52 protein-coding genes (1 of these 52 only partly in view) are annotated in these 57671 nt (G+C 58.7%); 13 read left to right on the plus strand and 39 right to left on the minus strand.

Annotated features, from left to right (window positions below; all coding sequences use genetic code 11):
- The coding region (locus B3Q33_RS04130; RefSeq protein WP_286826991.1) for an ATP-NAD kinase family protein at positions 1–512 on the minus strand (512 nt) is incomplete at its 3' end.
- Positions 513–585: 73 nt separating this feature from the next.
- On the opposite strand from B3Q33_RS04130, the gene B3Q33_RS04135 reads away from it, so the two are divergent.
- Positions 586–786, plus strand: coding sequence for a PA1571 family protein (locus B3Q33_RS04135; protein ID WP_156964803.1), 201 nt, complete (start codon positions 586–588; stop codon positions 784–786).
- On the opposite strand, the gene B3Q33_RS04140 is transcribed toward B3Q33_RS04135, so the two are convergent.
- Both B3Q33_RS04140 and B3Q33_RS04145 read right to left on the minus strand, forming a co-directional pair.
- Complete coding sequence (locus tag B3Q33_RS04140) at positions 758–1873, minus strand: 4-phosphoerythronate dehydrogenase (protein ID WP_035244602.1); 1116 nt, start codon at positions 1871–1873, stop codon at positions 758–760. The two genes, B3Q33_RS04135 and B3Q33_RS04140, sit on opposite strands and share 29 nt — an antisense overlap.
- 11 nt (positions 1874–1884) lie before the next feature.
- On the minus strand, positions 1885–2745 hold the full coding sequence (locus B3Q33_RS04145; protein WP_272963242.1) for a fructosamine kinase family protein: 861 nt from the start codon (positions 2743–2745) through the stop codon (positions 1885–1887).
- Between the two features lie 166 nt (positions 2746–2911).
- Here B3Q33_RS04145 and B3Q33_RS04150 point away from each other — a divergent pair, with 166 nt between their 5' ends.
- The 9 genes from B3Q33_RS04150 to B3Q33_RS04190 all read left to right on the plus strand — a co-directional run bounded on the left by B3Q33_RS04150 (position 2912) and on the right by B3Q33_RS04190 (position 12180).
- Positions 2912–3430 carry a hypothetical protein gene (locus B3Q33_RS04150; protein ID WP_035244603.1) on the plus strand — a complete coding sequence of 173 codons (519 nt, stop codon included), beginning with the start codon at positions 2912–2914 and terminating at the stop codon, positions 3428–3430.
- Positions 3427–5343, plus strand: a complete 1917-nt coding sequence (locus tag B3Q33_RS04155) for a tetratricopeptide repeat protein (RefSeq protein WP_035244604.1) — start codon at positions 3427–3429, stop codon at positions 5341–5343. Before B3Q33_RS04150 ends, B3Q33_RS04155 begins: the two co-directional genes overlap by 4 nt.
- A complete protein-coding gene (locus B3Q33_RS04160) occupies positions 5340–8285 on the plus strand; it encodes a tetratricopeptide repeat protein (RefSeq protein ID WP_272963236.1) in 2946 nt (981 codons plus the stop codon). Before B3Q33_RS04155 ends, B3Q33_RS04160 begins: the two co-directional genes overlap by 4 nt.
- Positions 8266–9018: a tetratricopeptide repeat protein gene (locus B3Q33_RS04165; protein ID WP_272963237.1), complete on the plus strand. Its 753-nt coding sequence runs from the start codon at positions 8266–8268 to the stop codon at positions 9016–9018. Before B3Q33_RS04160 ends, B3Q33_RS04165 begins: the two co-directional genes overlap by 20 nt.
- Positions 9018–9305, plus strand: a complete 288-nt coding sequence (locus tag B3Q33_RS04170; protein ID WP_035244606.1) for a hypothetical protein — start codon at positions 9018–9020, stop codon at positions 9303–9305. Before B3Q33_RS04165 ends, B3Q33_RS04170 begins: the two co-directional genes overlap by 1 nt.
- 140 nt (positions 9306–9445) lie before the next feature.
- Positions 9446–10135 carry a MotA/TolQ/ExbB proton channel family protein gene (locus B3Q33_RS04175; protein WP_052042430.1) on the plus strand — a complete coding sequence of 230 codons (690 nt, stop codon included), beginning with the start codon at positions 9446–9448 and terminating at the stop codon, positions 10133–10135.
- Positions 10136–10178: 43 nt separating this feature from the next.
- Complete coding sequence (locus B3Q33_RS04180) at positions 10179–10709, plus strand: ExbD/TolR family protein (RefSeq protein ID WP_035244607.1); 531 nt, start codon at positions 10179–10181, stop codon at positions 10707–10709.
- On the plus strand, positions 10706–11206 hold the full coding sequence (locus B3Q33_RS04185; RefSeq protein WP_035244609.1) for an ExbD/TolR family protein: 501 nt from the start codon (positions 10706–10708) through the stop codon (positions 11204–11206). Before B3Q33_RS04180 ends, B3Q33_RS04185 begins: the two co-directional genes overlap by 4 nt.
- Positions 11203–12180 carry an AgmX/PglI C-terminal domain-containing protein gene (locus B3Q33_RS04190; protein ID WP_272963238.1) on the plus strand — a complete coding sequence of 326 codons (978 nt, stop codon included), beginning with the start codon at positions 11203–11205 and terminating at the stop codon, positions 12178–12180. Before B3Q33_RS04185 ends, B3Q33_RS04190 begins: the two co-directional genes overlap by 4 nt.
- A gap of 216 nt (positions 12181–12396) precedes the next feature.
- Here the strand turns inward: B3Q33_RS04190 and B3Q33_RS04195 are convergent, their stop codons facing one another.
- The 36 genes from B3Q33_RS04195 to rpsB all read right to left on the minus strand — a co-directional run bounded on the left by B3Q33_RS04195 (position 12397) and on the right by rpsB (position 52762).
- Positions 12397–12828 carry an acyl-CoA thioesterase gene (locus B3Q33_RS04195; protein ID WP_035244613.1) on the minus strand — a complete coding sequence of 144 codons (432 nt, stop codon included), beginning with the start codon at positions 12826–12828 and terminating at the stop codon, positions 12397–12399.
- Positions 12828–13985 (minus strand): iron-containing alcohol dehydrogenase, encoded by a 1158-nt coding sequence (locus B3Q33_RS04200; RefSeq protein ID WP_272963239.1) that lies wholly within the window; start codon positions 13983–13985, stop codon positions 12828–12830. Before B3Q33_RS04200 ends, B3Q33_RS04195 begins: the two co-directional genes overlap by 1 nt.
- 229 nt (positions 13986–14214) lie before the next feature.
- Positions 14215–15813, minus strand: coding sequence for a GMC family oxidoreductase N-terminal domain-containing protein (locus tag B3Q33_RS04205; protein WP_272963240.1), 1599 nt, complete (start codon positions 15811–15813; stop codon positions 14215–14217).
- 11 nt (positions 15814–15824) lie between these two features.
- On the minus strand, positions 15825–16421 hold the full coding sequence (locus B3Q33_RS04210) for a transcriptional initiation protein Tat (protein ID WP_272963241.1): 597 nt from the start codon (positions 16419–16421) through the stop codon (positions 15825–15827).
- A gap of 600 nt (positions 16422–17021) precedes the next feature.
- The gene (locus tag B3Q33_RS04215; protein WP_272962885.1) at positions 17022–18560 is read right to left on the minus strand and encodes a GMC family oxidoreductase; all 1539 of its coding nucleotides are present in this window, start codon (positions 18558–18560) and stop codon (positions 17022–17024) included.
- On the minus strand, positions 18557–19186 hold the full coding sequence (locus B3Q33_RS04220; RefSeq protein WP_272962884.1) for a hypothetical protein: 630 nt from the start codon (positions 19184–19186) through the stop codon (positions 18557–18559). The genes B3Q33_RS04215 and B3Q33_RS04220 overlap by 4 nt, the downstream gene beginning before the upstream one ends.
- Positions 19187–19304: 118 nt before the next feature.
- A complete protein-coding gene (locus B3Q33_RS04225) occupies positions 19305–20225 on the minus strand; it encodes a cation diffusion facilitator family transporter (protein ID WP_272962883.1) in 921 nt (306 codons plus the stop codon).
- 27 nt (positions 20226–20252) lie between these two features.
- Positions 20253–21041, minus strand: coding sequence for a peptidoglycan DD-metalloendopeptidase family protein (locus B3Q33_RS04230; protein ID WP_272962882.1), 789 nt, complete (start codon positions 21039–21041; stop codon positions 20253–20255).
- Positions 21042–21129: 88 nt separating this feature from the next.
- Positions 21130–22038 carry a DUF368 domain-containing protein gene (locus B3Q33_RS04235; RefSeq protein WP_272962881.1) on the minus strand — a complete coding sequence of 303 codons (909 nt, stop codon included), beginning with the start codon at positions 22036–22038 and terminating at the stop codon, positions 21130–21132.
- Between the two features lie 138 nt (positions 22039–22176).
- The gene (locus tag B3Q33_RS04240; protein ID WP_035244629.1) at positions 22177–22839 is read right to left on the minus strand and encodes a protein-L-isoaspartate(D-aspartate) O-methyltransferase; all 663 of its coding nucleotides are present in this window, start codon (positions 22837–22839) and stop codon (positions 22177–22179) included.
- A 48-nt stretch (positions 22840–22887) separates the two neighbouring features.
- Complete coding sequence (truD, locus tag B3Q33_RS04245; RefSeq protein ID WP_272962880.1) at positions 22888–23919, minus strand: tRNA pseudouridine(13) synthase TruD; 1032 nt, start codon at positions 23917–23919, stop codon at positions 22888–22890.
- Positions 23916–24389, minus strand: a complete 474-nt coding sequence (gene ispF / locus B3Q33_RS04250; RefSeq protein WP_272962887.1) for a 2-C-methyl-D-erythritol 2,4-cyclodiphosphate synthase — start codon at positions 24387–24389, stop codon at positions 23916–23918. The genes truD and ispF overlap by 4 nt, the downstream gene beginning before the upstream one ends.
- A 2-nt stretch (positions 24390–24391) precedes the next feature.
- Positions 24392–25105, minus strand: a complete 714-nt coding sequence (ispD, locus tag B3Q33_RS04255; RefSeq protein ID WP_272962879.1) for a 2-C-methyl-D-erythritol 4-phosphate cytidylyltransferase — start codon at positions 25103–25105, stop codon at positions 24392–24394.
- The gene (locus B3Q33_RS04260) at positions 25102–25461 is read right to left on the minus strand and encodes an FtsB family cell division protein (RefSeq protein ID WP_337894568.1); all 360 of its coding nucleotides are present in this window, start codon (positions 25459–25461) and stop codon (positions 25102–25104) included. Before B3Q33_RS04260 ends, ispD begins: the two co-directional genes overlap by 4 nt.
- A gap of 3 nt (positions 25462–25464) precedes the next feature.
- Positions 25465–26757, minus strand: coding sequence for a phosphopyruvate hydratase (gene eno / locus B3Q33_RS04265; protein WP_272962878.1), 1293 nt, complete (start codon positions 26755–26757; stop codon positions 25465–25467).
- 20 nt (positions 26758–26777) lie between these two features.
- A complete protein-coding gene (gene kdsA / locus B3Q33_RS04270; protein WP_272962877.1) occupies positions 26778–27620 on the minus strand; it encodes a 3-deoxy-8-phosphooctulonate synthase in 843 nt (280 codons plus the stop codon).
- A 9-nt stretch (positions 27621–27629) separates the two neighbouring features.
- On the minus strand, positions 27630–29258 hold the full coding sequence (locus B3Q33_RS04275) for a CTP synthase (protein ID WP_272962876.1): 1629 nt from the start codon (positions 29256–29258) through the stop codon (positions 27630–27632).
- A gap of 446 nt (positions 29259–29704) precedes the next feature.
- Positions 29705–31606, minus strand: a complete 1902-nt coding sequence (locus B3Q33_RS04280) for a RecQ family ATP-dependent DNA helicase (protein ID WP_272962875.1) — start codon at positions 31604–31606, stop codon at positions 29705–29707.
- A 260-nt stretch (positions 31607–31866) separates the two neighbouring features.
- Positions 31867–33156, minus strand: coding sequence for a tRNA lysidine(34) synthetase TilS (gene tilS / locus B3Q33_RS04285; RefSeq protein ID WP_272962874.1), 1290 nt, complete (start codon positions 33154–33156; stop codon positions 31867–31869).
- A 123-nt stretch (positions 33157–33279) separates the two neighbouring features.
- Positions 33280–34251 carry an acetyl-CoA carboxylase carboxyltransferase subunit alpha gene (locus B3Q33_RS04290; protein ID WP_035244639.1) on the minus strand — a complete coding sequence of 324 codons (972 nt, stop codon included), beginning with the start codon at positions 34249–34251 and terminating at the stop codon, positions 33280–33282.
- A 236-nt stretch (positions 34252–34487) separates the two neighbouring features.
- The gene (gene dnaE, locus B3Q33_RS04295; RefSeq protein WP_272962873.1) at positions 34488–38003 is read right to left on the minus strand and encodes a DNA polymerase III subunit alpha; all 3516 of its coding nucleotides are present in this window, start codon (positions 38001–38003) and stop codon (positions 34488–34490) included.
- A 66-nt stretch (positions 38004–38069) separates the two neighbouring features.
- Positions 38070–38708 carry a ribonuclease HII gene (gene rnhB / locus B3Q33_RS04300; protein WP_052042432.1) on the minus strand — a complete coding sequence of 213 codons (639 nt, stop codon included), beginning with the start codon at positions 38706–38708 and terminating at the stop codon, positions 38070–38072.
- On the minus strand, positions 38708–39862 hold the full coding sequence (lpxB, locus tag B3Q33_RS04305; RefSeq protein WP_273010289.1) for a lipid-A-disaccharide synthase: 1155 nt from the start codon (positions 39860–39862) through the stop codon (positions 38708–38710). The genes rnhB and lpxB overlap by 1 nt, the downstream gene beginning before the upstream one ends.
- Before the next feature lies 1 nt (position 39863).
- Positions 39864–40631, minus strand: coding sequence for an acyl-ACP--UDP-N-acetylglucosamine O-acyltransferase (gene lpxA, locus B3Q33_RS04310; RefSeq protein WP_035244645.1), 768 nt, complete (start codon positions 40629–40631; stop codon positions 39864–39866).
- Between the two features lie 72 nt (positions 40632–40703).
- Positions 40704–41144, minus strand: coding sequence for a 3-hydroxyacyl-ACP dehydratase FabZ (fabZ, locus tag B3Q33_RS04315; RefSeq protein ID WP_035244646.1), 441 nt, complete (start codon positions 41142–41144; stop codon positions 40704–40706).
- Between the two features lie 36 nt (positions 41145–41180).
- Positions 41181–42191 (minus strand): UDP-3-O-(3-hydroxymyristoyl)glucosamine N-acyltransferase, encoded by a 1011-nt coding sequence (gene lpxD, locus B3Q33_RS04320; RefSeq protein ID WP_035244648.1) that lies wholly within the window; start codon positions 42189–42191, stop codon positions 41181–41183.
- Positions 42191–42757 carry an OmpH family outer membrane protein gene (locus tag B3Q33_RS04325; RefSeq protein ID WP_286827007.1) on the minus strand — a complete coding sequence of 189 codons (567 nt, stop codon included), beginning with the start codon at positions 42755–42757 and terminating at the stop codon, positions 42191–42193. Before B3Q33_RS04325 ends, lpxD begins: the two co-directional genes overlap by 1 nt.
- Entirely contained in the window at positions 42699–45062 is a 2364-nt protein-coding gene (gene bamA / locus B3Q33_RS04330; RefSeq protein ID WP_198030600.1) for an outer membrane protein assembly factor BamA, read from the minus strand. The genes B3Q33_RS04325 and bamA overlap by 59 nt, the downstream gene beginning before the upstream one ends.
- On the minus strand, positions 45059–46366 hold the full coding sequence (gene rseP, locus B3Q33_RS04335; RefSeq protein ID WP_272997133.1) for an RIP metalloprotease RseP: 1308 nt from the start codon (positions 46364–46366) through the stop codon (positions 45059–45061). Before rseP ends, bamA begins: the two co-directional genes overlap by 4 nt.
- Positions 46360–47544, minus strand: coding sequence for a 1-deoxy-D-xylulose-5-phosphate reductoisomerase (gene ispC, locus B3Q33_RS04340; protein ID WP_272962867.1), 1185 nt, complete (start codon positions 47542–47544; stop codon positions 46360–46362). Before ispC ends, rseP begins: the two co-directional genes overlap by 7 nt.
- Entirely contained in the window at positions 47541–48365 is an 825-nt protein-coding gene (locus B3Q33_RS04345) for a phosphatidate cytidylyltransferase (RefSeq protein WP_035244656.1), read from the minus strand. Before B3Q33_RS04345 ends, ispC begins: the two co-directional genes overlap by 4 nt.
- Positions 48366–48367: 2 nt before the next feature.
- Complete coding sequence (gene uppS / locus B3Q33_RS04350; protein WP_272962866.1) at positions 48368–49147, minus strand: polyprenyl diphosphate synthase; 780 nt, start codon at positions 49145–49147, stop codon at positions 48368–48370.
- Positions 49148–49382: 235 nt separating this feature from the next.
- Positions 49383–49940: a ribosome recycling factor gene (gene frr, locus B3Q33_RS04355; RefSeq protein ID WP_272962865.1), complete on the minus strand. Its 558-nt coding sequence runs from the start codon at positions 49938–49940 to the stop codon at positions 49383–49385.
- Between the two features lie 120 nt (positions 49941–50060).
- Positions 50061–50795 carry a UMP kinase gene (pyrH, locus tag B3Q33_RS04360; protein WP_272962864.1) on the minus strand — a complete coding sequence of 245 codons (735 nt, stop codon included), beginning with the start codon at positions 50793–50795 and terminating at the stop codon, positions 50061–50063.
- A gap of 264 nt (positions 50796–51059) precedes the next feature.
- A complete protein-coding gene (gene tsf, locus B3Q33_RS04365; protein ID WP_273010287.1) occupies positions 51060–51938 on the minus strand; it encodes a translation elongation factor Ts in 879 nt (292 codons plus the stop codon).
- A gap of 65 nt (positions 51939–52003) precedes the next feature.
- Positions 52004–52762, minus strand: a complete 759-nt coding sequence (gene rpsB / locus B3Q33_RS04370; protein WP_062817763.1) for a 30S ribosomal protein S2 — start codon at positions 52760–52762, stop codon at positions 52004–52006.
- Positions 52763–53058: 296 nt separating this feature from the next.
- Here rpsB and map point away from each other — a divergent pair, with 296 nt between their 5' ends.
- From map to dapC, 3 genes are all read left to right on the plus strand, one after another.
- Positions 53059–53853: a type I methionyl aminopeptidase gene (gene map, locus B3Q33_RS04375; protein WP_272962863.1), complete on the plus strand. Its 795-nt coding sequence runs from the start codon at positions 53059–53061 to the stop codon at positions 53851–53853.
- Positions 53854–53929: 76 nt separating this feature from the next.
- Positions 53930–56602 (plus strand): [protein-PII] uridylyltransferase, encoded by a 2673-nt coding sequence (locus tag B3Q33_RS04380; protein ID WP_272962862.1) that lies wholly within the window; start codon positions 53930–53932, stop codon positions 56600–56602.
- Between the two features lie 4 nt (positions 56603–56606).
- A protein-coding gene (gene dapC / locus B3Q33_RS04385) for a succinyldiaminopimelate transaminase (RefSeq protein WP_272962861.1) crosses the window boundary here: on the plus strand, positions 56607–57671 show its 5' portion. 117 nt of this gene lie beyond the right edge of the window; the window shows 1065 of its 1182 coding nt (coding positions 1–1065); the start codon lies at positions 56607–56609; the stop codon falls past the right edge of the window.

Consider the following 57671-nt stretch of genomic DNA (forward strand, 5'->3'; position numbering starts at 1 on the left):
CCCACCAGCTCGCCGCCAGCCAGCTCTGCCAGCAGGCTGCCGGCGGCTTCCGGGTTGATGGCATAGACTGCGGAATGCATCTTGCACCCGGCGGGAACGCCCAAAACCGGCGTCCCCTGCCCCAGCGCATCGACCAGATCCCGGGCAGTGCCGTCACCGCCGGCGAACAGGATCATCTCCGCACCTGCGCCTTTCAGAGCCTCTGCCGCCCTGCGGGTGTCCTGTGGACCACTGGGCATGGCGGATTGGCCGATGACCTGACAGGACAGTCCGGCCTCCCGGCAGCTTGTTTCCCCCATCTCGCCGGCCCAGGTCAGTACGGTCAGGTTTTGCGCGTCGGCAAGCGCCTTCAGCGCGCGTGTCATGCGGGCCGGCGCCTGGGGCTCGGCACCGCGTCGCAGCGCTTCGTCACGGGTTTCCTCGCCATCGCTACCCTTCAGTGCCACGCTGCCACCGAGCCCCGCGTAGGGATTTACCAGAACACCGAGACAGAGACTTTCGTCGACTTTCATAAAGCGGTCATATCCAGATACAAAAATGGCATTGCTGTCCACGGTGGGCAGCGCCTAAATAAACGACTCAATCATGCAGACTCAAAGGGATGCAGCCATGAACCTCGACAGCCAGCAACCCGGCAAGAATTTCCACGGTGGCGCCATCATTGATGAGCAGGGACGGGAAGTTCCCATCACCGAAGCCATGATCCAGCAAGCATTTCAGCGCCTTGAAAAAAGCGGTCAGCCCCCTGCCCAGCCGTTCACGCCGGCGCAAAAAGCCGGCGCATGATCGGCTGCCAGGGCGCAGCAATATCCCCCTGGTAATGCCAGTCATGGAGCTCGTGGCGCAACGGGTATTCCTTGCGCAGCCGGTCAAATGCCTTGCCAGGATCCGCTGAGGCAAGGCTGTCACCGAGCCGCCTGTGATCCTCAGATAACTGATACGCTATCTGCAACACCTTGAGCAAATCCTCCTCGCTCGCCACCGGCTGCGTGATGATCTCATTGCTTGCCGACACCGGCGCCGGTTGTGCGGTGACTCCAAGCCAGTCACAGAACGCTTGATAGAGCATCTGGGTCCCCTTGAGCTTGCCCTCAGCGCTATAGCCGGCAATATGCGGTGAGCCGAGCAGGACCTGCCGGAATAACGCGGGCGGCACCAGTGGCTCGGTTTCCCACACATCCAGAATGGTGGCCGGGCCCCGGCCCGCATCAAGCTCCGCCAGCAAAGCCTGATTGTCGATCACCGGCCCCCGGCAGGTATTGATCAGCATCTGCGACGAAGACAGCCGTGACAGACGGCCCGCATCCAGCAGATGGCGGGTGGCATGATTCCCACTGTCTGTCAGTGGCACATGCAAGCTGATCAGGTCCGCATCAAGCATGGCATCCAGCGGTTCCAGTTCGTAGGGGCCCTCATAGCCCTGTTCCTCCAGTGGCGGATCACAGGCTCGCACGGACATGCCCAGATCGGACAACCAGTAGGCCACCCGGTGCCCTACATTGCCCAGTCCCACCACCGCCGCCGTTGCCCCCAGCGGGGAACGATTGCCAGCCTGACAGAGCCGCAGCACTGCCTGCAGCACATATTCCGCCACGGCACGGGCATTGCAGCCCGGCGCGTGGGCAAAGCGGATGCCCAGCTCCTGCAGGTAGCCGAGATCCACGTGATCCGTACCGATGGTAGCCGAGCCCACAAAACGTACCCGGGATCCTGCCAGTAACCTGGCATCCACCCGGGTCACCGACCGCACCAGCAACACCTCGGCGTCACCCAGCTGCTGTCGGGTCAGGCTTCGACCATCCACCCGGGTCACGGTGCCCATGGCGTCAAAGGCTTCCAGTCCCGGCATGTTGGCATCGGCAATGATCTGCATCGCGTTTCCTGTCAGCGGGTGTTCAGCAAGCGGCGGGCGGTGTCATCCACTGCCCGGGCATACTGACCACCGAAAAGATTGTAGTGATTCAGCCAGTGATACAGGTCGTACACGGGCCAGGCCTGATATCGCAATGTAGTGGGACACTCCGACTGATAACCCTGATAGAACGCCGCCGGCACAGCGCCAAACAGATTCAACATGGCCAGATCCACCTGTGGGTCGCCATGATAACAGGCCGGATCGTAGAACACCGGCTCCCCGTTCACCTGCCCCAGATTGCCTTGCCACAGATCACCGTGGACCAGGGCACAAGGTGGCCGGGCAGGCAGCCAGCGGTCCAGCTGTTCAATCACCTGGCCGATGCGCTCCGCGGCCGCCGGCGGCAAGCCCTGCTGCCGGGCCCGCTGCAGTTGAGGCGCCAACCTTTCGCTGGCAAAAAAGGCGCGCCAGTCACTATGGCCCGCGTTGCTTTGCAGGCTGGCACCGATAAAGTTGTTCGGGTGGCTTCCATAACCGGCTCGCCCCTGGATCCGGTGCAAACGGGCTAGCGCTGCCCCGGCAGCCATCCAGTCACGATTCCCCGACAGGGGTTCGATGGACAGATACTCCAGGATCAATACCCCGCCTGCGCTGGCACCGTAATAGTGGATAACCCTGGGCACCCTCAATCTTTCCGACAGTGCTTGCAGCCCGAGAGATTCCGCTTCAAGCAAATGCTGATTGCGATGCTGTTTAACGAAATAACGACTCGCTCCGTTATCAATAACCCCGCTAAGAGCCGTATCTCCGCCCGCCGCCGGAGTCAGGGTCCAATCACCCTCTAGGCCAGCCTGATTAAGGCTCTGCTGCAGCAGTACTGGTAATTTCATATCAATCAAGTGAAACTCCTTGACTATAGAAGCCACCAAAATCGGCTCTCACGGCCAATAATGACTGACTGTTCCCCTTGATTTAAGGCATTCTTCTGATTACAACTAGGCACTACGCCAGCCGGTTTACCGGCCAATAACAACAACACAAAGCGATCGCCACCCCATGAAAGCACTCTTGCCCCTGTGCGGCGCCTTCCTTGTCGGCCTATGTACGGTCGCCAGCGGCGCCGATGACGATGGTCTGTCCGAGCAGATCCGCCAGCTGAAAAGCGAAGCCCTGGACCTGAACCGGGATCTCACCCTGCTCGAGCAGGAGCTCCTCTATGCCAGCCCGCAAACCAGCATCTTTGTCTCCGTGGATGTGGGCACTCCGATTCGCCTGGTCGATGTGAATCTAACCATTGATGGTGAACACGTGGGTTACCATTTTTACACTGACCAGGAATTCGAGGCCCTCACCAAGGGCGGCATCCAACGTCTCTACACCGGCAATCTGGCCAGTGGCCGCCATGTCATGGAAGCCACCATCACCGGCTATGATCCGCTAGGCAAGGATTACCAGAAAAGCACCAGTTATACCTTCACCAAGGGGGCCGGCAAAAAAATGGTGGAGATGCAGGTGGTGGACGACCTGAACAAGCAGCAGCACAAGTTTGAATTCCGTGAGTGGAATCAGCAATGACACAGGTGCGGCGAAAACGATGGCTGGTCGCGGCGTGCCTCGCCACCCTGTTGTCCCCCGCCCAGGCGGCAAAAGTCGAATTCTTCGATGATTTCAACGAAGGTCCGATACCTCTTGGCGAAGAGGAACACCGCTACCTGGCTTTTGGCGAGGTCATGTTCGACTACTACCGTCATGCCAACTTTAATGCCATCAATACCCTGCTGGTCAATCAGGAGCAGGCGCTATTCAACGAAAATACCGATTACGCAGAGCTTTTACTTGGCGACCTCTATGTGACCTATGGTCTGCCGGGCAAGGCAGAGGTCATCTTCAACCGCCTGCTGGAGAAGGACATTCTCAGCCGCACCCGGGCCCAGACCTGGCTGCACAAGGCGGCTCTGCATTATCGCGAAGGCAATCTGGCAGAAGCGGCCATGATTCTAGACGGCGACAATGTAGATGGGCTGGACTCGGCTGACGACGCCCGCCGACGTCTCATGCTGGCCAATATCTTCATGGCCGAGGAAGACTTCGCTGGTGCTCTGGATTATCTGCATTCTGTTCCCCTGAGCACGGATGAAGGCCGCTACGCCACTTACAACATGGGTGTGGCATTGATTCGCGGCGGTCATCGCGAACAGGGGGTTGCCCTGCTGAAATCCTTACTGGAAGCCGGCGGCAGTTCTGACCAGGCTCTCGCCCTGCGCGATCGGGCCGCTCTGGCCTCCGGTTTGACCGAGTTGAGAGAAGGAAAACTGCAAAGTGCCCGTGCAGACCTGCGCCAGGTTCGCAGTGACGGCCCCTTCTCCGAAGATGCCCTACTCGCCCTTGGACTGGCCAATTACCGGGCCGGGGAGGTAAAACGCGCCCTGCCACTGTGGCTGGAAGCGGTACGCCGCAACAGCAGCCACCCCTCTGTGCAGGAAGCGCTCATGCTAGCTCCCCGTGCCTACGAAGAGCTCGGTGGTCTGCCCCAGGCCCTAGCCGGCTATCAGTATGCCGCTTCGGAATACCGTCAGGCATTGAAAGACATCCAGCAGACCATCGACAACATCACCAAACCTGGTTGGTCGGAAGCCTTGTTACCGGAAGACCGCAACCAGGCCGGCCTACTGCCAGCCAACAGTGGCGATCTCGCCCAGGGCAATGAACTCTCCTATCTCTACAAACTGTTTTCCAGCAACGCCTTTGCCCAACGTTTCGAGCACTACCGGCAGATTCACCAGATCAAGACCATGGTGGAGCAATGGCAGCAGTCACTGCCCGCGCTTCAGGAAACCTATCAAATCCAGCAGCAAAGCCTGACCCGCAACCTTCCGCATGTCCGCGCTGAAATGACTCGTCACATGGGCCGGCAGGAGCAACTGGCCTTGGCTAGCGACAGGGTATCCTCAGCGATCCCCAATTTTGTCGACATGAGCAAACCGCAAGACGTGGCCACCCCCGAACAGGCCATCATGTGGAAGAAAGTGGATGCCATGGCTCGCCAGTTCGGCACCTTACCCGGCTCCAGTCATGCCAATGCCCTTCGCTTACGCAAGGTACGCGGCCTGTTGTTGTGGGATATTGCTCACCAGTCGATAGAACAACGGCAAAAACAGGAGCAAGCTGCTACCCAATTACGAGAAGAAAGCAGTGTTCTGGGCGAACGAATTGCTGCCGTACAACAGCAGATACGGGATGCCACCCTGCGCACCCGGGACGACCTGGGCCAGAGACTGGCCGGGCAGACCCAACGAATTGACAACATAAAGCGTCTTACCGAAGACACCCTTGAGGCTCTGGAAAAGAGCATGCAGGCCGATGCCCTTGCGCTTCTACTGGCCAACCAGCAGAAACTGGCAGATCAGTTGGCCGAGGCACATCTGGCCGTCGCCCGCCTGCAGGACACTTCGGCATCTGACGGCAGCAAACAGAGGACAGGATCGTGAACCGATTTCGCCTGCATGGGCTGGCAGCCGCAATCATTGCTCTTGGCGGCTGCGCGTCTGCACCGCAGAACGGCACACTGGAGCAACAGGCCCGCTTCGGGGGAACCACCCTGGCGGATCTGGAAGGCACCGACATCATCATTGAAGAGCAGCAACTGGAAAGCGCCAGCACCCAGGATGCACTCAACAGCTACCGGCAGGCAGCTGAGCTGTTCGACGACCCGAAACGTCGAGCCAAAACGCTCCGTCGTATGGCGGACCTGGCCTTGTCTTCTGCCACCGAACAGGAAATGGGTATTGAAGACGCCGATAACCAGCGTCTCGAACAAAAAGTGGACAAACTCGTCTACGACAATGCCATGGAGCAGGTGAACACTACAACGGATAACGAACGAAAACTGGCGCTGCTGGATCTGGCCGGCACCATGGCGCCATCTATGGCCGATAAGGACGTGAATTACAACACCGCCATCTCCCTTTATCAGGAACTGCTCAACACCACCAGCGATCCGGATCAACGCGCGGAAGCCTATTACCTGTTGTCCAAGGCCTACGCCATGGATGGCAACCTGGAACAGGCCCGCGCCAGCCTTGACACCCTGGTGGAGCAGTACCCGAACAGCGAATGGGCCCTGGAATCCCAGTTCCGTCGGGGTGAAATGCTGTTCTCAGACGGCGATTATGACTATGCGGAAAAAGCCTACGCTGACGTCATCAATCGCGGCGCCAATAATGAATTCTACAGCCAGGCGCTCTACAAGCATGGCTGGAGTCATTACAAACTGGGCGACTACGAGCTGGCCCAAGCCAGCTTCTTTACCTTGCTGGACACGTTGAATGGCGCCAGTGAGCTTAATGACGACACCAGCATGGAGAACAAACTGTTCGCCGATACCCAGCGCGTGGTGAGCCTGGCGTTCAGTAACCTGGATGGCCCGCAGTCGGTGAAAACGTGGTTTGCTCGCAACGGCAAGCGGGACTACGAACCGGAAATCTACCGCTCCCTGGGCCAGGTCTACCTGAGCCAGGAACGCTTCCGCGATGCAGCAGAAGCCTTCGACATGTTTGTCCAGGTGTACCCGAATTCCACCCTGGCGCCGGAATTCTCTAGTCTGCAGATCGACGCCTACCAGAAAGGTGGCTTCCCTACCCTGGTGTTGCCGGCCAAGGAAAAATTTATTCAGCATTATGGGATAAACAGCGATTACTGGGGCCGCCATCCCGATATTCGTGAAGAGTATGTCTCGCTGCTCAAGGGTCATATTCTCGATCTGGCCGAATACCACCATGTGCTGGCCCAGAAATCCGGCAACCCGGCGGATTACCGCAACCCGGCGCGCTGGTACCAGGAATACCTGGATACCCCTCCAGCCAGCGAAGACCAGGGCAAGGTCAATCACCGCTATGCGGAAGTGCTCTACGCCGCCGAGGATTACCCGGCCGCTATCAGTGAGTTTGAACGTACGGCATATCAGTACCAGGGCTATGAAAAAGGCGGTGATGCCGCCTTCAATGCCCTGGTAGCCTACCAGCAGATTCTCGACAGCAACCCGGACGAGGAACAGGCAAGCCGTTGGCGGACAAAGAAAATCGCCAGCGCCCAGCAATACGGACAACGCTTCCCGGAACACCCGGAAGTGCCCAATGTATTGCATGACACCGCCGAGGACCAACTGGCGTTGGGTGACGTGGAAGGCGCCGTGAAAACCGCCGGCATTCTGGTCAATCGACAGCCCCCCCCTTCCGCCGAGCTGATGCGCTATGGCTGGGCCACCATTGCCAACGGCGAATTCGATCTTGGCCGTTTCAAGGTGGCCGAAATGGCTTACGGCAAACTGCTCGATATGCAGATGCCCGCTGAACAACGCGCGCAGTACCGGGAGAAACTGGCGGTCAGCATTTACCGTCAGGCCGAGCAGCAGCAGGAACAGGGTAACCTGGATATCGCCGCTGCCACCTTCCTGCGTGTTGGCCAGGCCGTGCCGGAAGCGGCGGTTCGCAAGAATGCGGAATTCGATGCCGCCACCTTGTTCATCAACCAGGGCCGCAGCACCGATGCCATCCCGGTTCTGGAAGCCTTCCGTCAGCGCTACCCCGATGATCCGCTCGCTGACACCATCCCTGACAAGCTGGCCATTGCCTACGAGAAACAGGGCAACTACACCGCCGCTGCCGGCGAGCTACAGTTGATTGCTGCCAATTACAAAGGCGACGATCCCGAGCTCTCCCGCCAGGCGTTGTGGAAAGCAGCGGAAATGCAGGACCGGGCAGAGCAGCCCCAGGCCTCCATTGCCCTCTACCAGCAGTACCTTCAGGAGTGGCCGCAACCCTACGATTTCCGCTCTGAAGCGCAATTCCGGCTGGTAGAGCTGAACCGGAAAACCGGCAACAGCGAGCGAGAAAACCATTGGCTGCAACAACTGGTAACCAGCTACCGCCAAGCCGGCGGTGAAGCTAATGACCGGGTTGCCTGGCTGGCGGCCTACGCCAGCTTTACCCTGGCAGAACCCCACTTCGCGGAATTCAAACGCATTGCCCTTACGCAACCGCTGAAAACCTCCCTGGCCGCCAAGACCGGAGTCATGAAAAAAGCCCTGGCGGATTACCAGGCAGTCGCTGACATCGGCGTCGCGGAATATGCCACCGCCGCCAACTACAAGATCGGCGAAATGTACCGGGTACTGGCCCGCGACCTGATTGCCTCCGAACGCCCGAACGGGCTGGATGAACTGGAGCTCGAAGAGTACACCATGCTGCTGGAAGACAAGGCCTTCCCCTACGAGGACCAGGCCATCGACATCCTTATCGCCAATACCAATCTGGTCACCGACGATATTTATGACCAGTGGGTAAAGAAAAGCTTTGGCGCGCTGGCAGAATTGATCCCCGGCCGTTATGCGAAGTTTGAACAGGTAGAAAGCTATGTGGACATCATTTACTGATCACGGCCGCCTGGGCGCGGCCACCGCACTGCTCGCTGCCCTGGCGCTGTCAGGCTGTGCCAGCAAGGGCGGCATCGGGCTGGAGGGCTCCACCGAGGGCGGCACCAGCAAATACGAGCAACAGAAAGACGGTGGCGCTGCCGCCGACAGTGACGCCATTCATATTCCGCCGGTACCCCATGATCCCAAGGTGGAGAAGGTCGCCGAGCAGGCCATGGCGGAATATGCCCGTGCACTGCAGGCTCGAATGGCAGACAAAGACAAGCAAGCCCTGGTAATGTTCCGCTCCCTGGGTGAGCGTTTCCCGCAACTTTCCGGCCCTCAGCTCAATGTGGGTCTGATCTACATGGAACAGGAAGACTACGCCAAGGCACAACAGGCCTTCGAGCAATCCCTGGCCATCAACGATGCCAACCCCTATGCCCACAACGGCCTTGGCCTGGCATTGCGTGAGCAGGGTCAGTTCGATGATGCCCGTATCCATTACGAGCGAGCGCTGGTTCTGGACCCGAAGTATGCTCGCGCTCATTTCAATCTGGCCGTTCTCGCCGAGCTCTACCTACAGGATCTGCACCTGGCACTGGAACATTTCAAGGCCTACCAGAACCTGCAGAAATTGCCGGATGAGAACGTGGCCAACTGGATTGTGGACCTGCAGCGCAGAGCCCCGGACGCCCCCAGCCAGCCAGTGGCGGACCAGAACGCCGGCAACAAAAATGGAGAGTTGAACTGATGCGCCCTTTACTCGTGATCGCCGCTCTTGTGTGCGCCACAGTCAGCCACGCCGAAGGCGATGGCCAGGAAGCGTCCACCAATGTGATCGGCACCCAGGAAGCCCCCACGGTACTCAACGTGGTGCCCTGGAAGGACCGGGAGGTGAAGCTGGAGAAAAAAGACCCCACCTCTTCCCTGCTCAACCGGGTACTCGAACCCCTGGATCAGGAGGTGTTGATGCGGGAAATCGAGTATCACCAGCTTCTTAATCAGGAGCCGGATAACGATGATCTGTTCCTGAAATAGCACATCAACCGATATCACTAGATGCGCCCGAGCCTTTTTTCTGATAAAAATTGGCGCTTTGGGGAAGGTGTAGCAGCCAGCAAGACGGTTTAGCTGCATGCGAAACAATAACACTAACAGGAATACCGCAGGAGAAGTCCATGCCAACCACCACCGCCGCCCAGAATTCTGGCGTTGTCGAGACCGCTATTACCTTCATTCAGGATGGCGGTTTCTTCATGTACCCCATTCTTGTCGTCCTGGCCCTGGGCCTTGCCCTGTCCCTGGAACGTATCATTTACCTTCAGGCCACCAAGGCAAAGAACCAGAAAACCTGGAAAGACGTCTATCCCCTGATCGCCAAGGGCCAGTTTCGCCAGGCGCTGGATGTGGTCAGCAGCAGTAACACCGGCATGGCCAAAGTCATCGGCTACGGCCTGGAGCGCGCCAAGACAGCCAAGCGCCACGATGATATCGAACTGGCCATGGAAGAAGGCCTGATGGAAATCATCCCGCGTCTGGAGGCCCGGACTCCTTACATCGGCACCTTTGCCAACATTGCCACCCTGCTCGGCCTGCTGGGTACCATCCTCGGCCTGATCAGCGCCTTTACCGCAGTCGCCAGTGCTGACCCGGCACAGAAGGCCGATCTGCTTTCCGCCTCTATTTCCGTTGCCATGAATACCACCGCCTTCGGTCTGATTGCTGCCATTCCCATGCTGCTAGCCTTCGCCTTTATCAACGCCATGGCCGGCAAACTGGTGGATAGCATGGAAATGGCCTCGGTGAAATTCGTTAACGTCTTCCGCCAGGTTTCTGCCCAGCAAGAGCGCAAGAACGACGGCCAATAAGCCGTAATTTCTTGTTTTCGCCAATCTGGTGTAAGGATCTGGTATGCGATTTCGCAGACGACGTTCGCGCGACACCGATGTGGAACTGAACATCACTGCCTTTCTGAATCTGATGGTAGTGCTGATTCCCTTTCTGCTCATCAACGCGGTCTTCGCGCAGGTCTCTATCCTGCAGTTGAACTTGCCCGCGGTGAATGAGAGCAGTCCACCTTCGGAAGACGACGAAAAAGACAAACTGGTACTGGAAGTACTGATTTACGGTAACCGCTATGAAGTGGTGGACCGAAACACCAGTGCCGTACTGAAAATTGTGGACAACAAGGGCGAAGATCATGACAGCGCCGCCCTGCATGATTATCTGGTGACGCTGAAAGAAAAGTTTCCCGAGGAAACCGCCATTACCCTGCTCTGTGAGGACGACACCCCCTATGAGGTGATGATCCACACCATGGACGCCGTGCGTCTGTACAACACAGAGATCAATGGCCAGACCATCAAGAAAGAGCTGTTCCCAAGCATCAGCATTGGTTCAGCGCCTCAGGATCAGACTGGCAGTAACGGAGGTGACGCGTGAAGAAATCCGCCCGCGCCCGCCGAATGGCCCGTCACCATGGCCGCCACAAGATGGTTGCCACACTGAACCTGACTTCACTGATGGATATCTTCACTATCCTGCTGATCTTCCTGCTGGTGAATAACAACAACGCCGCCAAACTACCGGAAGACCAAGATATTCAGCTACCGGAATCAACCGCACAGGAGCTGCCCAACGATGTCCTGATCATCCAGGTCAGCGCCACTAATGTGATTATCGATGGCCGTAAAATTGCCGATACTCAGGCAGTTAAAGTACAGGAAGAACGTACCGTCGATGCCCTGGTAGAAGAGCTGAAATTCCGTGCTTCCCGCGCTCTGGCGGTAAACCCGGAAGATGAGCGGGAAGTGATGATTCAGGCCGATCGGGATGTACCCTATGCCGTCATCAAGAAACTGATGCGCAGTTGCATGGAGACGCCCTACACCAAGGTCGCCTTTGCTGTCCTGAAAGTGGCAGAGGAGGAGTCTGAATGACGCAGAACAATAACAACAAGCTGCGAATACTCATTGATGGCTCCCTGCCCTGGGACAAACAAGAGGGGGAAGACCGGCGCCTTTACGGCATCGTTATCATTCTGCTGATTCTGGCACTGCTGATGATGATCCTGGTGGAATCGGTCACCATTGAAAAACCTGACCCGCGGGAACAACAGGAAATCCCTGAACGATTGGCACAGCTGGTTCTCGAAAAACAAAAAGAGCCACCACCGCCTGAGCCCGAACCGGAGCCTGAACCCGAGGAGGAAGAAGCGGAGGAAAAACCCGAGCCTGAAGAGCCGAAACCGGAACCCAAGCCAGAGCCTGAACCGAAACCGCGGCCTGCTGAAGTTCAACGGGAAGAGGCACGAGAAAAAGCCCAGGCACGACTCGAAGAAGATCTGGGAGACTCCCTGGCCGGCTTGGATGATATTGGCCCATTGGTAGATTCAGGCGACAGTCTGCGCACCGGTGGTGATAGCGCCGCCAAGGCAGAACGTGATCTGATCGGCAAGCGTGCCGGCAGAGGATCCGGCGGTGTAGCAACTGCCAGGGCATCCAGCGGCGGTGGCGGTGGCGGCACCTTGTCTGCAGGGACTGTGGGTGGCGGCAAGGTGGACAGCAAGATCGCCGAATCCGGTCAGGCAGCCAGCACAACGCGCAAGGGCAGCGATGGCAAGAGCCGTCGTACCCAGGAGCAACTGCGCCGTGTATTCGACCGCTACGCTGGTAAATTCAACAGCCAGTACCAGCGTGCTCTGCGCAGCAACCCTGCCCTGCAAGGCACAGTGGTCCTCTATCTAGTTATCGCACCCAACGGCGATGTACAGGATGTAAAAGTGAAATCCAGCCAGCTGGGCGACAGCCAACTGGAAAGACGTATCACGCTGATTGCCAAAGGCATGAACTTTGGCGCTATGAATGTGGAAACCTGGAAGGGAGACTACAAGTTGAACTTCTTCCCCAACTGATCGTGATGGTCAGCCACAAAAAAGCCCGGCTCAAAAGGCCGGGCTTTTTTGTGATGAGGACAACCGCGTCTTGGCTGTTAATGCGTAGGGTGCACTGAGCCTCAGGCGAACTGCACCGATTCGGCGTTTGATGGTGCAGTTCGCCTTCGGCTCAGTGCACCCTACCCTATCCTCCTCCCATTGGAGTGATTCCAGAGGGCAAAACGCGTTTGCCAGTCAGACGAGCTTTTCCAGCGCTTCCCTTAACGGCGCCGGGATCGATACCGGCCGGCCGCTTTGACGATTCACAAAAACATGCACCACAAAGCCCGTCGCCTTCGCCGGCCCTTCAGCGCCAAACAATGCCAGGCCGTAGCGCACAGAACTGTTGCCCAGCTTGTCCACCTTCATACCCACAGACAACGAGTCAGGGTACGCAGCGGCTTCCAGATAATCACAACCGGAGCTGACCACATAGGCGATATGCTCACCATCATGAATATCCAGTCCCCCCTGCTCGATCAGATAACGGTTGATGGTGGAATCAAAATAGCTGTAATAAACCACGTTATTTATATGGCCGTAGATGTCGTTATCGCTCCAGCGGCTATCCACCGGACAAAGATACCCATACTCATCACGATCAGGCCGGTTGCCCTTCTCTGCCATCAATACACCGCCTTGTAGATCGCCAGCGCATCGGCCTCGGAGACTTCCCGTGGGTTGTTGATCAGCAAACGCTGCTGAAGCATGGCATCCGCTGCAAGAGTTTCCAGGCTGTCCTCGCTAACCCCGGCATCGCGCAGGCGTACCGGCAATCCAACCGCATTGATCAGGGACTCCAGTGCCGCAATCAGTGCCTCGGCACCACCGCTGGCATCCGTGAAACGCTGATCACTGAGAATCGGCGCCAGCTCTGCATACAGGGGGGCGGCTACTGCAGCATTGAATTTCAGCACCTCCGGCAGTACCAGCGAGTTGCTCAAGCCGTGGGGAATATGAAAATGCCCACCCAGCGGATAGGCCAACGCATGCACGGCGGCCACCGGAGCATTGGCAAACGCCTGGCCGGCCATCATTGCTCCCAACAAACAGGCTTCACGGGCCGCCAGGTTGCTGCCATCGTTTACAGCGGTCTCCAGGTTCCCGCCCAACAGGCGCAAGGCTTCTTGGGCCAGCATATCCGAATAGGGATTTTTCTTGTGGGCACTGGTGTACGCCTCAATGGCATGAACCATGGCATCCACACCGGTGGCAGCAGTTACATGGGCCGGCAGGCCAAGGGTCAGCTCCGCATCCAGCACGGCAAGATCCGGCAGCAGGGAGGGTGCCACCACACCGGCCTTGGTGGTGGCCCCGGTAGTGACAATGGCGACAGGGGTCACTTCCGAGCCGGTCCCCGCCGTGGTCGGCACCTGTATCAACGGCAACCTTGGCCCCGTGGCCAAGCCCACCCCGTAGATATCCGACAGTTGCTGACTGGCATCCGGATGCGCCAGCAATGCCACCAGCTTGGCCACATCCATGGAGGAGCCGCCACCGAATCCAATCACCAGGTCAGCTTTCGCCTCCCTCGCCTGCCGTGCAGCATCCAGCACAACAGTGTCTGCCGGATCCGCACTAACCTGATCAAAGATGACCAGCGGCATACCGGCTTGACGAAAGCTGTCTTCCACCGGTCCAAGCAGTGGCGTGCTGCGAATACCCGGATCCGTGACCAGCAGTATCCGACTGGCGCCCCGCTCCTGACACAGCCCCGGCAGACGGCCGGCGGCGCCCGCCTCTACCAGCACACGATGAGTGGTTGCGAATTCGAAACCCGGCATGATGACTCTCCTGAAATGACGTGCCGATTAGGGCATCAATGCTAGCACAGGCGGGGATGGGGAATGACGCCGTGGGAGCCGCGATTTACGTCGCGGCGGGATACAGACAAGGTGCCGGAATTCCTCGGCTTTAGCTCAAGCCCCGGAATGCAAAGAGCGAGCTGAACGGAACGAAGTCATGCCGCCAGGCATGCCCTTGTTCCCTACAACTCGCTCTTCGTAACAGCGGTTAACCGATAAAGTAATTGTGCGCGTTCTCGATGATCTGGTCGCTCACATACTGGGCCAGCGCCTGCACGGTCCACTGTATCGGAGCCGTCATGGGCTCGGGGATCAGGCTTGAATCTGCCACGAACAGACCTGCTGTGCCATACACCTGCCCTGTGGGAGCCACCACCGCCTGGTAGGGGTCAGCGCCCATACGGCAGGTGCCATGGGGGCTGAAGCTGTTGGCCCTGAAGGTGTACATGCCCTTGAGGCCGAAGTCCACCTTGTCCAGGGTTTCATCCAGCGCAAAGACCGAATCCACTTCCAGATTCTGGAAGGTGGGCATGTAGACTTTTTCCGCGCCGCCGGAGAAGAAGATACGCGCCGCCAGAGCAGCAGACGCCTTCATATTGTTGAACTCTTCCCGGTTCGGGTTCCAGTGAATGGTCTTGTCACCGCTATAGGCATCCCCGGACCATTCCACGTATCCCCTGCCCTGGTCCGTGCTGAACGCATTCACCCCGGCGTAGTACTTGTAGTTCTTCATGAAGTCGATGTGGGCCTTGCCCGCCTTCATGTCACCCTGAGCCAGCAGCGATTCCGGCTCTGCCAACCCTGAGAAAATAGTAAAGCCATCGGTGCGGGTGAATTCATCCACCTGCACCCCGACCAGCGCCCCCCGGAAACCATACAAGGGCTCCTTGAATTTACCCAGCACCTGGGTGAAGGGCTGAATCGACAGGTTACGACCCAGCTGACCGCTGCGATCTTCTATCTGACTACGCTGCATGATCAGCGGTGTATGAATGGCGCCAGCGGCCAGTACCACCATATCCGCATCCACCTGCATGTCGGCTACGTGGGCGCCGCTGTCCGGGTCGGTAATACGCGCTTCCACGCCGCGGGCCCGACCATCACGGGTCAGCACACGTACCACTTCGGTATCCGAGAAGATCCGTGCGCCATGGGCGGCGGCCCAGGGCAAATGCGTCACCAGAGAGCTCATTTTCCGGTCAGAAGGACACCCCGCCAGGCAGTGCCCGGTCAGCGCGCACTGCTTCACGTTGCGCTGGGCCGGTTTCCAGGAAAACTGCATTTTCTCGCAGCCCTGAATCACCTTGTGGGCACAGGCGTTGATCTCGTGGGCCTCGTTGATATGAATCTGCAACTGGTCTGCCACGCCATCCAGGTAGGGCCGGAATTTTTCTGCCGACAGATTCTCCAGGCCATACTGGCTCGCCCAGCCATCCAGCACCGCATCATCGGGCTCTTCCATCACGCAGGCACCGATCACCGTAGAGCCACCGACACAGGCGCCCTGGACAAAAATGATATCCGCAGTGGTATTTACCTGGCCGACCTGATCCTGATAGATCTTGGTCATGGTATCACCCAGGTGTTCGGTAAACTGAGAGCTGGGATAATAGCGGCCGGATTCCAGCACCAATACATCGCGACCGGCTTTGGCCATTTCATAGGCCACAATGGAACCGGCAGCACCAGAGCCCACTACCACCACATCGGTTTTCAGGGTGAAGCGTTTGCCCAGGTTTGCATCCAGGGCCACATCTTTTGCCTCGGTGACGGAGACACCGTCACGGGCGACACGTACAAAAGCCATAATTCCCCCTCTCAGGCTCGCGGCAACGGTGCATTACCCAGACGCCGCACGCCCCATACTTCGGTCACCGGGCCATGGTATTCCAGCCCCGGCCAGGTGCGCTCATCACGCCAGTAATTCAATGCCACCAGGGCTTTCAGCGTGGTCATCAGACCACGCTCGAAGAACGATCCTTCCTGCATGGCGTTAACGTAATCGAGCGCCTTGTCGTCGGAGAGGGAGGTGAACTGGCTGAACTTGAAGCTGACCATGGGCCGGTTGTTGAACACCCAGATACCCAGGCCAAGCAACTCGCGGGTCTGCTGGGGCATGCGCTGGCTCATGGCGTCCACATTCTTGACCGTCGGCACGACCTCGGTACTGGATGGCAGCCCATAACTGGCGGTGGGTAACATGACCTCGGTCAGGCGGGTGATAACCCGGGCTTCGTCCTGATTGAGGCTATGGTATTGCAGCACTTCCGGGGCATTTCGTCGCCCGAACATACTGGCACAACCGGAGGTAACTGCGGCGCTGGCGAGCACGGAGCTGCGCAGGAAACTGCGACGACTCAACGGCTCCAGACCGGCCAGAAAGCCGGGCAGCGGCGCACGCTTGTTGTTATTCATCTAACCCTCTCCTGGGCAGACCCTGTTCCTTTGGGTCCTTGTTGTTATTGGTGGAGCGGTAATTTCTAGTGACCTGTATCCGTGGCTTCAGTGTGGATGCATGGCGCAAGAATTTGTTGTCACAGGCAATTTTCTGAAGAAGCGGCGTATCAGGCAATACGACCGACTGAAGAAAATTTTCTGTGGCGGCAAAGGCTTACGTCAGGCGCCGCGATGAGGCCACGGATGCAGGTCCCAGTCTATAACAAACCGTTACAAACGCCAAAGCCCTAGGGAGCCTCTGAATAACTCCTTGCGTACTCAGCGTGGCCTGAAGGGTGCAGCTGTTGTGTTTTGTCGCGACGGGCAGGGTGGTTCCCTTTCCTAGCGGCAAAGCGCAGCAGATGGGCCCTTCAGACCTCGCCCTCCGGGTCTTCCAGGCTGACTCGCACTCGTTGTTGCGCTTTTTCGATGGATGGACATACACCTTCAAAATCGCGCCTAGATTGCGAGCCAGCCTGAAAGACTGAGCATGCAAGGAGTTATTCAGAGGCTCCCTGGTGACCGGGAGCAACCGACATCCTGTCAGCCACCCCCAGGCAGGCTGTTGAAGGCACCGAATCAGCCCATATGTCGGGCAATTCGAGTGGCCAGGGCGTAAACGGTAATCTGAGGGTTAACGATGATCGAGGTGGGTAACAGGCTGGCATCGGCCACATAGAGGCCGGGTACATCATGGCTTTGGCCATTGGCGGCGACCACACTGTGGTCCGGGTCCGCCCCCATACGGCACGTACCCTGTGGATGGTAGCTGACCATGCGCAGATGCTGGGGCTGGTTTTCCAGGCTGTCCACCTGGCTGTCAATATCGGCCTCGTTGCGGATAATCCGTTGATCGCTGGCAGGCACATAGACTTCGCTGGCACCAGCAGCGAGATGCAACCTGGCGGCAGCTTTCAATGCCCGTTGCATGGAGGGAAAGTCGGTATCACTGAGCTTGTAGTTGATCTTTTTACGCTCGCCATCCCATTCGATGCTGCCCACATTGTGATCGTGGATCAGCGTCACCAACCCGGCCAGATATTTGGCATTGGCCATGTAATCCATGAACGGTTTTCCGGTGCCGGGTTCTGCGGCCATGGTTAGCTCTACCAGGCCAGCTCCGCCATCTTCCAGCACAAACCCACCCTTGTCCGGATGCATAAACTCATCCACATAGACCCCCAGCATGGCACCCCGCCAGGGGTACACAGGTTCCGGGTATCGGGCTGGTACATACAGGGAGGGGTGGCAGGCAAAATTCTTGCCCACCTGCCCTGACCGGTTTGCCAAGCCGCTCTTGAGTAGCAACAAGGGGGTCTGCACTGCCCCGGCCGCCAGAATGACACGGGGCGCAGACACCGACAGGGTTGCTGCCACGGTGCCGTCATGGCGGGTAATGATTGCCTCCACACCACTAGCCTTACCCTCGCGGGTAACAATTTTTTCCACCCGTGTATCCGCATATATCTGCGCCCCATGAGCTGCCGCCCAGGGCAGATAGGTCACCAGCATGGATTGTTTGCGCTCGGTCTTGCAGCCAGACAGGCAATGTCCGGTGAGGCCACACTGGCGAATATTGCGCTTAAGCGGTTTCACCGACCAGCCCAGTCGATTGGCACCAGCGCGAATCAGACGACCATGCCGGGGAATTTCATGCTCACCGTTATCGTGAACGGCCAGGTTCTTTTCCACTTCGTCGAAATACGGCGCCAGTTCGTCAACGGTGAGTTCACTCAGACCGAAATCCCGCTGCCAGTCCTGCAGAATAAAGTCCGGGGTTCGGAAACAGACACAGCCGTTGACTACCGTGGAGCCTCCCACACAGGCCCCTTGAAGCACCAGCAAATCGCCGTCGCTGTTACTCTGACTGCCATGATCCTGATAGAGGGTGTCCAGGCTGTCGGTGAAATTCTCGGTGAAGTCCTTGGAGGGCACATAAGGACCTGCCTCCAGCACCAGCACTTTCATTCCCCGTTTGGCCAACTCATAGGCGCTGACTGCCCCACCAGCCCCAGACCCGACGATCACCACATCGGCTTCCAGCTGCAAATGGTCACGGGTAACATCACTGGCCTGGTGGACTCGCAAGCCGGAAGCCTGCCATTTCACTTCGCTCATGCCCGCGCCTCCCCATCAGCAACACTGTCAGGCAGCGGTGCATTACCCAGGTATTCCAGCCCCCACTTGTCACTCACCGGTCCATCGAACTCCGTGGGTGGCCAGGTGGCGGAATCCTGCCAGTAGGCACTATAGACGAGCTGCTTGATAACCGTGGCCAGGGTCCGCTGGATCACATTGCCCTGGCCCCAACTATCGAAATAGGCCCGGGCATCGTCATCATTCAAATCGACAAACCGGCTGCCTCGAGTGAGCACCGCAGCGTTATCGAACAGACCCAGGCCGGCCGCCACCTCCTTTCGCGTCAGCGGGTGCAAATGCCCCAGCAGGGTTTGCACATTCTGCACCACTGGCACCTGCTCGCTTGGCAGCAGAGCGGTGCCGTCAACGGGCAACAACACTTGCCGTGCCCGGTTGAAGAGATGGTATTCCGTCTCGGACAGGCCTCGTACCCAGGCCGGAGCTTCCTGCTTGTCCAGTGGAGAACGGCGCAGCAGGGCAAAGCCCCCGGCGGCCACAGCCGCCACGCCTGCGGAGCCCAGCAGGCCCCATTTCAGAAACCGCCGGCGGGCCATGCCCTGTTGCCAGATAGCGGAAACCCGCCGCGCCTGAAGCTGGCTTTTCATGGTCTGTCCTCAACGCAAAAACACAGCCTTGAAGCTACTCAAAAGACCACATGAATACAATGTGTTTACTCTAACAGGGGGGCTTGACCGCACAGAACAGGCGGCCAGCGAAAGGCTATCAGAAATCGCCGTTACCGGGGCCGGCCACCGGCACGCTGGGGCCTACCGCCACCGGATCCTGGTGGATAATCACATCCGCCGCCGGATAGGCCTGGCGAATCCCCTGCTCGATACGTTCAGCCAGGTCATGGGCTTCACGCAGCGACAGGTTCTGATCCATATCCACATGTAACTGGATAAACTGGGTGCGGCCAGACTGGCGGGTACGCAGGTCATGAAACCCCAGTGCCGGCGAATGCTCCGCCACAATGGCCCCGATTACATCACGTACATCACCGGGAATCTCCCGGTCGAGCAGCAACTGGATGGACTCACCGGCAATCGACCAGGCGCTGTAAAGAATAAACAGGGCAATCACCAGCCCCATGGCGCCATCCAGCCACAGAAAACCATACTGACTGACCACCAGCACCAGGATGATCCCCGCGTTCACTGACAGATCTGACAGGTAGTGAAGTGAATCGGCCTCGATGGCGGTTGATCCGGTCTCTCTGACCACGAATTTCTGGATCAACAACAGCCCGAAGGTCAGCGCAATGGAAAACACCATCACTGCTACCCCCACCGCATTCTGCTCAATCGGCTGCGGGTCCATCAGTTTGAAAACAGACTGCTGGATCAGGAATATCGACGAGCCGGCAATGAAGATTGCCTGCCCCAGCCCCGCCAGCGCTTCCGCCTTGCCATGACCAAAGCGATGCTCTTCATCGGCGGGGACCAGGGAATAACGAATGGCGAAGAAATTGATCAGCGAGGCCAGCGAATCCATCACCGAATCCACCAGTGACGCCAACAGGCTCACCGAGCCGGTCATCAGCCAGGCCACCGTCTTGGCTGCGATCAACAGCAATGCCGTAAAGATTGACGCCAATGCGGCGATCATCAAAAGGCGGTGTTCCCGGCGGGTTTCACTGGTCATGGATGGTTCCGTTGGTGGGCAGAGGGGTTATTTCTTCGGCAAATAGGTGAGCGGATCCACCGGTTTACCATCCTTGCGAATTTCAAAGTGCAACTGGGTACGGAAAGTCCCCGTGGCCCCCATGGCGGCGATCTGTTGGCCGGCCTTTACCGCATCCCCTTCCTTGACCAGCATTCTGTCGTTGTGGGCATAGGCACTCAGCCAGCGGTCACTATGTTTGAGAATCAACAGATTGCCGTAACCGGTCAGGCCACTGCCACGATACACCACACGCCCGTCCGCCGCTGCCACTACCGGGCTGTTGGTTTTACCGGAAATGGCGATGCCTTTGCGGCCATGATTGTCACTGGAAAAGGTTTCCACCACCTGTCCCCCAGCCGGCCAGCGCCAGCTCACCGGGCCCACCGTGGAACCTGCAGACGCAGTCGCAGAGGGTTTGGGCGCAGGTGTTTTTTGCGGCTTGGCGGGTGCCGGTTTGCTGGAGGGTTTGTCCTGGGCTTTTGGTGCCGGTTTACTGGTACTTGAGGAGGCCGATGAAGTACCGCTGGAGGGTGCTTTCAGCGCCAGGGAAATACGCTGCCCCGGATAGATGGTATAAGGCGCCGGAATCCTGTTGGCCCTGGCCAGCTCCCGATAGTCCCAACCATAGCGCCAGGCGATGGAGTATAGGGTTTCTCCCCCGCGCACTTCATGGGTGCCAGCGGTGACCTTGCTGGTTCGTGGCTCTTGACCGTAGATATCAACGACCGGTGCAAAATTTCCCGCACTGCAGCCGCCTACCATCACGAAGATCAATGCCGTCGCCAGGGCACGCATTAGAATGAGTCGCTACCTGTCGGGTGTTGGCACGCCATTAACCACTCCCTCGAAATGGCACCGGATTACGGTACCGGAAATTCAATATTTACGAATCCTGCGCAACATTATGCACTGGCGCCAGCCGATACAGTAGCCACACCAGCGTAGCCGCGACCAGCCCGGCCAGCAGAGCCAATGCTAATTGCGAACCGTCGCCGGTTTCACTGGCATATTGCGCCGGTGACAACCAACGATCTGCCAGACCTTGTTCACCCGATACCCGCCAGGGCCAAAGCTTCAGCAACGACCCGGCCATGAAACCCGCCAGCAAGGCCATGACGGTGTCGTGGTAACGGTGCAGAGTCCATTTGAGCACATGCACAAAACTCAGCAAGCCGATAGCGCAGCCGGCCATAAAGGCCAGTAACAACGGTATCTCACCTTGCTTCACTGCCTCCAGCACCGGTTGGTACATTCCCAGTAAAAGAAGGATAAAACTGCCGGAAATGCCAGGCAGGATCATGGCGCAGATGGCGAGCATGCCGCTGAAGAAGAACACCGTTGCGCCACTGCCCACCGCCGACAGCGCCGGCGCCAGCCCGATAGCCACAGCCACACCGGTACCGGCCACAAAGGCAGCAATCTGAACCGCCCCCCGTTGTTGCAGTGGTTTCAAGACCAGAAAAATGCTGGCCAGAATCAGGCCACTGAAGAAGGCCCAAACCGGCACTGGATGCGTGTCCAGCAGCCAGGTAATCAAACGCGCCAGCACAGCAATACTGGTAAAGATGCCCGCCAGCAGGGTCACCAGAAACGTAAGATTGGCCTGACGCCAGAACGCCACAAAGCCTTGCTGGTGCCATACCTTCAGCAAACGCGGCGTCAGCCCGCCAAGAGTATCAATCAACTCTTCATAAATACCGGTGATCAACGCCAGGGTGCCACCGGACACACCGGGCACCACATCGGCCGCGCCCATGGCCATGCCGCGAAAGAAAATACCGGGTCGGATCATGTTAGTCCTTGAAAAGAGCTTCTAGCTTCTAGCTTCTAGCTTCTAGCTTCTAGTTTTCAGGGTGGGGCCCGCCCCAAACGAAGCGCAACCTCAAGAGCAAAGTGTTTGTTTCACTCGCAGCTAGTAGCTCGTAGCTGCTTACCGCATCACCCCACGCTGGAATGGCACGAAGCGGACCGCATCCAGTGATTGCACATGGAACTGGTCGCCATCACGGTCAACCACAGTGAGGATCTGTTGGCGATCACCGCCCACCGGCATCACCAGACGGCCTCCGTCTGCCAGTTGTGACAACAGATCATCAGGAATGTCCGCACGGGCACAGGCGGCCAGGATCGCATCAAAGGGGGCTTCGCTTTTCCAACCGAAGCCACCATCCGCGTGCTTGAGCTGTACCCGAGCCAGGCCCAGCTTCATCAAACGGTTGCGCGCCTGGTCCTGCAATGGGCGGATGCGTTCCACAGAATAGAGGGCGTCACAGAACTGGGCCAGCACCGCCGTTTGATAGCCACAGCCCGTGCCGATCTCGAGCACCTTGGTGGGTCTGCCGTTGGCGATCAACAATTCGGTCATGCGTGCCACCACCCAGGGCTGGGAAATGGTCTGACCGTGGCCGATGGGCAGCGCCGTATCGTCGTAGGCCTGGTGGGCCAGGGCTTCTTCGATAAACAGGTGACGCGGGGTATTGCGGATGGCATCAAGCACACGCTCGTCACTGATGCCGGCATCACGCAGCCGTTGCACCAGACGATCCCGGGTCCGTGCAGAGGTCATGCCGATGCCGCTAAGTTGGATATCCATCTGTACTTCTTTTGCCTCTGGATGTGCCTCTCGGCGGATCACTCAGGGTTACCCTGAAGTCTCGGACTCAGGTTTTATAATTTCCGCCATGACTGTCGTGGCAAAAGCACCTGTGGGCAGCGTAAACGCCAACTCCAGGCACACTTCCCCTTCCCTTTCTGCTTGCCAGGACCATTGCAATTCCCGTACCGGCAACCGAGTTGCCCGGCGGGCCTCCTCAACGCCGATGCGGCACAGGCCATCGATAACGGTGGCATACGGTGCGAGTATCTGCTGTTCCAGTTCCCGGCAAGGGCCAGATGATGCCATGCCCGGCACCCCCGGCAAAGGGGCGGTGGGATGAACCTCACCGGCAATCACTCTTTCGCCGGCCTCTGTGTCGTCGTCCGCAGGGAACAGGCCGCGGCTACCTTGCGGCTGTAGTAGATCACCGGCCAGTACCCGGTCCCAGCATTGCCGGTTAACACGCTCGGCAAGGACCTGGTTGAACAAGTTGCTGCGTACCGCTGACAGCCACAGACCGCGCAGCGCTTTCTTGCGCGGCGCTTCGCCACCACACAACCACTCGGTTCCCCGCACCAGGTTGCCGGCACCGCGACCAAAGCGCTGCTCACCAAAATAGTTGGGCACCCCCTGGCGCTCAATGGTGGCCAGTTGCTGCTCCAGCTGCTGGCGATCCCCCTGGAAATCGGTAACACGAAGCACAAAACCGTTGGCGCGATGAGTACCACGGTTCAGCTTGCGGCGGTGGCGAAGCCCTTGAATCATCCTTAACCCCGGCGGCCAATCAAACTCCGGATCTGCCTTGCCGGGCAGATGCAGACTGAACCACTGACGGGTAATGGCGTGCTTGTCCTTGAGCCCGCTGTAGCCCACAGCCAGGCGATGAACACCCGCCTGTTTGGCCAGCAATAGCGCCACATCCTCGGTATTCCAGCCGGTCTTCTCGATCTCCAGCCACAGGTGTTCGCCCTCGCCTTCCGGGCGTACATGCATGTGCTCGAATACCTGAAAATCTGCCGGAGAGGCTTTCAGCACACCCGTGGATGCCGGCCCGCCATGGGCGCAGGGAAGACTCATCGAGACTCCACCAGTACCACGGCCTGCACCGCAATACCTTCCTTGCGGCCGGTGAAACCGAGTTTTTCCGTGGTCGTCGCCTTGACGGAAACCTGCCCCACCTCACAATTGAGCAGATCGGCAATGCGCTGGCGCATGGCTCTGATATGGGGAGCCAGTTTGGGGGCCTGGCAGATGACGGTGATATCTGCATTGCCCAATTGCCAGCCGGCCGCTGTCACGTCCCGGTAGATCGCCGCCAACAAGGTGCCGGAATCCGCGCCCTGCCACTGCGGATCGGTGTCCGGAAAATAGTGACCGATATCCCCCAGGGCCAGGGCACCCAGCAAGGCATCAGACAGGGCATGCAGGGCCACATCACCATCCGAGTGGGCCTTGAGTCCGTGGCTGTGAGGAATTGCCACACCGCCCAGCATCACATGATCCCCTTCCGTGAACGCGTGCACATCAAAACCCTGGCCGATACGAATACTCACAACATGCTCTCCTCGTCGCCCAACTGGCAGGCCAGATAGAAACGGGCCAGTGCCAGATCTTCCGGGACGGTAACCTTGATATTGTCGCTATGACCCGCCACCAGCGCCGGACGGCGCCCCACTTTTTCCATGGCAGACGCTTCATCGGTAATACCGGCCAGATCACCCTGCAGGGCATCGTGCAACGCACGAGCAGGGAACAACTGCGGCGTCAGCGCCCGCCAGATGCAATCGCGATCCAGAGTGGCGGCAATATGGTTGCCCTCATCGGCCTGCTTGATGGTATCCACCACCGGCAACGCCAATATGGCGCCCTGACTGTCGGTCTGGTCGAGCAGGTTCTGAATATCTGACAGCCGCACCAGAGGCCGGGCCATATCATGAACCAGCACCCAGGCGTTTTCTCCACCCAGCTCCAGCGCCCTGGCAACGCCATTGCGCACGGATTCGGCCCGGGTGGCTCCGCCGCTGACGGTGGCAATACGCGAATGCGTGGAGACACCCAGCGTCGGCCACCAGGGATCCTGCGCGGATACGGCGACCAACACCCGGTCGATGGGGGCAAACGATAACAAACGATTGAGGGTATTTTCGGCCAGGGTCTTGCCGGCCAGTGACAGGTACTGCTTGGGAAAACCCGCCCCCATGCGCTCACCGATACCGGCAGCCGGTACCACCGCATAGAGAGGGCCGTTAATGACAGGATTCACTCACCGCCCCGGGGTTGTTCGAGAATCAGGAAAAAACTTTCACCGTCACGGATCATGCCCAGATCCTTGCGAGCAATCTCTTCCACCGCTTCGGTGCCCTGCTTGAGATCCTTCACGTCGGCGGCCATCAGCCGGTTGCGTTCGTTCAGTTTGGCATTGCTCTGCTTGAGTGTGGCTACCTCTTTTTCCAGCGTCGCCACATGCCTCAGACTGCCCTCACCAAACCACAGACGGGCCTGCAGGCCGACAAATACCAGAGCCAACAGGGCAATCACAATCTGCCTGGCGGGAGACAGCTGCATGGCCTCCCGCTTGCCAGATTCCTTCCCTGCCTTGCTGGTTCTGGTATCCGGCATCATTTAACCGAGGAACTTGAACTCTTTGCGACCATGGTAGGCAGCGCGCCCCAGTTCCTGCTCGATGCGGATCAGGCGGTTGTACTTGGCCACCCGGTCGGAGCGACACAGGGAGCCGGTCTTGATCTGCCCGGCAGCGGTAGCCACAGCCAGGTCGGCAATGGTGCTGTCGGCAGTTTCACCGCTACGGTGAGAAATGACTGCAGTGTAACCGGCATCCTTGGCCATCTTGATGGCATCCAGGGTTTCGCTGAGGGAACCGATCTGGTTGAACTTGATCAGAATGGAGTTGGCCACCCCCTCATCAATGCCACGCTTGAGGATTTTGGTGTTGGTCACGAACAGATCGTCGCCTACCAGCTGAATCTTTTTACCCAGCTTCTCGGTGAGGATTTTCCAGCCATCCCAGTCGGATTCATCCATGCCATCTTCAATGGAGATGATCGGGTAACGGTCGCACAGCTCGGCCAGGTAGCTGGCGAACTCTTCAGAATCCATGCTGCGCCCTTCACCGGCCAGCACGTATTTGCCGTCCTTGTAGAATTCGCTGGCGGCGCAGTCCAGGGCCAGGGTCACGTCATCACCAGCCTTGTACCCGGCAATCTCGATGGCTTCCATGATCGCTTCCAGCGCCGCCTCGTTGCTGGGCAGGTCCGGGGCGAAACCGCCTTCGTCACCCACTGCGGTGTTCAGACCACGCTTTTTCAGCACGCCTTTCAGGGCGTGGAAGATCTCGGCGCCGTAACGGATTGCTTCAGCCACGGTGGGAGCGCCCACCGGCTGAATCATGAACTCCTGGATGTCCACGTTGTTATCCGCATGCTCACCACCGTTGATGATGTTCATCATCGGTACCGGCAGGGAGTATTCGTTGTCATCGTCCTGCAGGTCGGAAATGTACTCATACAGGGGCTTGCCCTGATCCACTGCCGCGGCTTTGGCTGCAGCCAGGGACACGGCGAGAATGGCGTTGGCGCCGAACTTGGCTTTGTTCTCGGTGCCATCGGCATCGATCATGGCCTTGTCCAGGGCCTTCTGGTCGCCGGCCTCCATTCCTACCAGCAGTTCCCGGATGGCGGAGTTCACATTGCCAACGGCCTTGGTAACGCCCTTGCCCAGGTAACGGGCCTTGTCGCCATCACGCAGCTCCAGGGCTTCGCGGGAACCGGTAGAGGCGCCACTGGGGGCACAGGCACTGCCGGAGGCGCCGGATTCCAGAATCACATCGGCTTCGATGGTGGGATTGCCACGGGAGTCGAGAATTTCGCGGGCTTTGATGTCAACGATCTTGGACATGACAGTCAATCTCTCTTCAATCAGTTGTTTTCAAAGGCAGGCAGTGCCTTGACGGTATTATCCAGGGTTTGCATTCGGGCAAGGAATGGCTCCAGGCGGTCCAGACGCAGGGCGCAGGGGCCATCGCATTTGGCATTGTCCGGGTCCGGGTGGGCTTCCAGGAACAACCCGGCGATGCCTTGGCTGATGCCGGCAAGACCGAGTTCAGCCACCTGAGCACGACGACCATCGGCGCTGTCCGCACGACCCCCTGGTTTCTGCAGGGCATGGGTCACGTCGAAAAACACCGGGTAGTTGAATTGTTTCATGATGCCGAAGCCGAGCATGTCCACCACCAGGTTGTTGTACCCGAAGCTGGACCCGCGCTCGCAGAGGATAAGCTGGTCGTTACCGGCATCCTCGCACTTGTGCAGGATATGGCTCATTTCGTGGGGAGCCAGGAACTGGGGCTTCTTGATGTTGATGATGGCCCCGGTCTTTGCCATGGCCACCACCAGATCGGTCTGCCGAGCCAGGAAGGCCGGCAGCTGAATGATATCCGCCACTTCGGCCACCGGTGCCGCCTGATAGGGCTCATGCACATCGGTGATCACCGGACAATTGAAGGTCTGCTTGATCTCTTCAAAGATCTTCAGGCCCTCTTCCATCCCCGGCCCCCGGTAGGAGCTCAGCGAGGAACGGTTGGCCTTGTCGAAGCTGGCCTTGAACACCCAGGGAATGCCCAGCTTGCTGGTCACTTCCGCATAGGCTTCCGCCACCTGCATGGCCAAATCACGGGATTCCAGCACATTCATGCCGCCGAAAAGAGCCATGGGCTTGTCGTTGGCAAACTCCAGCTCGCCTAGCTTGATGGTCTTCTGCATAACGCGTCCTTAGTGTGCTTTCTGTTCCGCCAGGGCCGCGGCCACATAGCCCCTGAACAGACCATGCCCATCACGAGGCGTGGACGTAAACTCCGGGTGGAATTGGCAAGCCACAAACCAGGGGTGGTCTGCCACTTCGATCACTTCCACCAACTCGCCATCGGTTGAACGACCAACAATCTTCAGGCCGGCGGCTTCCAGTTGCGGCAGGTAATTATTGTTCACCTCGTAACGATGACGGTGACGTTCAACAATACTGGTACCACCATAGCACTCGGCGGCACGGCTGCCCGCCTCCAGAATACATTCCTGGCCACCCAAACGCATGGTGCCACCCAGATCGGATTCCTTGGAGCGCTGTTCCTTGCGACCGTCTTCCGTGGTCCACTCGGTAATCAGCCCCACCACCGGATCCGGTGTATCCGGACGCAGTTCGGAAGAATGGGCGTTTTCGATACCGGCCACGTGACGGGCGTATTCGATCACCGCCAGCTGCATACCCAGGCAGATGCCCAGATACGGCACCTTGTTTTCGCGGGCATAGCGAATGGCCGCGATCTTGCCTTCCGTACCGCGGTCGCCAAAGCCACCGGGAACCAGGATGGCATCCAGGTTTTCCAGCACACCGGTGCCTTCGCGTTCAATATCTTCCGCATCCAGGTAAAGGATATTTACCTTGGCCCGGTTGCTGATGCCAGCGTGGATCAAGGCTTCATTGAGTGACTTGTAGGCATCGACCAGCTCGATGTACTTGCCCACCATGCCCACGGTGACTTCGCTTTCCGGGTTCAGTTGGGCTTCTACCACACGATCCCATTCGCCCAGATCCGGCTCCGGCAGATCCAGACCAAACTTTTCCACCACGATGTCATCCAGCCCCTGCTCGTGCATGCCACGGGGGACCTGATAGATGGTTTTGCAATCCGGGGAGGAAATGACCGCCCGCGCTTCCACATTGGTAAACAGGGCAATCTTGTCGCGGGCACTCTGCGGGATAGGGTCATCTGCCCGGCACACCAGAATATCCGGCTGCAGGCCGATGGAGCGCAGCTCCTTCACGGAGTGCTGGGTCGGCTTGGTCTTGATCTCGCCGGCAGTGGCGATATACGGCACCAGGGTCAGGTGCACCAGCAGAGACTGGCTGGAGCCCAGCTCCACACGCATCTGCCGCGCCGCTTCCAGGAACGGCAGGGACTCGATGTCACCGGCGGTACCACCGATTTCCACGATGGCCACGTCCGCATCCCCTGCCCCTTCGCGGATCTTCAGCTTGATCTCATCGGTAATATGGGGGATCACCTGCACGGTGGCACCCAGGTATTCACCGCGACGCTCCTTGTCCAGCACGTCCTGATAGACACGGCCGGTGGTGAAGCTGTTGCGACGGCTCAGGCGAGTGCGAATAAAACGCTCGTAGTGACCCAGATCCAGGTCGGTTTCGGCGCCGTCTTCCGTCACGAACACCTCACCGTGCTGGTAAGGGCTCATGGTGCCGGGATCCACATTAATATACGGATCCATTTTGATCAGGGTGACGTTGAGGCCGCGGGCTTCCAACAAAGTGGCCAGGGATGCTGAAGTAATCCCCTTACCCAGAGACGACACCACACCGCCGGTGACAAAGATGAAACGTGACATGCACTCACCAGATTGCTAGTGGGTTGGTAGCACTCTCACCAGTGTAACCGGCACCAATAAAAAAACACCCTGCACGCATGACACGGGCAAGGGGCTTTCTGAATCGGGTTGGCCAGCTACGCAAGTGATGGTTGAACACCTGAAAATTCAGGGGCTTGCGCTACATCAGGACGGGAGGAAATGCTAACAGAAGGCGCCCCTCGCCTCAATCGGAATCGCTCTCGGGAGCGTAAAAAGTGGTGCTGCACGATACCCGGCACAAGCATACCCGGATCGCCTAGGGCCTTATTCCGACTTCTGATGCAACTTATCGGGCCCAGCGAGTTGCGAGGTGCGAGTTTCGAAATGCAAAACCGGCTTGGCCTTTCGTGACTCGCACCTCGTGGGGCTACTCTGTGTTCCGAGACAGCGGCGGGTGGATCGAATCGTCCCCTATGCTTCCGGCATCAGGGGCTCTCACAGGCAGCCAGCACCTCGGAAAATGGCGCGCCCATCTGTGACCCGAACGACGGGTGCCGGGCCAGGCGGGCTCGGCTGGCTCTGGGGCTGGTGATGCCGCAGAGAAAGCGGGCCAACTGCCGGGGCGTGGCCAGGGCCTGGTGGTTTTCCTCACGCATGGCGTGAATCACTGCCGGGTCCGGTGCACGGTGGCGACGGGACGGCAACTGCGGCTGTTCGCCGAGGCAGGCGCTGCACTGACCACAGGGCTGCGCGAGAGTCTCGCCGAAATAGCCAACCAATGCCTGCTGGTGACAGTCGGCGCTTCCCGCCCAGTCACACACCTGCTGCAGGCGCTGAATATCACGCTGCTCACGCAGGGCAAACTGCTCCTGCATCCGCACGATCAAGGGCTCGCTTTCCGCTGGCGGGTTGAGCATTCGATACCCCTGACGCACGCCGGCCACCCGTAGCTCGATCATCTGCTGCTGTTCCAGATAGTTCAGGGCATTGAGGATCCGCAAGCGATCATCGCCCAGTGTCTGGGCGGCGTCGATGGGCCGCAGGGTCAGCCAGATTCGACCCTGCTTGCCAGTGGCAAACAGACGCTCCAGAAAAGCAGCTCGCTCCGGGTTGAAGCCGGCAAGAATCTCTTCCCTCGATCCCTGGAAAGCCACCTTGTATTCGGTATAGAACGGCGCCGTGGCGCGGATCACCCCTTCCAGTTCCAGGTAGGTGAGCAAGGTATTGATGACCAGAGGTCGCACATCGAACTGCCCGGATAACTCATGAACGGCAAGGTCAAATTGCGCCGGCTGTGCCAACAGCCAGTGAATCAGCGCGGCCAGCGACTCACTGTCCGGGGTATCGCCATAGGTGAAATTCTCCAGCACCGTCAGATCATCCGGGTTGGCCAGCAGGTGGCAGTGGGAGGGTTGCCCGTCGCGACCGGCCCGGCCAATTTCCTGCATATAGTTTTCCAGGGATTTGGGCAGGTTGTAGTGGTAGATCGCGCGAATGTCCGCCTTGTCGATCCCCATGCCGAAGGCGATGGTGGCCACCACGATGTCGGTCTCCCCCGCCATGAACGCCTCCTGCACCTCATGGCGGGGCTCGTCTTTGAGCCCGGCGTGGTAGGCCTGGGCCTTCAATCCCTGTGCCTGCAAAAAGGCCGCCACTGTCTCGGCGGTCTTCTGCAAGGTGACATAGACGATGGCGGGCTCGGCAGACCGGCTGGTGAGCTGATCCAGCAGGTACTGATCACGCTCGTCGGTGCGGCAAGGACGCACCGCCAGGGCCAGATTGGGGCGAAAAAACCCGGTCTGGATATGATCCGCCCCGGCGATGTGGAAACTATCGCAAATCTGCTCTGCCACCTGCGGGGTGGCCGTGGCGGTCAGCGCCAGCACCCGGCCCACCTTGAGTTCACGGGCTAGCTGCGCCAGTTTCAGATAGTCGGGGCGAAAGTTATGCCCCCACTCGGAGACACAGTGCGCCTCATCCACTGCCATCATACTGATAGATAGGCGTTTCAACCGGGCCAGGAAACGCTCATTGGCGAGACGCTCCGGCGCTACATAAAGCAGCTTGATGCTGCCATCGTCGAGCCCTTGATAGATGGCCTGCAATTCTCCGGCATCCACACTGGAATCCAGTCGTGCCGCCGGAATATTCAAACGATTAAGCTGGTCCACCTGATCCTTCATCAGTGCAATCAACGGCGACACCACCAGCGTCAACCCATCCAGCATCAATGCCGGCAACTGATAACACAGGCTCTTGCCGCCGCCAGTCGGAAACACCGCCAGCGCCGAGCGGCCAGCCAGTAGCGCGTCGATGACAGCCTGCTGGCCGGGCCGGAAGGTCTGGAGATTGAATGTCTGTTGCAGTAATTGTTGCACGTCTTGCATGAGGGCTCTTCGGTAGTCAGGCGGAAGTTCAGAGCAAGAAGGCAGAGGTCATGGCTGCCTCCTTGCAGGTCCAAGACCTCAGGGTACAGAGCCAAAATCCCCGTCTATATCAGTCAGCGTAGATCAAACCCGTAGGATATTGGCCAAAATTCGGCTCTATCGGTATTCAAGTGGAGGATACAGGCTTACGATGCTCTCGTTCCTACTGCCTCCTATCTTTCCACAGGGTCCACCGACAGTAACAGCATCCCTTCACGTGACTAGGAAGAGTGCGGCAACAAAAACCATTCCTCACAACTCGCAGCCTCTTCGCCATCCGCCAGCCCCACCAGCGGCACCGATACCAGCGTCTCGCCCCGGTATAACAGTGGCCACTGATGACGCTGCCAGGGGGGCACGCCGGCCGCTCGCCACAGTTCCTTGATGCGCTGGTGCATGCCATTACGCAACAGACGGGCGCCGCCGGTGAAGGGACGCAGAGTGAGATCACCAGGAGGACGCATCAGGCTTACCCCGCCCTCCTCGGCCATAGTCGCCAATCGCCAGAATGGCAGCGTGGGCGGGGGCGAGTCCGCCGACCAGAGCAACTCGCCCTGCCAGGGCGCCAAAGCGTGACGGGGAAGCAAGTACAGCGCCCCCTGAAACAAGCGCACAGCCCAGTTCCCCCACTCCACCCTGGCCTGACTGTCCTGAGCGGCATCCTGCAGCGCCAGTAACTCAGCCAGCACGGCCGCGCTGGGCGCACTGGCACCGCGACGATGAAGCCACCAGCGCAACAGGTTACGTTGCCGGGGCGGGCCTAATGCTGCCAGCCCGGGTAGTGGAAACCGTTGGGAACTGACCCCACAGGCGTCGGCATCCTGCTGCGCCCTTTCGTCCAGCAACTCACGGGCATCCCCCATGTGCTGGGCAGTGCGGGCCAGGATTTCGTCGGCCCCACGCCAGCGCTGGCGCAGGGCCGGTAAAATGCTGTGGCGCAAATAGTTACGGCGCAGGGATTGATCCTGGTTGCTGGGATCATCCTGCCACTGCAGGCCCTGCTCATGGGCATGGCGCTCCAACACAGATCTGGGCTGGTCCAACAGGGGTCGCCATACGGCTATTTCCTGGCGATGATCCAGGCCACGCATGGCGGCAAGCCCTTGCACGCCCGCACCACGCAGCAAGCGCAGCAGCAGGGTCTCGGCCTGATCATCGCGGTGGTGGGCGGTAATGACGGTGGCGCCATCCCGGTGGGCATCAGCAAACAGGGCATGGTAGCGCGCCTGGCGGGCGCCAGCTTCAATCCCCTTGCCCGCCTCCACCTGCACCGCGATTACCTCACAGGGCAATTCCAGACCGGCGACGATCTGCTGGCAATGTTCCGCCCAGTCGCCGCTGTCAGGCTGTAGTTGATGATTGATATGGACCACCCGCAGGCGAGGACCAAGGCCGGCTTCCACCAGCAGGTGCAGTAATACGGTGGAATCCAGGCCGCCACTGAAGGCAAGCAACAACGGCCCCGGTGGGGCCTGCTGTGCCAGATCAGAAATCAGGGGTGGGTTTGCCATGGGGAATCAGATTATCACGCTTGCCGGGACCGGGTTTGAGCAAAAAGGCGCTGCCGCCTTCGCCATGCAAGCCTAGCTTCCCACAGCATCGTGACTGGCGGCTAGAGGACGGCCGGCAAGCGGTTATTCGTCGGCGGTAGCGCTGACCACGTTGCCGTAGCTCATCAGCCGGTCGTAGCGACGCTCCACCAGTGCCTCAACCTCAAGAGCCTTGAGCTCATCGAGTTGCTTGACCAGCGCCTTGCGGATGGCATCCGCCGCCTGTTCATAATCACGGTGAGCGCCACCCAGTGGCTCCTTGATCACCTGGTCGACGATGCCCAGTTCGTGGAGTCGGCCAGCGGTGAGGCCCATGGCCGCCGCCGCTTCCGGGGCCTTGTCGGCGCTGCGCCAGAGAATAGAGGCACAACCTTCCGGGGAGATCACCGAATAGGTGGAGAATTCCAGCATCTGCAGATGATCACAGACACCGATGGCCAGCGCCCCGCCAGAGCCGCCCTCACCTACCACGGTGGCGATGATCGGTACTTTCAGCTGAGACATGACACGCAGGTTGCGGGCAATGGCCTCGGACTGGCCACGCTCTTCCGCATCAATTCCCGGAAATGCCCCGGGAGTATCGATAAAGGTGAGAATCGGCATCCGGAAGCGCTCGGCCATTTCCATCAGGCGCAAGGCTTTGCGATAGCCTTCCGGCTTGGGCATACCGAAATTACGACGCACCTTCTCCTTCACTTCGCGGCCTTTCTGATGACCGATCACCATCACCGGCTGATCGTTCAGGCGGGTAATGCCACCAACGATGGCCGGGTCGTCGGCAAAGGCCCGATCCCCGTGCAGTTCATCAAAATCAGCGAAAATCCGCTTGATGTAATCCAGCATGTAAGGCCGTTTGGGGTGACGGGCCAGTTGCGAGATCTGCCAGGCACTGAGGTTGCTGAAAATGTTCTCGGTAAGCGAAATGCTCTTTTCCTGCAGCTTGGCCACTTCCTCGGAAATGTTGACCTCACTACCACTGCCTACCAATCGTAATTCCTCGATCTTCGCTTCCAGATCTGCGATGGGTTGTTCAAATTCGAGGAAGTTCGGGTTCATATCTCTGAGCCTGTTTATGGTGTTTTGCTGGCAACGCCGGGAAAAATCGCCCTGTCTGGCGCATGGATGGCGAAATCGTCATCCCTGATCCCGCCGGAATTGGCCTGCACAAGTGTAGCCGTAACCGGATGACAAGGTCGAGACGCGAAGCGCACGGCTAGGTTGCAAACTGTTTCAAGGAAATCAGCCACCAGCTTTTAGCTCGTAGTTAGAGGGCTCGTAGCTAGAAGCCGCTATCAATACTCCATCCGCACCGCATCTTCGCCGAACTGCACCCGCAGCTCCTCTACCAGGGACTCGTGGGGGCTGATTTTCCAGGCCTCGCCCATCCAGAAACTGGCGGCAGCGATGGGGTGGTCCAGATCCAGCAGCACCGGGGTACTTCCCCCCTGGTATGGGGCCAGCGTCTGTTGCAGGCGTCGGGGCAGTTCTTCGGATACCGGCACGGCCACGCGCAGGCGGCGGGCGAAAGTTTCCCGGGCCTGGCGCATATCCATGATTTCATCGGCAATCAGGTTGAACCCGCCGGTGTAATCGTCGTTGCGGACACCGCCTTTGAAGATCAGCAACGCATCCTTTTGCACAAGGTCTCCGTACTCGGCAAAGGTCTTGCCGAACACGGAGACTTCTACCCGCCCGGTCTTGTCATCCAGGGTCACGAATGCCATACGCTCGCCGCTGCGCTTGCTGCGGGTGATACGCAAGGCCACCACAAGGCCGGCCACCGTTGCCGCTTCACCTTTACCCGTGGGTAGCAGCGAGTTGAGCCGGGCGGAGACAAACTGGCGCACTTCGTTCTCATACTGATCAATGGGATGGCCGGTGAGGAACAGCCCCAGGGTGTCACGCTCGCCGTTAAGGCGGGTGTCGTCATTCCAGGACCGGGCCGGTTTCCATTCCACTGCCGTGGCCGGACTCTCGTCCACGGCACCAAACATATCCATGATGCCGGCAGCCTCATTACGGGCATCTTGGTCGGCGGCGGCGATGGCATCCGGCAAGGTAGCCAGGATCGTGGCGCGGTCATGGAAGCTGGATCGTTTATCAGAGGAAGGCGGCCCCAGGTTGTCCAGCACCCCGGCTCGCACCATGGCTTCCAGGGAGCGACGGTTGATTTTCTTCAGATCGATACGACGGCAAAAATCGAACAGGTCCTTGAAGCCACCTCCGTCGGCGCGGGCGGACACGATAGCCTCGATGGGCCCCTCGCCCAGCCCCTTGATGGCGCCCAGACCGTAAACGATGTCGCCTTCCGGGTTCACCGTAAAACGGTAACCGCAGGAGTTCACATCCGGTGGCAACACCTGCAAGCCCATGGTCTTGCACTCATCGATGAAGGTCACCACCTTGTCCGTGTTTTGCATATCCGCCGAGATGGTGGCGGCCATGAATTCCGCCGGATAATGCGCCTTCAGCCAGGCAGTCTGGTAGGCCACCAGCGCATAGGCAGCCGAGTGAGACTTGTTGAAACCGTAACCGGCGAATTTTTCCACCAGGTCGAAGATCTTCATGGCCAGGTCCGGATCAACGCCCTTGCCCTTGGCGCCCTCTTCAAAGATGACCCGTTGCTTGGCCATTTCTTCCGGCTTTTTCTTGCCCATGGCCCGACGCAGCATGTCCGCACCCCCCAGGGTGTAGCCAGCCAGCTCCTGGGCGATCTGCATCACCTGCTCCTGATACAGGATGACCCCGTAGGACGGCTTGAGAATCGGCTCCAGCCATTCGTGCTGGTACTGCGGGTCCGGGTAGGCCAGTGGCTCGCGACCGTGTTTGCGGTTAACGAAGTTGTCTACCATGCCTGATTCCAGCGGCCCCGGACGGTACAGGGCCACCAGGGCGATGATGTCTTCAAAGACATCGGGCTTGAGCTTCTTGATCAGCTCCTTCATGCCCTGACTTTCCAGCTGGAATACCGCGGTGGTATCCCCCTTCTTGAGCAGGTCGAAACTGGGCGAATCATTCAGCGGGATATGGTCGATGTCGAGATCATCCAGCCCTTCCCGCTGACGCTTGACGTTGGCTGCCTTCACCGCCCAGTCAATGATGGTCAGGGTCTTCAGGCCGAGAAAGTCGAACTTCACCAGCCCGGCGGATTCCACATCGTCCTTGTCGTACTGGGTCACCAGATTGGTGCCGTCTTCCTCGCAATAGAGCGGCGCGAAATCCGTCAGCTTGCCCGGTGCAATCACCACACCCCCGGCGTGCTTGCCCACGTTTCGGGTCAGGCCTTCCAGTTTCAGCGCCATTTCCCAGATTTCGTTGGCGGAATCCTTGTCGGAGTTCTCGTCGCTTTCCAGGAACTCGCGCAGGGTTTCTTCCTGCTCAAACGCCTTCTCCAGGGTCATCCCCGGGGTGGGCGGAATCATCTTGGAGAGCCGGTCTGCCAGGCCATAGGGCTTGCCCTGGACCCGCGCCACATCGCGCACCACCGCCTTGGCGGCCATGGTGCCGAAGGTGATGATCTGGCTCACCGCATCACGGCCGTACTTGTCGGCCACGTAGTTGATTACCCGGTCACGCTTCTCCATGCAGAAATCCACATCGAAGTCAGGCATGGATACCCGTTCCGGGTTAAGGAAACGCTCGAACAGCAGGTCGTAGCCAATGGGATCCAGATCGGTAATCTTGAGGGCATAGGCCACCAGCGAGCCAGCACCGGACCCCCGCCCCGGCCCTACCGGCACCTCGTTGTCCTTACCCCATTGAATGAAGTCGGCAACAATCAGGAAGTAACCGGGAAAGCCCATCTGGTTGATGATATCCAGCTCGAACTTGAGCCGGTCGTCATAGTCTTTACGCTTGCTGGGGTACTCCGGGTCATTTCTGTCCAGCAATACCTCAAGGCGATCTTCCAGCCCATCCCGGGACAGCTTTTCGAAATATTGCTCGATGGTCATGCCATCCGGAATCGGGAAGTCCGGCAGAAAATTCTCGCCCAGGCGAATATCCAGAGTACAGCGGCGGGCGATTTCGACGGTGTTTTCCAGCGCTTCCGGCAGATCGGAAAACAGCGCCGCCATCTCATCTTCCGATTTCAGATACTGCTCTTCGGAATACTTCTTGGGCCGGCGGGGATCCTCCAGGGTGTTGCCATCGTGGATGCAGACGCGGGCCTCATGGGCCTCGAAATCCCCCCGGCGAATGAAACGTACGTCATTGGTCGCCACCACTGGCATCGCCAGTTCTGTCGCCAGCGCCACGGTGGCGTGCAGGCAATCCTCATCCCCCGGCCGGGAGGTGCGCTGAACTTCCAGATACACCCGATCACCATAAACAGACTGCAGCCAGCGAGCCTGCTGCCGTGCCAGGTCGTTTTTCTCGGCCAGCAACAGCTGCCCCACTTCGCCCTGGCTTGCCGCGGACAGCACGATTAACCCCTCATGGAGCTCTTCCAGCCATTCTGGCTTGACCAGGGCCCTGCCCCGGTCCTGGTTGGTCTGCCAGGCGCGACTGATCAGCAGCGTCAGATTCTGGTAGCCCTGTTCGTTCTGTACCAGGAAAGACAACTTTGCAGGCTCTTCGATATGGGCGCTTTCCACCCACAGATCCGCCCCCATCAACGGCTTCACTCCAGCATTCATGGCTGCGGAGTAGAACTTGATCATGGCGAACAGGTTGGAATCGTCCGTCACGGCCACCGCCGGGATGGCCTGGCTGGCACAGGTCTTGATCAGTTCCTTGACCCGCACCACCCCGTCCACCAGGGAATAATCGGTGTGCAGGCGCAGGTGGACAAAACGGGGGTCACTCAATGGGGTGTTCCTCAGTGTTGCTGTGTTCGTATCGTGTTTCGGCAAGCCGTCCCGGTCAGTGCCAGCTCAGGCATGGGCACCGAGAATTCTGGCCACCGGCGCAAAGGAGCGGCGATGTTGGGCCAGAGCACCATGTTGTTCCAGCGCGGCCAGATGCACCTTGGTCGGGTAACCCTTGTGGCGGTCGAAACCATACTGGGGGTGTTGCTGGTGAAGCTGCTGCATTTCACGGTCGCGAGCCACCTTGGCCAGAATGGAGGCCGCAGAAATCGCCGGTACCCGACCGTCACCCTTCACCACCGCCTCTGCCGGACAGACAAGCTCGGGGACGCGGTTACCGTCCACCAGCACGCCGTGCACGTCAAGGGGCAAAGCCTGTACCGCACGCTGCATGGCCAGCAAGGTCGCGTGGAAGATGTTCAGCTCATCGATTTCTTCCGGTTCAGCGCGCCCCAGCGACCAGGCCAGAGCATGAGACTTGATCTCAACTTCAAGCTGCAACCTTTTCTTTTCACTGATTTTCTTTGAGTCGGCCAGACCGGGTATCGGGTGCGCAGGATCCAGCACAACCGCGGCGGTTACCACCGCACCCACCAAGGGGCCGCGGCCGACTTCATCCACACCGACCACCCGCATACCCGGCTGCCAACGAAACACGGAAGGAATGAAAGGCTCGGCCAAGGCGTATTCGGAAAACGGATCCATCAGCTACCTTCCAGCAGTTGGTTGACCGCATCCGCCGCCTTTTCACTGGCACCGCCACGCAGCTGTTCATGCACCGCCCGGAAGCGGGACTTGAGGGCATCAGCCTGATCCGGGTAATCGAACCAGTGACTCACGGACTGCACAATGGCATCGGTGGTCAGGCCGTCCTGGATCAGCTCGGGGACCATTTGTTCGCGACAGAGCAGATTGGGCAGCGACACGAATTCGCTTTTCACCAGTCGACTGGCGATGGCATAGGTAATAGCACCCACCCGATAGCCCACTACCATAGGTTTACCCACCAGCAAGCCCTCAAGGGTAGCGGTACCGGAGGCCATCAGAATCACATCCGCCGCTGCCATCACGGTACGGCTTTGCCCATCCACCAGGGTGACCGGTAAATCCGTTGCTGTATCCAGCAGTGCCTGAATCTGTTCACGGCGGGCGCCATTGGCTGCGGGAATCACAAAATGCAGATCCGGCCGCTGAGCATGCAGGGCCACCATGGCATCCAGGAAAGCAGGCATCAGCTGCCCCACTTCCCCGCCACGACTACCAGGCAGGACTGCCAAAATGTCGGCGCTTTCCGGCAGACCAAGCTCGACACGCGCCGCCGGAGTATCCGTTTCCAGTGGCACACGATCCGCCAGAGGGTGGCCCACAAAGGACACAGGCACCTGATGTTGCTCATAAAAGCGCGCTTCGAACGGCAACAAGCAGAGCATCAGATCGATGCTGCGTTTGATGCCCTTGATCCGGCCCTGCCGCCATGCCCACACCGAAGGGCTCACGTAATGGACGGTTTTCAGACCCTGTGCGTGGAGACGCCGTGCGATAGGGAGAGTGAAGTCCGGGGAATCAATGCCGATGACCACATCCGGGCGCTCTTCAAGCAGGAAGCTCACCAGTTGTTTGCGCAGGCGCAACAGTTCCGGCAGGTGAGCCAGAACTTCGGTGATTCCCATCACCGAGAGCTTTTCCATGGGAAACAGGCTGGATAGACCGGCAGCCGACATTTCCTCGCCGCCTACACCGATAAAACGGGCACCCGGATAGCGAACCTGCAAAGCCTGCATCAATCCTGCACCAAGAATATCGCCGGAGGCTTCTCCGGCGATCAGGGCAACAAGCGGAGCGTCCTTGCTGGCTGCCATCTCAGCGGGTGATGCCGCGTTCGGATGCCTTGAGAGAGTCAATAAGGGCCTGCAATTCATCCGACGCGTCCATTGCCTCAAGCTCGATCACTGCCTGCTCCAGAGTCAGCCCCTGGCGGTAGATAAGCTTATAGGCAGTTCGCAGGGACGCGATGGTCTCTTTAGACCATCCTCGGCGCTTCATGCCTTCAAAGTTCATGCTCCGCGCCTGGGCAGGGTTACCTGATACCATGATATAGGCGGGTATATCCTTCAGCACGAAGGAGCAGCCGGAGGTCATGGAGTAAGCGCCTATCTTGCAGAACTGATGAACCCCAGTCATACCGCCGAGAATCACACCATTACCAACTTGCGCATGACCAGCAACTGAAGCGTTGTTGGCAAAAATACAGTCATCACCAACGATGCAGTCATGGGCTATATGCACATAGGCCATCAACAGATTGCGGCTACCGATGCGGGTCAGAGAATTGTCCTGGATGGTACCGCGGTGGATCGTTACCGATTCACGGATAACGTTATCATCACCAATTTCCAAGCGTGTCGGCTCACCCTTGTATTTCTTATCCTGACAATCCTCGCCAACAGACGCGAACTGGAAGATATGGTTATTCTTACCAATGGTGGTCGGCCCCTTGATGACCACATGGGAGGCGACAACGGTACCTGAGCCAATTTTCACATCAGGTCCGATAACCGTGTAAGGGCCTACCTGCACATCCTCTGCAAGCTCCGCGGCCGGATCTATAAGGGCGGTCGGATGTATCATGAAATTTTCGCTTTAATGTTCTGTAAATACAGGGAGTATACGCCAAAAATCGCTGGCTTATGCCTCCCCGGCTCAGACCTTCTGTTCTGCCACCAGCATCTCGGCACTGGCGACGATCTTGCCATCAACCTTGGCCTCACAGGCGAACTTGAGGATATTGCGTTTGGCCATGATGAACTCGGCACTAAGATGCAGCGTGTCACCCGGTACAACCCGACGCTTGAAGCGTGCGCGGTCAGTGCCAACCAGCAAATAGATAAAACCGTCGCCAGGTTTCTTGTTCTCGGTAACAAAACCGAGGATCCCAGCAGCCTGTGCCATGGCCTCAATGATCAGTACACCCGGCATGATCGGTTCATGGGGAAAATGACCATTAAAGAAGGGCTCGTTGATGCTCACGTTCTTGATCGCCTCAATGCGCTTGCCGGGCTCCACATCAAGAACACGGTCAATCAGCAAAAAAGGGTAACGGTGCGGCAGGTATTCCCTGACCGCCTGAATATCCATCATCATGTGTTCCACACAGGCAAGTGCCGCAATACGCGGTCGTTAATCGCTTGAACGTTCCAGTTTGCGCACGCGGCGAGCCAGATCATCAAGATTTCGGAAGCGAGCCACATTTCTACGATAGCGACTCTGGGTATCTACGGGTAACGCTGAGCCATAAGTGCCCGGCTCTTTGATGGAACTCGACACCAGTGACATAGCCAGTATCTGCACCTTGTCACAGACTTCGATGTGCCCGGCAATGCCGGCAGCTCCACCGATCAGACAGTAGGCACCGATCTTGGCAGAACCTGCAATACCAGCTTTACCCGCGATAGCCGTATGGTTCCCGATCACCACGTTGTGGGCGACCTGGATTTGATTATCCAGAATCACACCATCACCGATCACAGTATCTTCAATGGCACCCCGATCCACGGTGGTACCGGCGCCGATCTCCACATCGGCGCCGATGACAACACCACCGACCTGATGCAGCTTGGTCCAGCCGCCGCCATTGAAGGCGAAGCCAAAACCATCGCCTCCAATCACGCAATTGCCATGTATGATAGTGCGCGGGCCCAGTGTCACACCATGATAAATTGTAACATTTGGCCAGATCTTGCACTGATCCCCGATCACTGAACCGGCGCCCACCACGGAATTGGCCATGATCACGGCCCCCTCGCCTACCGTTACCCCGGCATCGACCACCGCATTGGGACCGATGGAGGCAGAATCGGCAATCCGGGCCTGGGGATCCACCACAGCAGAGGGGTGAACCCCCGGCGTTGCTACCGGTGCGGTTTCGAAAAAGGCACTGGCTTGGGCAAAAGACAGATACGGATCTTTCACGATCAGCGCAGGTACCGGGCAGAACTCCCGCTGGGACTCAGGGATTAACACCGCTGCTGCCCGCGTCTGTTCCAGAAAACTGCGATAGCGGGGATTAGCCAGAAAGGTCAGCTGGCTGTCCGTGGCAGATTGTATCGTCCCCAGACCGTCTACCGGCTGGTCGGGATCTCCGACCAGCTCGGCACCCAGTTGCCGGGCCAGTTCACCGAGAGTCAGCATTACTTCATCTTGTTCAGTTGTTTGGTCACCGCTTCAGTGATATCCAGATCCGGCTTGGTGTAAATCACTGCCTGAGCGCTGACAACCAGGTCCAAGTTTTCTTTCTTGGCCACTTCGGCAACGGCGCTTTGCAGTTTAGGTTCCATTTCCTGCAGCAGTTCACGCTGGGCATCGTTAGCACGCTTTTGCAGTTTGCGCTGCAGGCTCTGGATTTCGATCATTTTCTGCTGACCTTCGGTCTGCATCTGCTCCTGTTGATCAGATGACATGGTCATGCCTTCTTTTTGCATTTTTTCCTGCATCTTGCCCACTTCTTGACGCAGGCTGTTGAGACGCTGCTCATCGGCACCCAGCTCTTTTTCCAGTGCGCTCATGCGGGATTTTACGTTGTCAGCCGCCTGAAGCGCACCGATGGGATCAATCACACCCACACGACTTTCGGCCATTGCCAGAGCCGGCAGCATTACAGCAAAAACAGCGATCCATTTTTTCATCATTATTAAGCTCCTAAAAAGTCTGTCCCAGAGAAAATTGGAAAACTTCCGTATCATCGCCAGTCTGGTCATTCAGCGCCTTGGCGAGGTTGAAACTGAGCGGGCCAATCGCTGTCAGCCAGGTCAGGCCTACCCCCACGGAAGTACGCAGGTCTGTGGCTTCGAAGTCGGCCACAATGTCACTGCGTTCGGTTTCAAACACGTTGCCCGCATCGGCGAACAGGAAGGTTCGCACGCTTCGGGATTCCGGCGCAAACGGCGTCGGGAAAATCAGTTCCAGGCTGGCTTCGGTGAGCAGGTTACCACCGATGGGATCCGGGTCCGGGTCACGGGTGCCGTTGAGGAAAAACGCCAATCCTTCAGAACGCGGGCCCAAGGAGCGGGATTCATAGCCACGCACCGAACCGATGCCGCCGGAGTAATAGTTCTCGAAGAACGGCAGTACGGCATCGTCGCCATAACCATCCCCGTAAGCCACATCTGCACGGGTGCGCAATGTCCAGCGCTGAGTGATCGGGAAATATTTCTGGCCGTTCCAGTTCAATTTATAGAAGCCATAGTCCGATCCGGGGACTGCCACTTCCAGTCCAAGACTGCTGGACCAACCGCGATCTGGCAACACACCTCTGTTCAGCGTGCTGGTCTGCAAGGAGGCATTGAACTTGTATTCATTGAACTCCCTACCTTCCTTCTCCAGGAAGTTGAAAATATCCACGGCCACGAAATCACCGCTCGTAATATCGGTTTTCTCATAAGTGCCGCCGAAACTCAGCCGTGAGTATTCAGAAATCGGATAACCAAAGGTCACCGAGCCACCCAGGCGATCCGCCGCATAGGAGGCTACAGAGGTTTCATCAAAATCAATCTTGGAATAGAACAGGCTGAAACCACGGCTTACCCCGTCCAAGGTGTAGTAGGGGTTGTAGTGAGAAAAGCTGTAGGAATCCCGAATATCCGAACGGCTCAGAGCGAAAGACACCCGATTACCGGAGCCACGCCAGTTGTTCTGGGTGACATTGGCACCAAAGATAAACCCTGAGGCATCGGAAAAACCCACATTAGCGCCGATGGAACCAGAAGGCTGCTCTTCCACCTTGTATTCCACGTCTACCAGATCTTCGGAATTCGGCACACGGGGAGTGTCAGCTTCCACGACACTGAAGTAACCCAGACGCTGCAAACGCTGTCGAGACAAGTCCACCAGGGAGGTATTCGCGGGTGCCTGTTCAAACTGGCGCAGCTCGCGACGCAGCACTTCGTCATCAGTTTTAGCATTGCCGCTGAAGTTGATACGGCGCACGTATACTTTGCGCCCGGGCTCCACGTAGAACGTCACATCAACGGTGTTGTCTTCATCATTGGCGTTGTGGTCGCGGCCGTTGACCTCGGCAAAGGTATAACCTTCATTGCCAAGACGGCGCTTGAGCAGGTCATTGGTGTAGGTCACCAGCTGCTGGCTGAACACCTGCCCTTTTTTGACGATCAAGAGCGGCTCGAGCTGTTCCTCGCCCACCACAAGATCACCCGCCAGGCTCACCTCATTGACGGTGTACTGCTCACCTTCCGCCACGTTGACCGTGATAAACACACTGCGACGATCCGGAGTCACCGATACCTGGGTGGATTCGATGGAAAAATTGATGTAGCCGCGATCAAGGTAATAAGAGCGCAGCCGCTCCAGGTCGCCGCTCAGTTTCTGCCGGGAATATTTGTCATCACCCTTGATGAAGGACCAGAACCCGGTGGAATTCAGCTCGAAATCCTTGAGCAACTCTTCATCATCAAACAGATCGTTGCCGACAATATTGATATCACGAATACGGGCGGCCTTACCTTCGTAGATCTCGATCTTGAGTCCTACCCGGTTGCGAGGCAACGGCACGGATTCGGTCTTGATATCGGCACCATAACGACCCTGGCTGACGTACTGCCGCTCCAGCTCACCGGCGATCGCCTGCAATGTGGAGCGCTGGAATACTTCGCCTTCGGCAAGACCGGCTTCAGTGAGCCCCTTGCGCAGGTTTTCCTCGTCGATGGACTTGTTGCCGGATAGTTCGATGCGGGCAATGCTGGGACGCTCCGCCACCACCACTACCAGATCATCGCCATCACGACCCAGTTGCACATCCTCGAAGTTGCCGGTGGCAAACAAACGCTGTACCGCATCAACGATCTGATCCCGGTCCACCGTGTCACCTGCCTGAATCGGCAATTCCGCATAGACCCGCTCCACCGGCAGGCGCTGAAGCCCTTCCACACGCACATCGTGCACCTTGAACGGCACCAAGGATTCCGCGCTCGCCCAAGGTGCCAGACACAGGCAGGCTACCGCCAACAGGCCCTTCAGGGGGCGGTTTAGTTTGTCCCCAAATATCATGAAAACTGCTTCACCAAGTCGTTGTAAATGGCCAGTAGCATAAAGCTGATGACTAGCGTCAGCCCTACCCCTTGCGCGGCCATAAGAAACCGCTCCGGTAAACTGCGACCGCGAATCATTTCAATGATTCCAAAGAAAATCCAGCCGCCGTCCAGCATGGGTACCGGGAGAAGATTGATAATACCGAGAGTGATGCTCAGATAGGCCAGCAGCGCCAGAAAACTGGCGATGCCATAGGACGCGCTCTCCCCGGCCACCTGCGCAATGGTAATGGGGCCGCCCAGATTATCCAGGGACAACTTGCCCGTCACCAGTTTTACCAAGCTTGCCCAGACCACTTCGCTCTGTTCCGCAAAACGTTCGGCGGCCGCCACAATGGCACCGCCGGCTCCGAATTGCTGCTGGTAAATGCCGCCCATGGCTACGCCAATACGGCCGAAACTCTGCTCTCCTTCAGTCACTGTTTCCGGGGTGACAGCAAAACGCCGCATTGCCCCGTCTCGCAGCACAGTCAGCTCCAGAGTCTGGTTCGCAGACACCATGATGGTTTCTTGCCAGGCCTGCCAGCCGCTGACCGGCTCGCCGTCCAGTGCAATCACCTGATCACCGGCGAGCAAGCCTGCCTGATCTGCGGCGCTGCCCTCGACAACCTCGCCAATCAGCACCGCCTGACTGATACCCAGTGCATCCAGTGGCAACTTCTCCAGGTCCGCAGACCAGGGCGACGTATCCAGCTCGCGAACCGCCGTATCACCGGATGCGGTGGCTACCGTTACCGGGAGTTTTTCCTTTTCTCCCAGATGCAGAATCAATTCGTTGTAGAAAGGACGCCAGCCCTCAACAGCGGTGCCACCCGCCTCCAGAATGCGGTCTCCGGGGGCAAAGCCGGCCTGTTCCGCCACCGTCCCCGGTGCCACCGGCCCCACCACCGCCTGCATGCGACTCTGGCCGAAACCGACCATCAGCAGCCAGTAAATGAGCATGGCAAGAATGAAATTGAATACCGGGCCAGCGGCATAGGTGATCACCCGTTGCCAAGCCGGTTTGCTGGAGAACTCGCCCGGGTCACCTTCGGCAGTTTCATCTTCACGGGCATCCAGTGGCTTTACGTAGCCCCCCAGAGGGATCCCGCTGATTACCCATTCAGTCCCTTTTTTGTCAGTGAACCGGAACAGCTTGGGGCCAAAGCCCACAGAAAAAGTCAGCACGCGAACGCCAAAAGCACGCATGGCGAGAAAGTGGCCCCATTCATGGAAGGCCACAATAATGACGATGGTGACAACAAAAGCCAGAAGCGTCAGCATCCGCGTTCCTTGATCAGTTGGCAGGCCATTTCACGGGCCTGGCGGTCGATTTCCATCACAGCATCCACATCCATACAGGCGGGTGAGGCCTGCTTTTCCAGTGTCAGTTCCACGACCGCCGGAATGCCCATAAAGTCCAGCTTGCCAGCCAGGAAGGCGGCAACCGCCTCTTCATTGGCGGCATTCAAGACCGCCGTGGCAGTGCCTCCGGCGCGCATGGCATTCCTCGCCAGCCCCAGGCAGGGAAAACGCTGCAGATCCGGCGCCTCGAAGTTCAGTCCTATCAGGGCGGAAAAATCCAGGCGCTGGGCACCGGATTCCACCCGCTCCGGCCACGACAAGCCGCAGGCAATCGGCGTTCTCATATCCGGTGTACCCAGTTGCGCCAGTACCGAGCCGTCCCGGTAGGCCACCATGGAATGCACCACACTCTGCGGGTGCACCACCACATCAATCATGTCCGGGGACACATCGAACAACCAGCAGGCTTCGATGAATTCCAGGCCCTTGTTCATCAGGGTGGCGGAATCCACCGATATCTTCGGGCCCATGTCCCAGTTTGGATGTTTCACCGCCTGCGCCGGCGTCACCGCCGCAAGATCGGCGGTACTGAATTCACGGAACGGGCCGCCGGAAGCCGTGAGCAAGAGGCGCTCCACGCCGGCATTGACTCCCTCATCCGGCAAGCACTGGAAGATGGCGTTGTGTTCGGAATCCAGTGGCAGCAGCGTGGCACCGTGACGCTTTACCGCATCCATAAACAAGGAACCCGTGACCACCAGGGCTTCCTTGTTGGCCAACAGCACTCGCTTGCCGGCTTCCACCGCCGCCAGTGTAGGCCTGACACCAGCCGCACCGACGATGGCCGCAACCACCGTATCCGCATCCGGATGAGCCGCCAAATCCGCCAGGGCCTTGGGCCCGGATAATACCTCAACTTGAGACCCGGCCTCAGCCAGATGGTTCCTGAGTGCCGCCGCCGCCGCCGGGTCGGACATGGCGGCAAAACGGGGCCGGACTGTCTGGCACAGCTCCGCCATCAGCTGCCAGCGGGAACTGGCCGTGAGGGCAAACACCTCATAGCGTTCCGGATGCCGGCGCACCACATCCAGGGTCTGCTGGCCGATACTGCCAGTGGCACCCAGGATAGTCAGACGCTGTCTGGCAGGAGGTGTCACAGACTGCCTCCCGGCAGGGAAAACCAGTTGAAGCCGGCCAGAGCGATGGGTAGGGCCGCAGTCACACTGTCGATGCGATCCAGCATGCCGCCATGGCCGGGCAGGATGGTGCCACTGTCCTTGAAGCCACGCTCACGCTTGACCATGCTCTCGAACAGGTCACCCAAAGCGGAAGCCAGTACCGTCAACAGCGCCACAATCATCAGTGGCAGCAACTTGGCATCGAGAAGACCGGCTGCATAGACGCCAGCCACCACTGCCAGCGCCAGGGCCACACCACCGGCGAGCCCTTCAATGGTCTTGCCGGGGCTGACCAGCGGCGCCAGCTTGTGTTTACCGAAGGCTCGGCCAGCAAAATAGGCGCCGGTATCTGCTGCCCACACCCAGAGCAGGATGAACATCAGTGCCCAGGGGCCCGCCAGACCCAGCGCGCCGTCGTCCTGGAGTTGTACGATCGCTGCCCAGGAAGGCACCAGTAACAGCAAGCCGACCACTGCCATAAGGGCCGGGCGGTACCAGACACGGGCATTGCCCGGATAACCGATAACCAGAATCAGGGCCAGCAACCACCAGACAGGAATAGCATTGAGTAACCAGGCCGGGCGATAGATCTCTGCCAGGGCCATCACCACACCAAGACCGATGACCCAACCGCTGCGAACCGCGGCTGACACCTTGCCCATCATGGCCGCCCATTCCCAGCCTGCCGTCAGGAAGAACGCACCTGCCACCAGGGCAAACGGTAAACGATCCAGTCCGAAGACGGCGCCCAACACAATGGGCAGCAGGATCAGCGCAGTAATCACGCGCAGTTTCAGCATTCTTATTCTCCTTTCAATCCGGCCACTTCTTCACCTGAGCGTCCAAAACGACGCTGGCGGCCGGCATAATCCTGCAAGGCGGCAGCAAAGGCGTCCGCATTAAAATCAGGCCATAACAGCGGGGAAAAAAACAGTTCGCTGTAGGCCAGTTGCCACAGCAGAAAATTGCTGATGCGCTGGTCACCGCCAGTGCGGATCAGCAGATCGGGTAGAGGCAGATCGGCCATGGCCACATGCTGGCCAAGGGCTTCGGCCGTGATCTGATCGGACGTGATGCCACCCTGCTCCACCTGAATCGCCAGCTGACGGGCTGCCTGGGCAATATCCCACTGACCGCCGTAGTTCACTGCGATGACCACCGTCATGCGAGAATTATCGCCGGTCAGCGCCTCGGCTTCGGCCATGCCTTTCTGCAGGTCCTCGGCAAAGGCACTGCGATCACCGATAAAACGGATACGCACACCATGGCCATGCAGCTCTTCCACACGACCGCCCAAGGCCTTGAGGAACAACGCCATCAGGTGATCCACTTCCCCTTGCGGGCGGCGCCAATTCTCCGAGCTGAAGGCAAACAGGGTCAGCGCTTCGATACCCCGCTCTGCCGCACTGCGGATAATAGTCTGCACCGTGGCTTCACCGGCACGATGCCCTTCTTCGCCGGGCAGACCCTGCTTGCGGGCCCAGCGGTTGTTACCGTCCATGATAATGGCTACGTGCCGGGGCAGTTCGCCTTGATGGGAATCGATGTCCGGGGCACTGGAGTGGATGTTTTCGCTGGCCATACTGCATCCGCCAATAACAAAAAAGCGGGCTGACATGCACCTGAATCCGTGGTTTCAGCGTGGACGCATGGCGCAAGAATTTGTTGCCACAGGGGATTTTCCGAAGAAGTATCGTATCAGGGAATACGATCGACTGAGGACAAATTTTCTGTGGCGACAAAGGCTTACGTCAAGCGCCGCGATGAAGTCAGGGATTCAGGTCACAGCCCGCATCCGTGAATGATGACCGGTTGTGCTAAACGGTCATCAACTCCTCTTCCTTCTCTTTCAAGACCCGATCCACTTCAATCACCATCTTGTCGGTAAGCTGCTGGACAAGCTCTTCCCCGCGGCGCTCCTCGTCCTCGGAAATTTCCTTTTCCTTGAGCAGTTCCTTCAGGTCACTGTTGGCATCACGGCGAACGCTGCGCACGGAAACCCGTGCCTGCTCGGCTTCAGCTCGAACCACCTTGACCAGGTCCCGGCGGGTTTCCTCGGTCAACGGCGGCAGCGGTAGCCGGATCAGGCTACCGGAAGTAGACGGGTTCAGACCCAGGTCAGAGGTCATGATGGCCCGCTCTATCTGCGGAATCAGACTCTTGTCGAAGGGAGAGATGGTCAGGGTGCGCCCCTCTTCCACGGAGATATTGCCAAGCTGCTGCAGCGGCGTCTCCGCGCCATAGTAATCCACCGTGATATTGTCCAGCAGGCTGGGGTGGGCACGACCGGTACGCACACGCTTCAGCGCGGTATCCAGCGCAGCCAGACTCTTTTTCATGCGGGATTCTGCATCTTTGCGAATATCGTCAATCACCGTTATTCCTCGCCTTTCTTTTCAGCAGAGTCTGGAAAGCCTCGAGACGCCAACCAGACCCTTGTTATGCAACGTCCGCAGCGCGGACAACAAAAACTTCCAACAGCGGCCAGCCGGAGATTACCCGGCTTCCACCAGGGTCCCTTCGCTGCCACCCAGCATCAGGTTCAGCAGCGCACCCTTCTTGTTCATATCAAACACACGCAGAGGCATGGAGTGATCGCGGCACAGACAGATAGCCGTCAGATCCATGACTCCAAGCTTTTTATCCAGCACCTCGTCATAGGTCAAGGTGTCATATTTGATGGCCGCCGGGTTTTTCTGCGGATCATCACTATAGACTCCATCCACCTTGGTGGCCTTGAGAACCACATCGGCACTGATCTCAATACCGCGCAGACACGCCGCGGAATCGGTAGTAAAGAAGGGGTTGCCGGTACCGGCACAGAAAATCACCACTTCACCATTCTTGAGATGGCGATTGGCATTACGATGGTCATAATGCTCCACCACCCCGCTCATGGGGATCGCCGACATCAGACGAGTGCGGATATTGGACCGCTCCAGTGCATCACGCAGCGCCAGGCCGTTCATCACGGTCGCCAGCATGCCCATATGGTCGCCTGCCACCCGGTCAAGACCCGCGCTTTGCAACGCCGCGCCGCGGAACAGATTACCACCACCCACTACCAGGCCCACCTGGACCCCGATACCGACGAGCTGACCGATTTCCAGGGAAATCGCATCCAGTACTTTGGGATCAATCCCGAAGCCCTCGTCACCCGCCAGCGCTTCACCGCTCAGCTTGAGCAGAATCCGGTTATAGCGCGGCGAGCGCTCCTTGTTCGTCGGCATGTCTTGTTCTCCACCACTCATAAGAAAGCGCCACCCATGAATACCCGCTTTTACACTGTTACCGGCCTGGCAGCTGCTGCCGGGCCGGCCTTTACGCTGCGCTCATCCCGCGTCGGTATATGGTCTGCTAGCACAGTACCGCCCCGCACGATGGTTGCAAGCGCTTTTCCCTGAATCGCCCGTAACAGCCTGTCAACAGGCGAAAAAAACGCCCTGCTGATCTCGCCAGCAAGGCGTTCTTTGGTCATCGATCAGTGCTCAACCTCAGCCTTTGGCCGCAGCCTGTACCTCAGCAGCAAAATCGACTTCTTCTTTCTCAATACCTTCGCCCACAACCAGACGCTCGAAAGCGACGATCTCGGCGCCAGCACCCTTCACCAGGGCACCTACAGAGGTATTGGGGTCCTTCACGAACGGCTGATCCAGCAAGCTAACCTCTTTCAGGTACTTGTTGATCCGGCCGCCGAGCATCTTCTCGACGATCTCAGCCGGCTTGCCTTCCATATCAGGCTGGGCACGGATGATCTCTTTCTCTTTTTCCAGCACTTCAGCCGGAACCTGATCACCGCTGATCACCATCGGGTTAACCGCAGCCACATGCATGGCCACATCTTTACCCAGCTCGGCATCGCCGCCCTTCAGGGCCACCAGTACACCGATACGACCGCCATGGACGTAAGCGCCGATGGCGCCTTCTGCTTCCAGCTTGGCCGCACGACGGATCTGGATGTTCTCACCGATCTTCTGAACCAGCGCCTGGCGCGCCTCTTCAACGGTGGAGCCATCTTCCAGCTTCAGCTCGCCAATTTTGGCGGCGTCAGTTTCGCCAGCAGCCAGAGCTGCGCCAGCGACTTTGTCACAGAAACCCAGGAAGTTGTCATCACGAGCAACGAAATCGGTTTCAGAGTTGATTTCCACCATGACAGCCACGGTGTTGGCATCGTTGGTCGCAACCACGACACCGCCTTCCGCGGCGGTACGACCGGCTTTCTTGGCCGCTTTGGCCTGACCGGACTTACGCATATCATCAATGGCTTTTTCGATATCGCCATCCGCTTCCACCAGCGCCTTCTTGCACTCCATCATGCCAAGACCGGTACGCTCGCGAAGCTCCTTAACCATTGCAGCAGTTACAGCAGCCATGATTATCCTCTCAATTTGGTAAGTTTCGGTAATACAGGCAGGCCGCGGGGGCCTGCCTCGACGGATCAACCTTCGGCTTTCTCGCCTTCGGCCTCGTCGGCTACCTCGACGAATTCGCTTTCACCACCGGTCTGGTTCTGGGCGTACTGCTTGCCTTCCAGAATGGTGTCGGCCGCCGCTTTCACGTACAGCTGAATAGCACGGATGGCGTCGTCGTTACCCGGGATCACGTAATCTACGCCATCCGGGTTGGAGTTGGTGTCCACTACCGCTACAACCGGAATACCCAGCTTGCGGGCTTCCTGCAGGGCAATGTCTTCGTGATCCACGTCGATCACGAACAGGGCATCGGGCAGGCCGCCCATGTCCTTGATACCACCGATGGAACGCTCAAGCTTGTCCATCTCACGCTTGCGCATCAGGGCTTCTTTCTTGGTCAGCTTGTCAAAGGTACCGTCCTGGAACTGGGCTTCCAGCTCGCGATACCGCTTGATGGACTGACGGATCGTTTTCCAGTTGGTGAGCATGCCGCCCAACCAACGGTGATCAACGTAGGGCATACCGCAACGCTGAGCTTCTTCGCTCACCGCTTTCTGCGCTGCACGCTTGGTGCCAACAAACAGGATCTTGTTGTTGCTGGCAGCCAGCTTGTTCAGGAACGCCATGGCGTCGTTGAACAGAGGCAGGGTCTTTTCCAGGTTGATGATGTGAATCTTGTTACGGGCGCCAAAGATGTAAGCGTTCATCTTCGGGTTCCAGTAACGGGTCTGGTGGCCGAAGTGCACACCGGCCTTCAGCATATCGCGCATAGTTACGCTGGACATTGTTAATACTCCACTTTGGGTTAGGCCTCCACGCCCCCGCATAAACCCAACCAGCAACCTTAAACAGGAAAGCCGGCACCCGGGGCTATGTGACGGGGCATGTGTGATTTCCTTCCCCACCCAACGACGGTTACAATGCGGCACTTGTTGCCACAGGGCCGACAGTGAGCGGGAAAGCGCGCGCTTTATACCACAGACGCCCTTTCCGGGCAACGCCAAAGGCGCATTCGCAGCACAGAGAGTGCTGACGCATACCCGCTCAACCCACTGAAATAGCTGGAGTTTCCTCAAGTCTCATGAATGTTGTCATCAAAACCCCCGAACAGATCGCCAAAATGCGCGAAGCGGGCAAACTGGCCGCCGAAGTCCTGGAAATGATCGGCGAGCACGTCAAGGCGGGGGTCACCACCGAGGAACTGGACCGCATCTGTCACGACCATATCGTCAACAAGCAGCATGCCATCCCCGCCTGTCTGGGCTATGGCGGCGCGCCGGGCCGCATTCCGTTCCCCAAATCCGTTTGCACCTCGGTGAACCACGTGGTCTGCCATGGCATTCCCAATGACCGTAAAGCTCTCAAAAACGGCGACATCGTCAATATCGATGTCACCGTGATCAAGGATGGCTGGCACGGCGACACGTCCAAGATGTTTTATGTGGGAGAGCCCTCCGTACTGGCCCGCCGGCTGGTGGAAACCACCCGCGAGTGCATGATGGCCGGTATCCGCATGGTCAAACCCGGCGTCCGCCTGGGCGATATCGGCCACCGCATCCAGAAAATGGCCGAAGGTGAACGCTTCTCTGTGGTGCGCGAGTACTGCGGCCACGGCATCGGCGAGGGATTCCATGAAGAGCCCCAGGTGGTGCATTACGGCAAGCCTGGCACGGGTCTTGAATTGCAGGAAGGCATGGTGTTCACCATTGAACCCATGATCAATGCCGGCAAGGCGGCCAACAAGCTGCTGCCGGACAACTGGACCGTGGTCACCAAGGATCGCAAATTGTCTGCTCAGTGGGAGCACACCATCGCGGTAACCGCCGATGGTTACGAAGTTCTAACCGCCCGCAGCGAAGAAACCGATTTGTACTGACACGGGCCGCCAACCGGTTTCCTGCCAGTTACCGTTACGGTCGCTGGCATGCCCGCAACACCACCACAGGACATTCATGACCTTCTCCCCTGCCCTGCCCCAGGAACAACTGTTTGAGGCCCTCCAGGAAAGCGCCCAACCGGGCCAGTATGCCCGCCAGTATCTGGAGCAGGGTCAGGAGCGCCTCAACCAGGCCTTTGCCTCCACCGACATTACCGAACTGGTCCGCGCCCGGGCCGATCTGGTGGACCAGGTGATGATTGCCGCTTGGTCCCTGTTCGGACTCGCCGACCGGGATGGCGTGGCACTGGTGGCCGTGGGCGGCTATGGCCGGGCCGAGCTTCACCCCTGTTCTGATGTGGACGTGCTGGTGTTGATGGCCGACAGTCCGGATCAGACCCTGCGCGACTGCCTGGAGCGTTTCGTCGCGTTCCTGTGGGATATGGGCCTGGAAATCGGCCATGCAGTGCGCACTCTGGATGAATGCGTGGATCTGGCCCGGGAAGACATCACCGTTGCCACCAATATTATGGAAGCGCGCACTCTGGGTGGCAGCGACACCCTTCGCCTTCAGCTGGAAGAGCGCACCGGCCCCGAGCACATGTGGGACTCCGCCGCCTTCTTCGCCGCCAAGTGGCAGGAACAGGTAGCCCGGCACAAGCGCTTCAATGACACCGAATACAATCTTGAACCGGATCTGAAAAATGCCCCCGGCGGCCTGCGTGATGTGCAGATGATCGCCTGGGTGGCCAAACGCCACTTCAATGCCGACAGCCTGGAAGCCCTGGTAGATGTGGGCTTTCTCACCGCTGAAGAATATGGCGTGCTGCGCAAGTGCCTGGATTATCTCTGGGAAGTACGCTGGCAACTACACGTGCATACCGAGCGCAACGAAAACCGGCTGCTATTTGATCATCAGCGCCAGCTCGCCACCCGTCTGGGCCACGAGGATTCCGACGCCAACCTGGCGGTAGAGCATTTCATGAAAGGCTTCTATCGGGTGGCGCTGGCCCTGTCGGTGCTCAATGAAATGCTGCTGCAGCTGTTCGATGAGGTGATCCTGCACAACGAAAAGCCGGACCAGGTACGGCCACTGAATCGGCGCTTCCAGGTGCGCAACGACTACCTGGAAGTAACCAGCCCGCAAGTCTTCGAGAAACACCCAAGCGCCCTGCTGGAAGCCTTCGTGCTGATGGCCCAGAACCCGGAACTGAAAGGCATACGCGCCTCCACGGTGCGAGCGCTGATTTACAACCGCCGACAGATCAACGACGCCTTCCGCAATGATCCGGAAAATACCGGCCTGTTCATGCAGTTGCTGCGCAGCCCCCATGCCCTATTCTCGCAACTGCGACGCATGAAACGCTACGGCATCCTCGGCAAATACCTGCCGGAGTTCGGCGGCATCATCGGCATGATGCAGTACGACCTGTTCCACATCTACACCGTGGATGCCCATACCCTGCTGGTGATCAAGAACATGCGCCGGCTGCGCTATGAAGACCTGCGCGAAGAATTCCCGCTGGCCAGCGAGGTGTTCTACCGCCTGCCCAAACCGGAACTGCTCTACGCCGCCGGCCTGTACCACGATATTGCCAAGGGCCGTGGCGGCGACCATTCCGAGCTGGGCGCAGAAGATGCCATTGCCTTCTGCCAGCGCCACGGGCTAACCGCCTGGGACGGCAAGCTGGTGGCCTGGCTGGTGAGAAATCATCTCACCATGAGCGTGACCGCACAGCGCAAGGACATCTCCGACCCGGACGTAGTCTACGAATTTGCCCGCAAGGTTGGCGACCTGGTGCACCTGGATTATCTCTACGTGCTGACCGTGGCCGACATCAACGCCACCAACCCCACCCTGTGGAACTCCTGGCGCGCCTCCCTGCTCCGTCAGCTCTACACCGAGACCAAGCGTGCCCTGCGCCGGGGCCTCAACAACCCGGTGGAGAAACAGGACTGGATCGACGAAACCCGCGATGCCGCCATGAAAATGCTCACCGAGCGGGATCACGACCCCAAAGCCATCGAATCCCTGTGGGCGAACATCGGTGACGAATACTTTCTGCGCGAAACGCCCCGGGATATTTCCTGGCATACTGAAGCGCTGCTGGACCGGGATGACCCGGAAGACCCGCTGGTGCTGATCCGCGAATCCAGCCAGAGCGTACTGGCCGGCGGCTCGCAGATCTTTATCTACACCCCGGACACCCGCAACCTGTTCAGCGCGACGGTGAACGCCCTGGATACCCTGGGCCTGACCATCATGGACGCGCGCATCATTACCAGTGCCGACGGCTTCAGCCTGGATACCTATATCGTATTGGACGAGCACGGCACCCCCATTGGCGAGGACTGGCCGCGCATCGAACAGATTCGCAAGACGCTCACCGAGACCCTGAAGCATCCGGAACGCTTCTCCTCCACGGTGAGCCGGCGCATGCCTCGTCGACACAAACATTTCGATGTGCCCACCCAGGTATTGATCAGCAACGATATCGTCAACGACCGCACTGCCGTGGATATCCAGACCCTGGATCGCCCCGGCCTGCTCGCCCATATCGGCCGCATCTTCATGCGCTTCGAGTTGCTGGTGCAGAATGCCCGCATTGCCACCCTCGGCGAGCGCGTGGAAGACGTCTTCTTCATTACCGATCTCGATGGTGACCCGGTTTCCGACCCGGCCCTGTGTCAGGAGCTGCAGGAAACTCTCATCAAAGAGCTCGACGACAAGAACAACGGAAACTCCTGACCCTATGAACCCAGATCTGGAACGGTTGCACCCTTACCCGTTTGAAAAACTGAAACTCCTGTTCAAGAATTTGCCCGCCTCGGACAAGTCGCCCATTGCCCTGTCCATTGGCGAACCCAAGCACCCCTCGCCGGACTTTGTGCAACAGGTGCTGCGCGACAACTCAGCCCTGCTGTCGCGCTACCCGACCACCGCCGGCATTACGGAACTGAGTGACGCCATAGCCACCTGGCTCAAGCGCCGCTTCCACCTCAACAGCGTGGATGCCAGCAGCCAGGTACTGCCGGTGAACGGCACCCGGGAGGCCCTGTTTGCCTTTACCCAGGCCGTCATTGACCGTCAGCGTCAGCCACTGGTACTGATGCCCAACCCGTTCTACCAGATTTATGAAGGCGCCACCTTGCTCGCCGGTGGTGAGCCGATGTACCTGCCCTGCACAGACGACACTGGCCTGCAGCCGGATTTCGACGCGGTCAGCGAAGACACCTGGATTCGTACCCAGCTGCTGTTTATCTGCACTCCCGGTAACCCCACTGGCGCCACGCTTACCAAGGCCCAGCTCAAGGCCCTGATACAGCTGGCCGACAAGTATGATTTCGTCATCGCCTCGGACGAGTGTTATTCGGAAATCTACCGGGACAAGCCCCCCGCCGGCCTGCTGCAGGCCTGTGCGGAACTGGGCCGGGATGACTATCGCCGCTGCGTGGCCTTCCACTCCCTGTCCAAGCGCTCCAACCTGCCGGGGCTGCGCTCCGGCTTTGTGGCCGGTGACAGCGAAATCCTCAAGGGTTTCCTGCGCTACCGCACCTACCACGGCTGCGCCATGCCTATTCATCATCAGCTGGCCAGCATCGCAGCCTGGAATGATGAAAGCCATGTGGAAAAAAACCGGGCCCTTTATCGGGAAAAATTCGACGCGGTACTGGACATTCTCGGCGGCCCTCTTAAGGTATCCGCCCCGGCTGCGGGCTTCTACCTGTGGCCTAAAACACCGATTTCCGATGAGGAATTCGCCCGGCGCCTGCAAGCGGAGCAGAATGTCACCGTACTGCCCGGCCGCTACCTGTCA

Source organism: Alcanivorax sp. UBA3183 (assembly GCF_002364155.1).
GTDB lineage: Bacteria > Pseudomonadota > Gammaproteobacteria > Pseudomonadales > Alcanivoracaceae > Alcanivorax > Alcanivorax jadensis.

Coding starts and splice junctions, on each gene's coding strand:
- B3Q33_RS04135 (WP_156964803.1), top strand. CDS start 586: ATGCAGACTCAAAGGGATGCAGCCATGAACCTCGACAGCCAGCAACCC.
- B3Q33_RS04140 (WP_035244602.1), bottom strand. CDS start 1,873: ATGCAGATCATTGCCGATGCCAACATGCCGGGACTGGAAGCCTTTGAC.
- B3Q33_RS04145 (WP_272963242.1), bottom strand. CDS start 2,745: ATGAAATTACCAGTACTGCTGCAGCAGAGCCTTAATCAGGCTGGCCTA.
- B3Q33_RS04150 (WP_035244603.1), top strand. CDS start 2,912: ATGAAAGCACTCTTGCCCCTGTGCGGCGCCTTCCTTGTCGGCCTATGT.
- B3Q33_RS04155 (WP_035244604.1), top strand. CDS start 3,427: ATGACACAGGTGCGGCGAAAACGATGGCTGGTCGCGGCGTGCCTCGCC.
- B3Q33_RS04165 (WP_272963237.1), top strand. CDS start 8,266: ATGTGGACATCATTTACTGATCACGGCCGCCTGGGCGCGGCCACCGCA.
- B3Q33_RS04170 (WP_035244606.1), top strand. CDS start 9,018: ATGCGCCCTTTACTCGTGATCGCCGCTCTTGTGTGCGCCACAGTCAGC.
- B3Q33_RS04175 (WP_052042430.1), top strand. CDS start 9,446: ATGCCAACCACCACCGCCGCCCAGAATTCTGGCGTTGTCGAGACCGCT.
- B3Q33_RS04180 (WP_035244607.1), top strand. CDS start 10,179: ATGCGATTTCGCAGACGACGTTCGCGCGACACCGATGTGGAACTGAAC.
- B3Q33_RS04190 (WP_272963238.1), top strand. CDS start 11,203: ATGACGCAGAACAATAACAACAAGCTGCGAATACTCATTGATGGCTCC.
- B3Q33_RS04195 (WP_035244613.1), bottom strand. CDS start 12,828: ATGGCAGAGAAGGGCAACCGGCCTGATCGTGATGAGTATGGGTATCTT.
- B3Q33_RS04200 (WP_272963239.1), bottom strand. CDS start 13,985: ATGCCGGGTTTCGAATTCGCAACCACTCATCGTGTGCTGGTAGAGGCG.
- B3Q33_RS04205 (WP_272963240.1), bottom strand. CDS start 15,813: ATGGCTTTTGTACGTGTCGCCCGTGACGGTGTCTCCGTCACCGAGGCA.
- B3Q33_RS04210 (WP_272963241.1), bottom strand. CDS start 16,421: ATGAATAACAACAAGCGTGCGCCGCTGCCCGGCTTTCTGGCCGGTCTG.
- B3Q33_RS04215 (WP_272962885.1), bottom strand. CDS start 18,560: ATGAGCGAAGTGAAATGGCAGGCTTCCGGCTTGCGAGTCCACCAGGCC.
- B3Q33_RS04220 (WP_272962884.1), bottom strand. CDS start 19,186: ATGAAAAGCCAGCTTCAGGCGCGGCGGGTTTCCGCTATCTGGCAACAG.
- B3Q33_RS04225 (WP_272962883.1), bottom strand. CDS start 20,225: ATGACCAGTGAAACCCGCCGGGAACACCGCCTTTTGATGATCGCCGCA.
- B3Q33_RS04230 (WP_272962882.1), bottom strand. CDS start 21,041: ATGCGTGCCCTGGCGACGGCATTGATCTTCGTGATGGTAGGCGGCTGC.
- B3Q33_RS04235 (WP_272962881.1), bottom strand. CDS start 22,038: ATGATCCGACCCGGTATTTTCTTTCGCGGCATGGCCATGGGCGCGGCC.
- B3Q33_RS04240 (WP_035244629.1), bottom strand. CDS start 22,839: ATGGATATCCAACTTAGCGGCATCGGCATGACCTCTGCACGGACCCGG.
- truD (WP_272962880.1), bottom strand. CDS start 23,919: ATGAGTCTTCCCTGCGCCCATGGCGGGCCGGCATCCACGGGTGTGCTG.
- B3Q33_RS04260 (WP_337894568.1), bottom strand. CDS start 25,461: ATGCCGGATACCAGAACCAGCAAGGCAGGGAAGGAATCTGGCAAGCGG.
- eno (WP_272962878.1), bottom strand. CDS start 26,757: ATGTCCAAGATCGTTGACATCAAAGCCCGCGAAATTCTCGACTCCCGT.
- kdsA (WP_272962877.1), bottom strand. CDS start 27,620: ATGCAGAAGACCATCAAGCTAGGCGAGCTGGAGTTTGCCAACGACAAG.
- B3Q33_RS04275 (WP_272962876.1), bottom strand. CDS start 29,258: ATGTCACGTTTCATCTTTGTCACCGGCGGTGTGGTGTCGTCTCTGGGT.
- B3Q33_RS04280 (WP_272962875.1), bottom strand. CDS start 31,606: ATGCAAGACGTGCAACAATTACTGCAACAGACATTCAATCTCCAGACC.
- tilS (WP_272962874.1), bottom strand. CDS start 33,156: ATGGCAAACCCACCCCTGATTTCTGATCTGGCACAGCAGGCCCCACCG.
- B3Q33_RS04290 (WP_035244639.1), bottom strand. CDS start 34,251: ATGAACCCGAACTTCCTCGAATTTGAACAACCCATCGCAGATCTGGAA.
- rnhB (WP_052042432.1), bottom strand. CDS start 38,708: ATGGATCCGTTTTCCGAATACGCCTTGGCCGAGCCTTTCATTCCTTCC.
- lpxB (WP_273010289.1), bottom strand. CDS start 39,862: ATGGCAGCCAGCAAGGACGCTCCGCTTGTTGCCCTGATCGCCGGAGAA.
- lpxA (WP_035244645.1), bottom strand. CDS start 40,631: ATGATACATCCGACCGCCCTTATAGATCCGGCCGCGGAGCTTGCAGAG.
- fabZ (WP_035244646.1), bottom strand. CDS start 41,144: ATGATGATGGATATTCAGGCGGTCAGGGAATACCTGCCGCACCGTTAC.
- lpxD (WP_035244648.1), bottom strand. CDS start 42,191: ATGCTGACTCTCGGTGAACTGGCCCGGCAACTGGGTGCCGAGCTGGTC.
- B3Q33_RS04325 (WP_286827007.1), bottom strand. CDS start 42,757: ATGACCAGACTGGCGATGATACGGAAGTTTTCCAATTTTCTCTGGGAC.
- bamA (WP_198030600.1), bottom strand. CDS start 45,062: ATGATATTTGGGGACAAACTAAACCGCCCCCTGAAGGGCCTGTTGGCG.
- rseP (WP_272997133.1), bottom strand. CDS start 46,366: ATGCTGACGCTTCTGGCTTTTGTTGTCACCATCGTCATTATTGTGGCC.
- B3Q33_RS04345 (WP_035244656.1), bottom strand. CDS start 48,365: ATGCTGAAACTGCGCGTGATTACTGCGCTGATCCTGCTGCCCATTGTG.
- uppS (WP_272962866.1), bottom strand. CDS start 49,147: ATGGCCAGCGAAAACATCCACTCCAGTGCCCCGGACATCGATTCCCAT.
- pyrH (WP_272962864.1), bottom strand. CDS start 50,795: ATGCCGACGAACAAGGAGCGCTCGCCGCGCTATAACCGGATTCTGCTC.
- tsf (WP_273010287.1), bottom strand. CDS start 51,938: ATGGCTGCTGTAACTGCTGCAATGGTTAAGGAGCTTCGCGAGCGTACC.
- rpsB (WP_062817763.1), bottom strand. CDS start 52,762: ATGTCCAGCGTAACTATGCGCGATATGCTGAAGGCCGGTGTGCACTTC.
- map (WP_272962863.1), top strand. CDS start 53,059: ATGAATGTTGTCATCAAAACCCCCGAACAGATCGCCAAAATGCGCGAA.
- B3Q33_RS04380 (WP_272962862.1), top strand. CDS start 53,930: ATGACCTTCTCCCCTGCCCTGCCCCAGGAACAACTGTTTGAGGCCCTC.